Genomic DNA, 57,671 nt, shown 5'->3' with positions numbered 1-57,671 from the left:
TTTTCTATTATTTTACTTATTTCCGGGTTCAATTGAGTTGCGTTCATTTTATTATTGTTATTTATTGTTTTACAGGAAATTAATCCTGATATCATGAGCATTCCTATGAGTTTTTTCATGTTGTATTTAATGTGTATGCAAAATTAAATAGAAGTCATACATTTGCACAGTACACAGTCAATTGTATGGTACGAACAAATTTGTAAGTAATGGGAAAAAGAAAGGAAAATTCAACGAACAGCATCAATGAACAATATATAATAGAGTGTGATCTTACCTATGCCGTCTGTAAGATCGGAGGAAGATGGAAATTACTGATCCTATGCAAACTGGAGCACGGCAAACTCCGTTTCAGTGAGATCAGAAATCGGATTACAGGTATTACAGAAAGAATGCTTACGCTACAGCTTCGTGAAATGGAAAAAGCAGGTTTGGTAAAACGTACAGTGCATGCAGAAGTTCCTCCAAGGGTAGATTACGAATTGACGGATATTGCAAGTGAATTAATCCCCATCTGGAAACAATTAAGTGATTGGGGAAATAAGCATAAAAGTTTGGTACAGGAAGAAAATTTCAGCGAGAATTAATTAAACATTACTATCTATTTAAATCCATAACATAATTCTAAATAAAACAAGATTATCATAATTAAAAATTCCTAGAACTAACAATTTTGTAAGTTCTTTTATCTGTATTCATCGATCAATATCTTTGAAAGATAAAATTTAAAAATGGATTTAAAAAGTAATATTATCGGAGTTCACCATGTATCTATTAAAGCCATAGATGTGGATAGTACTTTGGATTTTTATAAAAATTTAGGATTTGAACCCGTACATCAGTGGTCTCTACCCGATTTTAATTTGGAAAAATGCGTGATGCTTCATCATAAAGGAATTAATTTTTATCTGGAAATATGTGACAACAACGCAGATATGCCGACACAGGGAAGAAAAAGAAAACCGGATGATGAATATATAGAGAATGCGTTACTTCATCTGTGCTTTGTGGTAAATGACGCAGACACAGCCAGAAAACAGGCTCTCGTCTATGGTGCCAAAGATTTAAGCAAAGGGGTATCTGAGCTAGATTTATCTGACGAAACTAAAATAGTTAGGGTAAAAAACAGCCTTGTATATGGCCTTAATGGAGAAGTAATCGAATTTTTAGAAAAAGTGGATTTTAACTAATTATGAAATTCGGCAAGAGCAGTTAAAATTTTTTCCAATTTCTTTCCTTTATCCGAAATTGAATAAATAGATGAAGTCTTGGTCTTATTCTTTAGGATCAGTTCATCCTTTACCAATTCATTCAGCTGTTTGGAAAGTGTCCGGTCGCTAATTGTTGGGAGAAGAATTTTAAATTCGGTATAACTTACTTCGCATTTAAGTAATCGGGATACAATTGAAAGTTTCCAACGCCCACTAAACAGCGCTAAAGTTTTAGAAGCATTACAATATTCTTGTAATGCTTTTTCATTGAATGCATTGGTGGAATTTTCTTTACGCATTGGTATGATCTTATTTTAGAACAGCTATTATATAATTTTAAAATATTCCAGCCAAATTACGAAATATGACATAAATACTTGTGACTGGCTCAAGTTTTCAATTGCAAATTCTTAATCTCCGAAACGGTCCGTTTATTTTAAAGGTCTAATCCGTTTTTATTTCTAAATCTTACTTCTTCTTCGTTTTGGGGCAGCAATTTATCCAACGTTTGTACTGCACCTGCCTGCAATTTTTCTATAAAAGGTCGCAGATCTTTATTGTATGCTTCAAAAGCTAATTCAAAATTTCCATCATGCTTTTCAAAAGCATCTGCCAATGCTGTTGCTCCGATGATAGCCAATGAACCGCCCATACCTGCTGCTGGTGAAGCACAATATCCCGCATCTCCTACTAATGCAACCCTTCCTTTCGTCCACGATGGCATTTTTATTTGACAGAATTTATCGAAATAGAATGATTTGGAATTGATCAGTTCATCTAGCAGCTCGGCAGTTCGCCAACCGATACCTTCAAACTGTTCCAAAATGATTTTCTTATGTTGCTCCTGATCTCGGAAATCATAAGGAATTTCGGCTTCGGGACGGAATGTAAATATAATATCCGTTTTATTATTATATGCATACAGTGCAACGCCTTTATTAGGTTCTGCATACATTTGGTAAGCGCCTTCTTCCACCAATAATTTATCTGCAATAGCAATGGAAAAATATTGTCCTAAAAAATGAGCATATTCCGTTTCGTCTCCAAACCAGATTTTCCTTACCGTCGAATGTATTCCATCGCACCCAAACACTAAATCGTATATTTGTTGTGAGCCATCTTTAAAGGAAACTTCAATAGTGTTTTTTGTTTCGTTTAATGCTGTAATGCTGTTATTAAAAATAAATTCGACATCGTTTTTTATGAGATCAAAGAGCATGGTAAGCAATACATCTCTTTCTATTTCAAATTCATTATCAGGTAATTTTTCTAATATAACAGTATGTTCGCTTATATCTTCGGCATTTTTAAATTCCCATTTTTCAGGTCCAATTCTATTGGCTTTTATCTGTTCAAAAAGCCCCATCCTTTTCACAATATCTATGGTTTCATCTTTAATATCAACAGGTGTTCCGCCCATTTTCAAATGATTTCCGATTTCAACCACAGTCACTTTATATCCAAATTTATTCAACCAATAAGCCATGGTCAAGCCTGCAAAACTTGCTCCTGACACAAGCACTTTTCTAGTTTGTTTCATTTTTATTCACTTAAATTTTATATTGCAAAAATCCAAAGTAATTTAACACTAGAAAATGGTTAATCGGGGAAAGTATTGGATTAATCGTGCCTTTTATTCCGAAAGGTCAAAGCAGAGATTCCCGTAGCTTTGGTAAAAATTCTGGCAAAATAAGGATAATCGTCATAGCCCAATTCAAATGCAATCTCTTTGACCGATTTATCTGTGTGATACAACATACGTTTTGCCTCCAAAATAATACGATTCTGAATATGTTGCGAAACAGATACTCCCGTTGTTGTTTTTACGCTTTCGTTCAAATAATGAACAGAGATATTGAGCAACGTTGCATATTCATTCGGTCGCTTAACCGTATAATAATTTTTATCTAACAATTGTTGGAATGATTTGGAGATAAGCTCCACTCTTGAAAGTTTGGCAGAAAATTTTTCCTGATTTAAAAATGTTGAAATAATTAAGCCTACTAAAGTATTGCAGCTATCTTTCAAAATTAAATGATGAAGCTTATTGTCCTTCTCCTTCGAAAGACTTAAGCAGAGAGAAAAGGTTTCAAAAATTTTTGCGGAGAAATCTTTGGATAATGATAACGGTTTTGCAGGCGCAAGTTCTTCCAAAAAGTAAAGATAATCCTCGTTTAGATTTTCACTTTTAATAGACAAAGAACAAACGGTCATATTAGAACATTTCAGCATTCGATGCACTTGATTTGGATGCATATATACAATTACCGGTGCACTGATTTCATATTGCTGAAAATCAATTTCCATAAGAACGCTGCCTTTTTCAACAATGTGAAAGGTATACCCTTCATCCCGATGTGACTGATGGGCTTCTTCGTAATATTCTTTGGCTTTAAAATCAGACTGTTTAATGCTCATTTTGTCAATAGCAATGCCTTGTGTGAATTCATCAGCCATTGAGTTTACGGGTATGTTGTCTTGTTTTCTAACCACTTTCTAGATTTTGGAATAGTTTACTGAACCTATTTTTACTACAATTAAATTCTGTATTAGTATTGATAAAACAGGATTTAAATCTGCTCACAAATGAAAAACATCTTTCTTAATTCGCAGTATATAAATTTAATTATATTTTCTAACTTTTTTAGAAAAGAAACTGATTATAAAACAGAAAGCCAGCTGAAAAAAGCCGGCTTTCTTTATATTATTTATAAAATCCAATACTAATAAGTCTGTAACATAGACGTTGTTAGCGTAGACTGAGACATTGCGCTATTTAGATTGGATGTATCTACAGCTCTGCCTATTCCCAACACTGATAAACTGCTTCCTGAACCTAAATTTCTATTTGTACAGGCTGCTTTTACAACGTACGAACCTGCAGCCAAAGCGTCTAAAGTTACATTTAAATTGTAAACTCTATAACTCCCTGGTATTCCACGAACAACATCATTTCGAACCGCTTTCAGAACTCCGGCAGCTCCATCTTTTTCTAAGAAAATACCACATGCGTAACTTGCTGATCCTGTTGACCATGATAAACCTGAAGGTCTAGCTATTTGAACAGTTGTCTGAAAAGACAATATTGCTTTAGACTTATTGTCTGTACGGGTAACTACAAAACTATCTGATGCTCCTGAAATGTATGTCCAGCTGGAAGCAGAATAGGGAGCATCCATCGTATAAATACCGGTACTTCCGGACTGGGTGAACTGTATACCAACATTATCTTTAACGGTATTCAAATAAAATAGCGAAAGGCTTCCCGTACCATTGGCAATCTGAAACGTTTTCCAAGTATCGGATGTCGCACTTGCTACAGTAAATATCTGACCTGAAGTCCCCTCAGATCCTATTGTACTAGGTGTTCCTCCTGTGCGAACTTCGTTTCTAACATTCAATGTACCGTTTACGTCAAGGGTTTTTGCAGGAGTATTGGTATTGATACCTACTTGACCTTTACAGACTACCGCTAAAAAAACTAGTGTAATATAAATGTTTTTCATTGTTATGGATTTACTACTGGTGAAAAATTTTGTGGAATTTCATACACATCAACTTTCAGAGAAGATTGTGTCATAAAATTATTTAAGTTGCTCACACTCGTCGTTGCAGGCACTCCAATTCCCAAGGTAAGTCCTGAAACAGGATTTGACAATCTGGAACATGCAACTCCAACTGTATGTGTACCTGGTGTAAGATTTTCAACTCCACCAATTTGTGTATGTGTTATAAATGTACTGCTGTTAGGACTCGGAGTAAGCCTGTTGATTCTGATACTTTTTAACAGTCCATCTACAAAAATACCACATGCAAATTTAATGTTTGACCCATCTCCACCTGCATTATTTTGCTGTGCTACTGTTTCGAAGAGTAAGTATGTACTATTCTGAGTACTATTCACTGTGAAGTTTTGAGACAGACCAGCTATTGGCTTAAAATTCTTTCCAGCAACCGTTAATGATGTAAGCGGTGTATCCTGAGCAAAATCTGTTGCAGGCACTATAGTTGTCGCTGTTTCTGCATTGGTAAAAGTAGCTCCCTGCCCTATTGTACCCGATGGTCCTTGATTAGTTGCCGATATAGTATTCAAATCTCTAAACGAATCATTAAATATCAGGTAATATTTATTCGTTAAATAATCAGGAATTCTGAAAGTCTTCCATTTAGGTGGTTTATTCGGACCTTGAGAAACTAGAACCTGATCTTCATTACCCGCCAGAAGTGTACCTGTACCGCTATCTACATACAATTTTTTTCCTATGTTTATATCTCCATTTACGTCTAGATTATTTCGGGGATTTGTCGTAGCCACCCCGACATTACCTTGTGCATGTAATAGAGTTGAGACCAAAGCAATTGAAAATATTAATGTCTTTTTCATAATTCTAATTTGTATAGGTAACAAGTTCTGCAATATCAATTTTAAATAAAGATCTCAAGCTAAATGCATTTGAAGAAGTATTATTTACATTTGGTGTAGGCCCATAGGTCGGTATATTTATACCAATTCTAAAATAATTGTTTGCTACATCTGAAGAATAAATTTTTCTGCAAGCCACCTCAACGGTGTAAGTTCCTTTAGCAACATTTTCCTCAGTATAATTTAATGTGAAAATACTTTGTGTAGGTGCATTATCAACAGCTGTAATTCCGTCAGGTCTTAATGCTACCAGTTTATTGTTTTTAAAAATACCGCAAATAAAATCCACAGAAGAGCCGGAGCCCACTGCTTTATTCACTAGTTCAACCCCAGTCTGAAACTGATAAGTCACTTTATTCTGAGATGACTTAATTTCCACAGGAGTAGCCAAATCAGCAATTTTAACCCATTTCGCAGGATCAAAATCCTCATTCAGGTTACTCGTTACCGGAGCAGAAGCAGCTACCGTATTAGACAAAGTTGTAATACCTGTTTGATCTGCTTTCAGATAGGTATTAATTAATTTGTACTGTGAATTTTCCATAAAAGGAATGTTTGCATATTTCCAAACAGGAGGCTGTCCAGCTCCTTTCGAAACCAAGACCTGATCCACACTCCCTGGATTACCATTAACAGCATCTGTTCCACCAGTACTTAAAGCATTTCTTAATGCTAAATCTCCATTTACGTCTAATGTAGATTTTGGTGTCGTCGTATTAATTCCTACTTGAGAATACATTGTCAGAGACATTAGAAAAGTAACAATTAATGTACATTGATATTTCATAAAAATTAATATATTTTAAAAATTAGTAGAGAAATTAACGTTATATAGAATCCTCTACCTGAGCTCACAGGTAAATAAAATCATGCAGATTGAAGTGGAGGATATTAAAGGAAAAAAGAGTCTGGAATTTCCGTAAGTCTTACTGGTATACTCTTTATAGTGTGTACTTTTAAATTCTCGTATTTTCATGTAATGAGGTAAGAATAGAGCTTTTATATTTTTATTGAAATTTTATTCAAATTCCAATAAAGACATAAAAAATCAGATTCCAGGTTTTAATGTTACTTATTAATTTTTTTCGGCAATTGTTTGTATTAAGATTTATTTTATTACTTCTTAAACAATACCTGATTTAAAAAATCCCACAAATATATATCAATTTATATGAAAAAAATTAATGTTTTTGATTAAAAAACAAATAAATTTAAACAAAAACACACTTAATAGTGAAAAAAACATCATTTTAATTATTATTACATTAATAATAATTTCTAGGATAAAAACAGAACAAGATCATTCATAAATATTTTATGTTAATAAATTTGTTACATATACATGGAAATATTATAAATTTTTTAACCCTAAATATTAGAGTTATTTACAAATAATTCTCCGGACAGATACTTTTTTAAACAAAAAAAGCCCCTCCATAAGGAGAGACATCTAATTACTAACTTTCAATAAAAGACAATAAAACAATTAAAATATTTTTCGAAAAAACACGAAAAGTAACGAAATGGAATATTTATTACATTTCACTTTTGATTAAAGAACAAAAAAATCATTTAAATTTTCTTAATCTAAATTTCGAAAAAATAGAAAGTAAACAAACATTTACTGTACAATAATCACTCATAAAAAGTTACTATTTTTCACAGTCTTTAGTAAAAGAAAGAAAAAATTTCATTCAGATTAACAAATACCCTCCCTTAAACTAAGTTAAAGGAGGGCAATAGTTATTAAAAATTCCAAAGTTTCTTTTGGATATTTTATCTGCTCTTAATCATAAGTTTAATTTTAGACTGAGCAATAATGTATCGTACTACTTTAAGCCTTGGGTTGATTTTCCACCGTGGATATTGAGGATTTTCCAGATGTTCGCTCAACATAATGAAAGTCACAATAATCATGGCTAAATTATGTCCTGTAGGCAATAGCATTGGAAACAACATCAAAGCCCATCCCGATCCTACACACCAGATCCCGTGTTGAAATCCGTAATGCAATGCATCCCGTGAAGCATCCCAGCCAAATGCAGAAAGCAGATAATGATCATGCCCTAAATTTAAAAATCGTTGCTTATAAGGGGAAAACTGCCAGATTATAGCAACAATCAACACTCCCAAAGCCGGAATATAGGACATAGGCATGAGCAGATTTGCCGCCATAATAATTCCGATCATAAATACTCCTACCAACATCCATACGGCTATATACGCTGACACAAATAAAAAAGCATTCATAAAACGGGAACGTTTCAAGCTTTGCCTAGAGATCAGCTGTATAGGATAGATAAGCTTAGGCAGCATCATCGCAATCACCATTAATCCCCAACCCAATAACTGGGTAGAAAGAGGATTCATCTGAAGTAACATTTTCAGTGAATTATAAGATGCACCTGAAGCTGAAACATGACAATGCTCCACAGTCATTATATGCCCCGGATTAAACAGTAATAATACCCATACAGCAATACTTATCCCAATAATGACAACATAAATTGTACTATTATTATTCCAGAAAGACTTCATATTTTTACTTTAGCTGGCGCGATAAATACTGATACGTCCTACTGTAATTCCGCTCTCTTCAGGGATAGGGTTCCTAGTTTTAATCTGAACATCAAGAGAATTAATATCTAAATTACCTTCAAGATGTAAACTGTCTATAATATTGGTAATATTGAACTTGAAAGTAAGACCTCCTCCATGAGCACTGTCTTTCTGGGAAGCCATTCTGATACCAAAAAGAGCCACTGATCTTACGAATATATCATTTACATACAGTGAAAGAAAATTAGCATTATTTGTTCCCTTTACATTTTCTAGCTGAAGATAGATTTCATCAGGAAGCTCATTTGCCGAGGCTTTCGAAAAGCTTTTCGAAACAGATTTCAAAGCTGTAGAGTCAAGCTTTACGGTTTCCTGGGTAGAACCACTATTCAGAGTAATTGAATTTTTGCTTGCTCCAATCAATTCATTATTCATATTAGTTGCTATTTTTAAATTCTTTTCTGCAACACCAGTAACTCCTAATTTTGACAATCTTTCTGTTAAGTTTTCCTGTAAGGAAACCGGTGGTGTAGTATCATAAGAAACGAGTGAAAGATCATCATAAGAGTAAGAATACATCTCCCCATTATAATATTTTAGATCTGTTGTGCTCTGCACGTCTTCAGGAGTATAATACCAAGGAGTTCCGTCATCCTCTAATGGCATTGCAAACTGAGAATTACCTTGCGCTGAAGGACCTGCAAGCCAGTTAGGATTTTGTGAATTAGCATTTTCACCTGTAACATTCCAGGCTGCCCACATACGATCTACATTCGCATGATGCAAATAAAATATAGGATCCAGTGCTGCAATTCCGGGATCAGCCATCAGTCCTTCACTGCCTTCCTGGGCATTAGGATCAGTCCATGCTTCTCCATTAAATCCGCCTACCATTACATGGACAAAGTTGTGCGGATTAGACTCAAGGTCTCCAAAACCACCATTACTATGCATAAAACCAGTTTCTTCACCACCATAAAAATAGCCGTTCAGGTTTCCTGGTCCTGCAGGAGGCGGTGTTGGCTCACTGAAAATCTTATCCCATTGGCATTCATCATTAGCACTAGGGTCTTCACTGGTATTCGGGCCTATAACGACAAATACGTTTCTGTCTCCGTTGGGACCATATCTTTCAGGCACATATAATGGATTTGGCGAACCATCCGGTAATTCAATAAGCGTAAACGCCGGTGGAATCTTGTCCTCTGCAAATACTTTTGATTGATTCAGGTAATTCCAATACGGTAAAGCCCAAGTATCGGGTCCATCGCATTGCTGAGTAATAATATCCCTTAGAATATTTTCTAATGCCACTAAATATCCTCTATGCCAAGGAGGGAAAAACCATGTACCGTGCTGACACTGATCCCAAAACAGATCAATCAGTTTTTTTGAAGGAGGAGAACTTAAATCTGCATTCTGAGGAATAGACTGAATTTTTTCCCAATTGGGAAATCCTACCGGAATAGTCCCAGAACCGGCTGTACTCACTAAGTATTGTCCATGAATAGCAGCATAGAACCACCAACTTGTAGGATCACTGATAGGCTTAGATTTCATTACCTGTACACCTTTCGCATACCAATAAAGATCTGTGTAATTCCCTTTTTGATCAATGAACTGACCGCCGTTGTTGGCATCCCACGCGTTTTGCCTTAAAAAATTTTTCATGTTTTTAATTTGTTTTAAAATGGTTTTAGTTTTTTAGGAAGATTAATTTTTGGCTTTTCTTCTCAGATATTAAATTTTAATATTCTCAAAATAATAAGCCAAAAATTAAATTTTATCAAATATAATGAATTAAATAGTATCTATTAAGAAGTATTTATAATAATTTTTATTAAAATAGAAATTTAAAAAGACAAATATTCAAAAAGTTACTGCTACATTTTATTTTAGAGCTAATACGATCGTCCCTCCGATTATTAATAAAGCGCCTACCGCTGTTTTCAAAGTCAAAGTTTCTTTAAAAAACAGTACTGCAAAGATGATCGCTATGGCAACACTTAATTTATCAACTGCCGCGACCTGCGAAATTTTTCCAATTTGTAAGGCTTTAAAATAAAATAACCAGGATAATCCTGTTGCGATTCCTGAAAGAATTAAAAATATAATATTGATTTTTGACAGGGAGCCAATTCCTTTAAATTCACCTTTTATAAAAACAACACTCCATACTAATACCAAAATAATAACGGTCCTGATCCCCGTTGCGAGATTAGAACTGATATTAGACACTCCGATTTTAGCAAAAATTGCCGTAAATGCAGCAAATAGTGCCGATAATATAGCATAGTACAGCCACATAACATATTTTAATTAAAAATTCTTGACAAACCCTACCCCAACTGTTTTATTCTGATAGTAAGGCATTACCATTGCAGCAGAATTTTTGTTCTTTCCACTCAGTAGATTATTGATTTTAGGATATAGCCAATATGCCAATTCTGTTGAAAGAATACCAAAACCAGCTCCTCCTACGACATCTCCAACCCAGTGCTTATCATTCAACATCCTGTAAACCCCAGTGAATATAGCGAGAGAATACCCTGAAATCCCAAGCAGGAAGTTGGTATCTTTATATTCTCTGAACATAAATTGTGCAGATGCAAATGCTATTGCCGTATGTCCTGACGGAAATGAAAGGTTATTGGACTGATCCGGTCTTTCTTCTTTTGCAATATGCTTTAACGGAACTACAAACGCAGAGGTGATCAGCATTGATGTTCCATAAATAATCGTTCGGTCTCTAAAATTATGCTTTCCTTCTACTCCAGCTGCATTCAATCCGTAAACTAAAACTGCTGGTGCAAACTGTGTATAATTATCAAGCCTGATATGGTCAGGTTTATGCTCATTAATTTCATCTCTGGTCGAGAAATTCAGCTGTTTCAAACCTTTTACACTTAAACTTGCCACACCGTATCCTATAAGTGCAGTGGGAATGATTAGCTTTTTATAACTTAACGTATTTTTTTCTGTATTTAAAACACGGGTACTGTCTTTCTTTATTTCCTGGGTTTGAATTGAATCATTGCTCTGAGCGGATAATCTTCCGCAAACTGATGCTACAATGCAAAAACCAATTGCTATTTTCTGACGATAATTTGACATTTCTTTTCGGGTATTAAAATTTGTTGGAAGAATTCATCAGCAAAAAATTCACTTCTTTGAATTTTTCAAGTATTTTCTGCCCATATTCTGTATAGTATTGATGATTCTTAAAAAAATGATTGTTCTCCATTTGCCATTCTTCATCGGTAAAAGTAAGCCCGAGATATTTTTCGAACTCCAGTCTTAAAGCTTTTTCATATTTCTGATAATTAGTTCTTGTTAAATGAAACATGTCTGCATCACAGATTATTTTCTCTATTTCCGAAGTCGGATTTTGAGGATATTTGGTAGCATTAATACATTGCAAAACTTTTTCTATGAAATCCGTTTCACAACCTACATTTTCTAAAAAATTTTTGGCTAATTTTTTACTTTCTTCTTCGTGACCTTTGTAGGAGTATGCATATCCACAATCGTGAAACCATGCAGAAACCTGTAATATAAAATTCTGCTCTTCTGAGATTTGGCACTCCTGTCCTATTTCGCGCACAGCTGAAACCACTTCATAAGTATGCCCAATATTGTGAAAGGTTAATTGATCTGAAAGGTTTTCTGCAAGAAACAGTATAACGTAGTCTCTTACAGCTTGTATTACATTGTTCATGATTATGATATTTAAAACTTATAGCTGTACCCAATCTTACAACCTGTGTTTTTATAGTAATTTCAATTAATTTTTATACAATAATCTGTAATGATTTAGAAGAAATTTTGAATTCTTCCGATATAAGATGACGGACAATTAAAAAAAATAATGGAAGTGACTATGTTTAGCCACTTCCAATCCAAATAATCATTTCACTTAATACTTAATCTTTATGAAGTTTTATAAAATTACCTTTAGCATCAAATAAAGCATCTCCCCCATTAACTTCTGCTTCATAATTTACAGTACCATCCGCTTTTACAATCTTTGCCGCTTCTTTGATTTTTCCTAGTTTATTTTTTGTGATATACACAGGGATATTCAAGGGAAGCTCATTAACCTTAATTTCAGTTTCTTTTTCTTCCAAAATTCCCTGAGCATTATATACGACACTTGTTTCCTGACCTTTGTATTTAAAAGATCCTTCGTATTTTCCGTCTTCATCTTCCCATTTTGCCTTTACATTCGGATAGGCTTTTTGAAATGCCTTTTCAACAATTACAGGAACTTCTGTACCTTCTTCTTTATCGTTTTTCTCCTGGGAGTACGCTACAGAGCTTAAACTCATGGCTACTATTACTAAAACTATTTTTTTCATTTTAAATATGATTTTTTAATTACAGTGTAAAATTGAAACCCAATTCTGTAGACATGCTGAATTTTTAGAAAAAAATAAAAATTATTTAAAAAAAACCGTAAAATAATGCCTGCTATCGTCAAAACTGTAGGTAATTCTAAAATGATAGAGGTTAACAATTTTTTTACAAATCTCCAGTCCCAACCCAAGACTCTGATTATGATTTGACTGTTTTTTAAATCGCTGAAATAAATCAGATTCTTTCAGTTCAGCACTCCCATCTTGTGCATCATTGCTGATCCGTATAAAGGTCCCGGAAATTTCAACCTTTATATTTTTTTTATCTTCTGTATGTTTAATCGCGTTAGATAATAGATTTCCCAATAAGATATCGATGAGAATAGGGTTAGCTATAATTTTAATATCTTGCTGAAATTCAGTTTCAAGGCTAATCTCCCTTACCTGCAGTGTATCATGATATTGTTGAATAAGCTCATTCACAGCGTACTTTATCTCAATATTCTCCATAGTAGGAAATTGATTATTTTCAATTTTAGTCAGCAATAAAAGCGTCTTATTGATCCTCTGCATTCTCTTCCCAGCCATTGAAGCTTCATTGATGAGATCAGCCTGCTCTTCAGAAATGGGAGAAGTCTGCATCAGTAATTCCAGTTTACTCGAAAAAATAGCAACAGGCGTTTGAAGCTCATGTGAAGCATTTTCTGTAAATTCTTTTTGGGCTTTATATAATTTATTATTCCGATTGACCAGTTCTGAAATTGAATTTTCAAGATCTTTAAATTCAACTATTTTTGTAGGCATGAAATTGAGTTGATCGGAAGTATCAACCCGATATCCTTTCATTTTTTTCACAATATCATTAAAGGGAAGCCATAATTTTTTTGATATGGAAAGGTTGATCAGTCCCAATCCGACTATTAATATAAGTATAAAACCTAATTGTAACATCAATAAATTCTGAAGAAGATCTTCATCTTCTATCATTGATTTTTGAATCCTGATTGTATAATTTTCTCCTCTTACGATCACATTTGCAATCAGCACACGATGCATGACAGTCTCATTGTCCGATTTTATATAAATAGGTTCACTGAAGAAAATATCTGGCTTTACCGATCTTTGTGAAGGGGTAACAGTGATGTCATTTTCAAAAGAAACGAAATTCTTTGGCGATACTGCATTCAATTGATTTTCAATCCAGTTTTTTTGTTGCCTCATTCCTTCATCTAAGCCTCTCAATAACAAATGCTGAAGGGAAAGGTAAAATAAAGGAATAGCAATAATGGAAATGATTGCAGAGTAGATAATATATCTTTTTGATAAATAATGAATGAGTTTCATATCAGATATCAGATTTCAAATTTATATCCCATTCCGTACACAGATTTTAAATAGTCATCGCATCCAACTTTGGAAAGTTTTTTCTTGAGATTCTTGATATGAGCATATATAAAATCATAATTTTCATACAGATAAATATCTTCACCTGATAGATGTTCTGCAATCGCGGCCTTAGAAAGCACCCTGTTTTTGTTCACAGCAAAATAAAGCAACAGATCATACTCTGTTCTCGTTAAATCTGCAATATGATTATTAATGGAAACTGTTTTAGCTAAAATATCAATGGTGATTTCTTTAAGAATTAAAATATTGTCTCCATTAAATTTTCTTCTGCGAATCACTGCTGCAATACGGGCACTCAATTCTGATAAATGAAATGGCTTAGGAATATAATCATCGGCTCCCATTTTTAGCCCTTCTATTTTATCTTCAATTGAGTTTTTCGCTGAAATAATAATTACTCCTTCCGTTTTATTATTTTCTTTTAAAAATTTTAAGACATTTAAACCATTTCCATCAGGAAGAGAGATATCCAAAAGAACACAGTCATAGTCGTAAGAATCTGCTTTCTCAATCGCATTTTTAAAATCATTTGCAACCTCGCACAAATAACTTTCAGAACTCAAATAACTGACCATGCTTTTACTTAAGGCAGATTCATCTTCTATGATAAGTATTTTCATAATTGTTATATAAGTTTATTGATTATTAATCTTTTTAGAATCTTCCAGATAAAAATATCCGGCAATACCTGTAAGAATACATCCTAGAATAAAGCCTCCCAATACATCTGTAAACCAATGTGCTCCAAGATAAACCCTCGAAACGGCTCCAATAAAGATGATGCTTAAACAGACTAGCGAAAGGATCGTCCTTGATTTATTGGTCAGTTTTTTTGTATTTAAAATCATAAGAATTAGTGCCCCAAAGAAAACGGTGTAAAACAAAACATGACCACTGGGAAAACTCTGGTATTTTGTATCTTCCAATAAGTTTACAAATTCTTTGGTTGGACGTGGACGGTTAATCACTACTTTAAAGAACAGTCCGATTATTCCTGAAAGTAAGGTTGAGAAAAGTAAAATTGCTTCTCTTTTATATTTTAATATCATTAAAACCAATGAAAGGACAATGACTACAATTACAGACACAGATGTTCTTCCCAACCAGCTTATCCATATCATAAAATCATTAAGCCCCGTGCTTTGATTCTCTTGAATTTCCTTTGAAATATGAATATCCAAATATTGAGGAGGCTCTGCAACTACGTAAATACTTAACAGTAAAAATGCTATAATTAGCACTGAAAAAATACCATATACAAATGGTGTAATTTTTCTTTTCTGAAAAGATATCGGTGTCATAATTAAATTTTTATTTATACAAATTAAAAATCTGATTCTGAATAAATTCTGAATTTAAACCACCTAGATCAATGATAGCCTGTAATTGCTGGTATCGCACAGTATAGAAAAATCTTTCTTATAGAATATGGTTTTCAAATACATCTCCTTTTCGATAAAAAAGAATTAATTGATAGGATCTTCTTGAAATCACTTCGATCTAAGTTGCAGTTAATATTTAATGTGAAAAAATTAGAATAAACACATATATCTTAATCCCTCAGAATAATTATTGAATTAACTATAAATAAAATAATTATTCACCATTTATACACAATCAATTAAAAATCTTTGAAAATTTATTAATTCCTCATTTAAATTCAGTTTTTCTACAGATTGCGTACACAAATTTGTTTTTAGAAAATATACCACATGGAAAATTAAATCAAGATCATTTTGATTTTATCGAGGCTACATCAATAATTCTCCTTATCTAAAACTTATATACAATGACCCATTTATTGGAAAATCACACTTTTACGATTCAGATTTCGTTATTCATATTTATACTTGCTGCATTTTGGATAATTGAAAACTTATTTCATAACAAAGATTCTAAGCAAAAAATCGTACATACCTTTTTGAATGCACATTTTTTAATTTTTGTGATTCCTGTTCAAATGATTTTGTCATATTTAGCACTATACGTTTCAAACCAGACAGAAATATGTCATTGGGGACTTTTAAAATATCTTCCAATTAAAGAAAATACTTTTTTGTTTTATTTGATAGCCATTATTGCGCTGGATTTTTCCAATTTTCTCTACCATTACCTTATGCACAAAATTCCTTTTTGCTGGCGATTTCATCAGATTCACCATAGTGATATGGAAGTGGACATCAGCACAACCTTTCGCGAGCATCCTGGCGAGACTTTTTTGCGTGTCAGCTTTTTTATACTAACGATTTTTGTATGGGGCATTTCCCCTTGGATCATTATTATTTTTCAATTGCTTGAAAGCAGCTCAAACATCATTTCTCATTCAAGTATAAAACTTCCGGAACGCATAGACCGGTATGTTTCTCTTGTATTTGTTACGCCAAATTCTCATAGCATTCATCATCATTACAGATTACCCTATACGGATACCAATTATGGTGATATTCTTTCCATCTGGGATCATCTTTTCAGAACAGCGTCTAAAATGTGTCAACATGAAATTATTTACGGCATCAATACCCACATGAATGCTAATTATAATTCGAACTTTAAAATGCTCATCAAAAGACCGTTCCGAAAAAAAAGAAAAAAAACAGTTGTAAACAAAAGCATCGTAGAAAAAGCATATATAGTGATTCTTTTTTTGGGAATACACCTCCTTTCTGCACAGATAAAGTCGGTTTCTGAAATAAAAGATTCTACAAGAATTGAAACCGTTCTTTTATCTGGCAAATCAAAAAAAAGAGTAAAAAAAGAAGTTAATCCCGCCTATCAGGTTTTACTTAAAGTCTGGGCGCACAAAGATGAAAACAAAAAAATTAACAACCCTTTTTATGAATATAATGAATACAGCAGTATAGAAATAGGTTTGAATGGAATGACCAGAAAATTTTCTGAAGATATTTTCAAAGAAAAAACAGATTCCGTGATTAATGAAAATATTCTTACTGGTTCCGGTGATCGCTTTGACATTCCGGTTGAGCTGCTGCAAACTTTTAATCATCATTATGTATCACCAAAATTTAACTTACAAAAAAGAAAAATACTGGCAAGAAAAGATATTGGAGTTCCTCAGGATTTAAAATTGTTTGAAAGGCTGGAAGTTGCTTTCAAAAATGTAAATCCATACGAAGAAAATATTGTCCTGTTAAATAAGAATTTTGTCAGTCCGCTTTCAAAAGAAGGTTTTGGAACCTATGATTATGTACTGAAAGACAGTACTGTTGTAGATAATGAAAAAATATATACCATCCATTATTTTCCCCGAGAAAGCAGAGAGCTTGGTTTCAGAGGTAGTTTTAAAATATCTTCCATCAATTATGCATTAGTTTCCATAGAGTTGATAGCGCCTCACAATATGAATCTCAATTTTGTAAAAGATCTGAATTTCAGCAAAACGTATACATTAAATGATCAAAAAATATATATTCCCGAAAGTAATAATTATAGTGGTGTTTTTACGATACTTACAAAGAAAGATGAAAGGGGACTTTATGTAATAAAAAAAGATTTTTTCAGTAATTATACTTTTGATGAACCCCAAAAAATTTCATTTTATAATGATATTACACCGGAACAGATTCCTTCTTCCTCCAAAGATCTAATAGCCGAAAATGCCGATGCCGAAGCTAAAAGAATTGAAAAATTGGTTGAGTTTACAAGTAACACTCCAAAAATCACTAACATAACCAATACTCTTTATACCTTTTCAGAAGGCTATTTCAATGCTTTTAAAGGAATACAGCTTGGAAATATTTACAGTGCCATTGCCAGTAATGAGATTCAGGGATTTAATTTCAGACTTGGCTTCAGAACCTATCATGGGTTAAATGATCGCTTTAGAATACAAGGCTTTACAACCTATGGTTTTAAAAACAATTCTCTCAGCTTTGGGTTAGAAACAAGGTATCTTTTATTAAAAAAAGGAAGATTAGTAATTGATGCAGCATACACAGACGACTATCAACAAGCCGGATTAACCAGTTTTGTCGGCGATCATATTCTGCCGGATGCTCAGAATGAATCTAAAGCTATATTTACCAGAGGCAGAAATTATTATTTATCTAAAATTGACAAAGTAGGAGTTAAAATTTCATCGGAGCCTTATAAAAACGTTGAAGTGGGAATTTTAGGAAGTTACAGTACCATACAAAGTGCGGCTCCGGATTTATTTTCTCTCGCTTTTATAAATCCTGAAACTCATAATTTAGAAAATATGACCAATGATTTCAATACGACTTTCTTCGTAAACTACACTCCCCGAAGAGAGGTTTTTGGAACTGGTGTTGACAGGAATTTAGGAATTAAGTTGCATCCTTCTTTATTAACCAATTTCACAAGAGGATTTAGTGATTTTGGAGAATCACAATTTAAATATCAAAAAATTAATATTCTGTATAACCACCCAATTTTTTTAGGAAAATTCGGAGTTTTTGATCCTACCATTATTGCAGGAAAAACTTTTAATCCCGTCCCTTTATCTTTAGCTAGTGGCGTTTCGGCAAATCAAACCTATTTTTATGCACCCAATACCTTTGCTTTATTAAACTATTATCAATTTGTTGCAGATGAATTTGTTCAATTTAATATTGATCACCATTTTAATGGATTTATCATCAACCACATTCCGGTTTTGAATAAAACAAAATTCAGAAGTGTTCTCATATTTCGCAGCTATATGGGAAAAATTTCTGATGAAATGATCAATCTCAACCGTTCAACTATTAAATATAATGTTCCCAAAAAACCTTATATCGAATATGGTTTTGGGATAGAGAATATTGGCTTTGGTAATCTTCGCCCATTACGAATAGATTTTATCTGGAATAATATTTCTAATAATAACAATAGCACCTCACCAAAGTTTGGGATCAGATTTGGGTTTAACACAACATTTTAGATGTAACCACAAAAGATCCAAAACTATAAGGGTAGATGCTATTAGATCATAAAAGTTCTCAACAGAATAAAAATCAAAGATTTTTTAAAGGCTTATGCGTCTTTTTTCATTGTAATGACAATCTTTAAATACATTATCTGAATTTTTATGCCTTTTGTGGCTAAATAAAAAGTTTAAATAAGCTTAACAGTTGTATTCATAATACTCTTATTTATAATAATCGGTTTTCACCGCAAGAACCTCAAAAGTTCCTTCTTTGATCTTTGGTCTTCCCCGGCTGTCTTTTTCTTTGTCATCGAAATCAGCTGTCGGCAGATAAATAGTCTGTGTAGAGCTATCTAACGTAAGCGTTCTTGCTCCTTTTTTAGTCGTAATGTTTTTAAGCGCTACAAACTGATTCGCATTTTTCTCCTGAATTACAGAAATGGTTCCTTCTCCGTTTGATGTATAAATGATCTTCGACTTATCATCGAAAACAGCACCGTCGCAACCCTCTCCAATAGGCATTTTTTTAATCATTTTTCCCGTTTCGGAATCTAAAATCACCAGCATTTTATCACAGGTGCTAAAAAGTCTGTTGGTTTTTGTATCCATAGCAAGTCCGGAAGGTCCTTCTTCTTTATCTAAACTCCAATGGTTTAGTACTGTGAAATTTTTAGCATCAATAACAACGATTTCGTTTTTATCTTCAATATTGACGAAAATTTTCCCTTTTCCGTTACTTACCGCGGTTTCAGGTTTTCCACCCACATCAATGGTTTTTACAACCGTGTTATTTTCAGGGTTAATCACGCTTATATTATTTGTTTTCCCATTGCAGACCACCAGTTTTTTAGAAAAAATATCGTAGAAAATAGCATCTGGATTTTGCCCGACCGGGATTTCGCTTGTCACCTGATTTGTTTTAACATCAAATACTTTCACAGAATTTAATTTTCCGCAGGTGATAAATCCATTCGTAGAATTTGGAGTAAATGCAATACCGTGAACACCTGTTGTTCCTGCAATTTCGCCAAGATTTTCGCCTGTTGTTTTGTTGATAACATTTACTTTGGTTCCGTGGCTTACATATAGTAAATTATTTTCAGGATTTACGGTTAAATAATCCCAACCATCACTATTCCCTCCTATTGTAAAGGTTTTAATTGGATTTGCTGAAGACGTTTTCTGAGCTGAAACATGAAGTGAAAGACACAGAAATACGCTTGCAATGATGAAAGATTTTGTGTTCATTTTTAATAATTTATTGATTGTTTATATCTTCTTGTTTTAAATTAATTTTATTGAGCAGCGTCGGCAAAACAATAAGTAAGAGTGGCAATGCGACGATAAAACCTCCGATAACTGCAATCGCTAAAGGTTGATGCATTTGAGCTCCCGTTCCGATTCCCAATGCTAAAGGCATTAATGCGATAATTGCTCCCAAAGCGGTCATTAGCTTCGGTCGAAGTCGTGTGCTTATAGCATAGATCACAGCTTCTTCTTTGGTTTTTGTTGCTAAACTTTCGTGAAATTGCAGATACGTGAAAATAGCATTCTCCCCGATGATTCCGACCATCATAATAAGTCCGGTATAACTTCCGACATTCAGAGGAGTGTTTGTTAAGTACAATAATAAAATCCCTCCAGAAAGCCCTAAAACTGAAATAAATAAGATGATCAGAGCAACCAAAACATTCCTGAATAAAAACAGCATCACCGAAAAAACCAATAAACTTGAAACCACCAGAATAATCAGTAGTTCTTTGAAAGATTGCTGTTGTTCTGCATATGCACCGCCATACACTACAGAATATCCGCTTGGCAGTTTTATTTTCTGATCAATCTGTTTCTGAATTTCCTGAATGGTTCCGCCCAGATTTCCATTATCCAGTCTTGCCGTTACAATTCCCAACGTCTGTAGATCTTCTCTGTTGACTTCGGCAGAACCTGTGATTACATTTACGGTAGCAAATTCACTTAAGGGTTTCAAAGTTCCGTTGGGCAGAGCAATCATACTGTTGTTGATGTCGCTTAAAGACTGGTTCGTTTTTTCGTTATACAATAATCGTATCGGAGTGTACTGAACATTATCGAAAATATTTCCGGCTACGTTTCCGTCTAAATTGGCCTGTAGCTGGTTCTGAAAATCAGGTAATGAAATGTTATATTGAGCTAAAACAGACAGTTTGGGAGTGACAACCATCGATGGTCCCGCAATCACAATTCCGTCGAATACATCGGCTGTTCCGTTGACTTTCTCCACAATTCCGGCTATTTTTTTAGAATAATCTTCAATCACTTTCTGGTCAGTTCCAAAAACCTTGATTTCAATCGGCTGAACACTACTCATCAAATCTCCTAACATATCGGTAATCACCTGTCCGAAATCTACGGTCAATGGTAATCCGGAAGCATCTATTTTTGCACGAATATCATCAGTCACTTCATTCGTTGTTTTACTTCTGTTTTTCTTTAACTGAATTAAATAATCTCCTCTGTTCGGCTCAGTAATGAAAAATCCCATTTGAGTTCCTGTTCTTCGGCTGTATGCTGCAACTTCGGGCGTTGAAGTGATAATTTTTTCGACTTCTTTCAGTTCTCTATCTGTTTCTTCCAATGAAGTTCCCGGAGGCGAATTGTAGTCTAAAACAATGCTTCCTTCATCCATATCGGGCAAAAATCCGGTACTGATATTGGGAAGAATAATTGCTGTTAAAATAATCAACACTCCAATAAAAGCATAACTGAATACTGGTTTTCTAATAAAAAAACCCACCCATTTTCTTTCTTTCACGTCGTGATGCTGAAGATTTTTTTCTTTTTTATTTCCAGATGATAAGAGTAAATAAATGATTGGCAATAAGATCCAAGTGGCAAAAAATGAACAGATTAATGTTATAATCATTGTATCTGTCATTACTTTAAAATAAGCTCCCGCTACTCCGCTCATCAACATAAATGGCAAGAAAATTACAATTGTACTGAGTGACGAACCCACCATTGCTTTCAAAAGATAATTAATCGCTTTTTGCACTAATGTTTTTGATGATTCTTCAGGATGCTCTTCGTGCGTTCTGTGGATTTGTTCTACCACAACAATCGCATCATCAATAATTAATCCTATCGCTGCGGCAATGGCTCCCAAAGTCATGATATTGAACGTCTGTCCCATCGTGTACAAAACAAGCATCGTAAGACTTAGCGTTATCGGAATCGTGATTAAAATAACCGCACTCGCCTTCCATGAACGAAGGAAAATAATGGCTACGATAATTGCTAAAACCAACCCTATCCATAAAGCATCCGTAACACTTTTAATGGAATCATTCACAAAATCTGCCTGAACATAATAAGGTTTTAAAACGATATCTTTCGGTAATGTTTTTTGCAGTTCTGCAATTTTTGCCTCCATTGCTTTGCTTAGATCAACCACATTTGCATTGGGTTGCTGAATGATGGCAATCAAAATGCTTTCCTGTCCGTTAGCATTTACTTTAATATATTGTTTCGCATTATGAACATTGATTTGGGCAATATCACTCAACAGAACGATTCGGTTTCCATTATTGCTTACCACCAGATTTTTCAATTGATTTTCATTACGAATCTGCGCATCGGTAAGTGTTAAATATAAATAGCGAAAATCTGAGGAATATCCATTTGACTTAATAAAATTGCTATTATTGATCGCCTGTTCCACTGAAGCGGGAGTAATTCCCAATCTCGCCATCATCGCCTGATTCATCACCACACGAAATTCCTTGTCCTGACCGCCGATAATTCTTACTTCACTCACGCCTGCAACCTGCGAAAGAAAAGGTTTGATGGTATAAAGTGCCAACTGTTTCAGCTCAATCGGATCTTTTGAAGTTGAATTCAACGAATATCCCATGACCGGAAGAATCGACGGATTCATTTTCTCAACAGAAATATTGATATCCGGCGGTAATTGGTTTCGTACTTCATTTACACTGCTTTCGATCTGTTGTTTGGCTAAATCTACATTCACATTCCAATCCATAAAAGCGGATATTTCACAGCTTCCTCTACTGGTTGTACTTTTCAACACCTCCAAATCAGGAACTTTTTTCACTGCATCTTCCAAAACTTTGGTGACACCAACTGTCATCTGATTCACAGGCTGTTGTCCTGCATCAGCAATAATTTTTATTTTCGGAAAAGTAATCTGCGGAAATAAAGCCGACTGAATTTTGGTATAAGAATAAATTCCACTTGCTAAAATCAAGAAAATCAATACCAGCAAAGGACTTTTGTAGGTTACAAAAAATGATTTTTTCATAAAGCTAAGGTTTTTGAATTTTTACAGTTGCAGTATCACTCAATCCGAAATTCCCTGAGACAATTACCCTGTCTTTTGTTGTTAGATTACCTGATTTTATCTGAATATATTTGTCAGTTTCAACACCTTTTGTAATGTCTGTTTTTACGGCTGTTGTATCATTGATTAACTTCATAACCCAAAAAGAAGATTGGGTCTCATCGCTTACAACCGCCATTTTCGGAACAGATAATCCATAGGCTGAAGTTTTGGAAAAGCTAATCGTACCAATCAGGTTTTCAGGAATATTGTTATTGGGAACATGTAATAATACTTTCACTGTCTGCGATACGGGATCGACAGAAGGCATTACTTTTGCGATTCTTCCCTGCAACACTGTATGATCCGGTAAAGTGATCGGTAGAGAACCTTTATTTTTTATGATTTGAAGGTATTCGTAAGGCACATCCACCACAAAACCGAAACTGCTTGCATCTGTAATCGTTGCCAAAGCTTCTCCATCCTGAACGTAATCTCCGATCTGATGATTCACCATTGCCACATAACCTGTTGCAGGACTCGTCACCGTCGTTGCTCCATTGAAACGGAAAGATTTATCCAGTTTATTGATGGTATTTCCAAGCGCTCTCGCTTCTTTGGTCTGCAACCCGAAAAGTACAGCACCTTTACTTACATGATCTGCTAATTTAATAGTCATTTTTGTGATATAACCGTTGCTGTTGGCTTTTACATCAGATTTTAAAAGGTAAGTCGCTGTGGCATTCAGCGTGATCATATTATTAAGTTGAGCGGTATCAGAAGGATAAGCTACAGTAACCAATGTTTTAGGTTTTGCATCTGGTGCAGCAAGATCTGTAGGAGCCGATTCATCAGTTTTCTTACAACTGAAAATAACAAAAGACACTATAATGAGGGTGATTATTTTTTTCATAATTTATTGAATGATTAAATATTGCAACTGATTTTTCAGATTGAATAATGTTGTATTGTACTGAATAATATTTCCTTTGAGAGTCAGTAAATTATTAATGGATAAAATAAAATCCACCATTCTTACATCTCCCGTTGGAAGCTGTTTGGCGTTGGCTTCAACCAAAGTTTTTGCATACACAATCTGCTGATTGGCAGTATTGATCATTTTGTCATATTGCTCAATCTGATTATTAACCTGAAGAATCTGCTGCTGATATTGTCTTTGGGTTTGTTCAAGATACTTTTTGCGGGTTTCCAGCGATAATTGATTTTGTTGCAGAAGCATTTTTTTCTGATGCCCATCGTAAATAGGAATTGTAACACCAACTCCGACGCTCATTCCGAAATTCTTATATGGAGTTGTGGTAAAAGAAGATTGATAACCGCTGTCTGAAAAAGCTGTAATCTTCGGTTTGTAAGTATACTCAATAATTTTTGCATCGTTTGATAACTTCAAACTATCTGCCTGAAAAGCTTTGTTATAAATGCTTTCATCAAAAGAAACGGGATTCAGTGTTTCCGCAAAAATGGGTTTTTCAACAGGCTCAAAAGTATCATCTACAATTCCTGAGAGATATTTCAATAAAGAGTAATTATTTTGCCAGTCGGCTTTTTGTTGCTCTAAAGCGAGTTCATTTTGCTGAAGGGTGACTTTAAAAGTAAGATAATCGGTTTGTTTAAAAACAGCAGATTGGGTAAGTTTTTTCAAAACAATATCTTCCTGATCTAAAAGATGAATAATTTCCTGGCTTAAATTATACTGCTGCTGACTCGCATAAGTGGCAATATATTGATCGGTAATTTGTTTGTTGAGCGTCTGAGTACTAATATTTTTTTGTGCTAATACCTGTGCAATACTCGCATTAATTCCTGCCAAACGAGTATTCAGATTATTTCGACTGATAAATTCTTTGGCAACTCGAACACCTGCGAAAAGAGATTGTCCATTTGTCAATGCATTATCATATCCCCAACCTTTTATATTGGGAGAATACCCTGCAGTTCCTTCTCCCGTAACAATAAAGCCATACGTTGCTCTTAATTTTAAACTGTCAATTTTATTGGATATAACCTGATTATTGTAGTCATTTAGAACAGGACTATTGCTTTTGGCTGTTTCGAGAAAGTATGACAATGTATTCTTTGATTGTGCTTTTATAGTAATACAACCAAAAAATACCGCCAAAAACAAAAAACTGCGAATAAGATATGTTCTTAAAACATTCATGATCTGCTAATTATTCAGTAAAGATCATGCATGATTCTGTAGAAATTCTGAATAAAAAAAAGATTGATAATGATATCAATCTTTTTATTTTATTTATTGTTGGAGGGAACGATTATACTTAAAAATATTTTGAAAAATCATTCCTACCAATCCTCCCGATAAAATCCCTACAATAGCTCCTCCAATCACATCGGAAGGATAATGTACTCCATTATAAATCCGGCTGTAGGAAACCAATAATGCCCAGCAGAAAAGGATTATTTTTAACCATTTGTATTTTGAAGGCAACAGGAAGAAAAGAAATGTTAAAAGTCCAAATGCATTAGCACTGTGAGAAGAAACAAATCCGTACATTCCGCCCGGTCCGGCCTTACTTAAATGAATGAGAGGCATTAATGATGGCTCATGAGAAGGACGTAAACGCTTAACCGAATTCTTTATTAATCCCGAAGCAATCTGATCCGATAATCCAATCGTAATACCGATAGCCAATAGAATATATACACTGAATTTTTTATAAATTTTAAGCAGAAAAAACAGTAAAACAGCATAAAAAGGTATCCAAAACAGCTTATCGCTTGCCCAAAACATAATGACATCAAAGAAAGCATTGTGCTTTTCATTCATTAATAGAAATAACTCTGTATCAAAATGTTGTAACTGCTCAAAAAGTGCTTTCATTAAATGAATGATTTGAATGAATTAAATACCAAATCTAAAATTTAATTTCGAATAAATTCTGAATTTTTCTTTATCAAAAATAGAATTGAACAATGACCTGATTTATAAATATTTTGAATAAAACGCTAATAGTTTATCCACTGCCTGATTTACATATTCAGGTTTCCAATAGGTTTGTATATGTGTTGCACCGTCAATGACAAATAATTCTTTTGTTTTAGCATGGATTGCTTTAGGAAAAGCTTCGTCAGTCATGTATTTGGAATCAGCTTTACCTCCAACAATCATTAGTAGCGGTTGCTGAATGAGATCCATATTTGCGCTTGCATCAAATAACATCAGATCCATCAGGCTGCTTGTCGTATATTTCCCCGAAGAGTTGGGATGGGCATAGGTTTTACCGTAATAGATTGTTCCCTCTCTATACAGATCAAAAGGCATTTTTGCAAGCTGTTCCTCTGTTGGAAATGTTTTCATGTCTCCTACATATTGTACCGCTCCACCTGCTGCCTCTTGTGCTCTTGCTTCGGCGGCTTGATTCAGTCGATCCTGAATTGTATTCAAAGCAGAATTTGCATATCCGTTTTTACGAACAATACCTGAATTGAACATGCTTAAAGTCGCTATAGATTTAAATCTTTTATCAGATTGTGCAGCAGCTAAGGAATAACCGCCACCACCGCATATTCCTAACAAACCTAGTTTATTTGTATCTACACCTTGAAATTGAGAAATAAAATCTGCCATCGCACGGATATCTTCGATACGGTTTGCCGGTTTGTCTACATTTCTTGGAGAACCGCCACTACCTCCTTGATAAGCCGCATCCGCAGCTATTGTGATATATCCTTTTTCCGCTAATCTTTGCGCATATAAACCCGCAACCTGCTCTTTAACTCCTCCATTTGGATGAGCTACCACTACGGTTGGATATTTACCTGAAGGATTATAATTCGGAGGTGTATAAACATTAGCGACTATATCGATATCATTTATTTTATATTTTACCGGGTGGATATTAACCTTACCTTCAACATTTTCTGTGATTGCCCCATCATATACTAATGTAAACGGATTGGTTTCGTATTTTGGTTTTTCTGTATTTTCCATTTTTCTTGTTTTTAATTGTTGATTTTTTACAGTTTGAACTTGGGCTGTTGTTATCCCTGCTCCGGACATCAGCATGATTACTGCAATTACTATATTTTTCATATTATATTCATTATTTCTTTTTTTGTAAAACCTTTTTTAGTACTAGATTGGCTGCACTGCTCTTCTGGTTATTGATGGTGGTAGAAATCACTTTAATGAACTCCTGCAGTTGTTCTGCCGACCAACCTACATTCAGTGATATTCCTAAATGCCCCTGTAACATTGGATCTGCATCACCAATAGCTGTAATAACAGAGATCGTAATCAGTTCTCTTTGAGCATAGCTCAGTATATCTCTTTCAAAAATATCTGCAAACAAATGTTCTTTTAAAAAAATATCTATTGTAGGGGCAAACGCAGAATAGCCGGAAAGTATATCAGCCTGTGGTGTACCAGTAAGTTCTCCTAAAATCTCTTTCCCTCTTTCATACTTACTCTCTTCACTTGAAATTGCGGAAGATTCGGCTCCTGTCTTATCAATGATCCCTTTTACTTTACGTTCTTCAATAACCTCCATAAAAGCCTGCAATCCTCTGATGCTTCTTGGAAACCCACAATAGGCATAGGTATGTATCAAAATCTCTTTTATTTCATTGATGGTTAAACCCGCTTCAAGACCTTCATTCAGCTCCCTTTTTAATTCCGGAAGTTTACCTTGGGCTGCATAAGATGAAATAGTAATAATGCTTTTATCTTTCGCATTCAAATTCTCAGAAGCAGTGTTCAGCATTCGATTTTCGACATAACTATTAGATAAAAAAATATTTATAGCTAAAACTGCAAAAAGCAGAAATTTAAAATTTTTCATGGTATTCTGTCATCTTGACTTGTTGATTTAACACGACAAAGGTGGGAAGATGAGAAACAAAGTTTGTATACCAATCACGGTATTGCTAACCAATTTAACGGATTAACATTTTTTCAGATAAAAAACTATAAATGAATTAATTAATTTTGCAATAGGTTTATAAAAATAAGAAAATGGATGATATAATACATTTTAATACAATAAAACAATACAATGCATTTAATAACCAAGAAACTCTTCATCCTTTAGTCAGCATTGTAGATTTAGATAAAGCAGATGAACGACAAGGCCGTCGTTTACGCTATGAATTTTATACTATTTTTCTAAAGAAAATACATTGCGGAGATTTACGCTACGGTTTAAACTACTATGATTATGAAGACGGGACATTAATTTTCTTAGCACCAGGACAAGTAATTGGAAGTTACTCTGAAGAATATTATCAGCCACAAGGTATTGCCCTTGTTTTTCATCCTGATTTAATTGCAGGAACTTCTTTGGGCAAAAATATTCATCAATATCATTTTTTTTCATACGCAGTGCATGAAGCTTTACACTTGTCTGAGCAGGAAAGAAGTATGATTATGGATTGCCTTGCAAAAATAGAATACGAATTAAGACATGCGATTGATAAGCATAGTAAACAATTGATAGTGGCAAATATTGAGTTATTCCTAAACTACTGCACAAGGTTTTACGATCGTCAATTCATCACAAGAGATAATGCAAATAAAGGAATATTACAAAAATTTGAAGAATTATTAAATTCTTATTTTTTATCTGAAAAGCCATTAAATAATGGTTTACCTTCTGTAACATCCTTAGCGGAAGAATTAAATTTATCGACAAATTACTTTGGTGATCTGATAAAAAAAGAAACCGGAAAAACAGCTCAGGAATACATCCATACAAAAGTTGTAGAAGTTGCCAAAGAAAAACTATTCGACACAGATAAATCCATCAGTGAGATTGCCTACGAACTAGGCTTTAAATACCCTCAGCATTTCTCCAGGCTTTTTAAATTAAAATCAGGAATAACTCCCAATGAATATCGAAATTTAAATTAGCCTGTAGTTTGTTATCACTTTCTGCAAAAAGTTATAAATTTCATATTTTTCTCTACTTCTATAAAAAACAAAAACGTCATAAATATTAATATTTACGGCGTTTTTTATTTATTTTAATTCCCGACTAGGAAGTTCAAAAAATACAATTATTGAAAGATCTGGACTCATCATTGAGCCTAGATTTAATGATCCTGTTTGCCTCTTTTTGGAGTTTTAGTAATGTTTGGGATGAAAATTAAATAATCATAACCTTTTATAATTCTTTCCATTTCCAAATTATCTACTTTAAGCTTATTTTTAGAAATGGCTTGTTTCAAAGGTCTTAAATCATACGCATACCAATTGTCATCTTTTACAACGGTTAAGAAAGATTTATACTCATCTAAATCAGCCAATGTTTTACCTTGTTCCTTTCCTATAAGCATAATGTGTAATGACGTACGGTAGTTTGCTTCTTCAATATTGGAAACCAAGTTACCAATATCGAATACTTCCATTAAACTCTCTCCTTTAGGCATATGATTAGCACCAAACTTGAAAAGATTCTTCTTATCTTTCCATTCAGGGAGTTTTTCAAGAACCAAATGCTTCAGATATTGGATTCTTAAACGATGAATTCTATTTAAATAGAGATCCCTGCTTAATTTTAATGCTTGAATCTGTTCTTTCTCGTTCGCTGATAAATTCAGAGCGTTCAATGCGTTCATTTTTGCCAGACAATCGTCAGAGAACAAATAAAATGTGGTATTATTTTTTGTATCATAAGCCGCAGAATTCGCGATCATCTGCTTATAAATTTCTTTTGCTTTGGCATTTTTGGATTGTTTACTTAATTCTGAAAACAGTAAACGGTCTGAAAATAAACTAATTTGCTCAGCTCCATATGCTTTGATATTATGCTGAATTATATTTTTGAATAAATCAAATTCAGCTTCGCCCTGTAAAAAAGATAATGCTGAACCCGATTCATTGCGGAATTTGTCCAGTTCGGCAGGGGATGAAGATTTAATTTTTGTTGAGATTGTATTGATTGTATAGGGATCAACTTCCAGAATATAGTTGTCGAACTTAATCGTATTGATAATCGCGTTGGTAAAGTATGGGACTTCATTGGTAAAATGGACCTCACCCAATAATACAGAATTGTTTTTGTTGATTTCATTCTGTAGAGTAATCCATCCTTTACCTTCAAAAGCGTTGCTATTGTTTTTTTTAAAGGTAGAGTAGTTTTTTTGAATTAAACTATCCATTAATGTGGTTTGTGCGTAACCGAAATTGGCGATAAATAGGGTTAAAATCAGTAGTTTGATTTTCTTCATATATTTTTTTTGAAAGATACAATTATTTAAATCTATTACCATTGGACCGATACCGGAGATTGGAAAATTCTTTGAGAATACTATTTTCTCTCCAAAATCGATATGAAGTATTGCTTCAATATCTTCGCTTTTATAATATCAAGATGATTAACAAAAAAATAAGGAAGTGAAAGTTTTACTGAATTATCAGGAATATGCGTCTCACAAATTAATTCCCTAGCTGGATAACACAACTTTTGATCATGATCTGGAAATGCTTTTAGAGCAGAAATTATAATAAGAGAAGAAAACTTAAAAGCAAAATAAAACCCACTGAATATCAGTGGGTTTTATTTTGCTTTGCGGAGAGTGAGGGATTCGAACCCCCGGACCTGTTACAGTCAACAGTTTTCAAGACTGCCGCAATCGACCACTCTGCCAACTCTCCATAAACTCCGATTCTATCGTCGTTTTCAGTGGTGCAAATATAGAATTATTTTTACTATTGACAAAATTATTTTCATGAAAAAATTAGAAAAAAATATTACTTTTGAATTTATTTCAGAAAAGCTATACTCTAATTTAAAGAATATCAAATAAATGGGACGACTTAAGTTTATATGCCGAATGATTGTAAAGGGAAAAATTGAAGTTCCTGAAAACAGAATCCATTTTCATGTAAAAGGTATGGATGGCAATGAGTATACGGATATTCCTTTCAATTATCATGATTTAGAAGAGCTCTGTGATGATCTGAAGAAGTATGAGAACATTCATCAGATCAATACTCAGACAGATCCGATTTCCAAACAAACAAAAGAGTGTATTGAAACCGCAAGAGAATTAAAACTGAAAAGCTTTCTCCTCGAAAGTTTAGCAGAGTATGGAGACAGCTATCCCATTGAGGATTTAATCACTGTCATAATAGATCAAGAAAAGATTTTTCATGAATCCTTATTTAGTCCTGTAGATCAAAATGACGGGTATCGCTATAAAGATATTTACGAGTATGAATATGAAGAAATCCTTTATTACGGCTATGAATTTGCCCAATTAAAATATCAAAAAATCTTGGATAGTAACCATCAATAAAGTAAAAACCTTCAACTATGAATTGAAGGTTTTCTATTTTTTAACATTCAGGAATTTCAATTTTCCCTAACAATAATCTGTAATTATTCAATTGCTTTTTAATTGTACTTACCTCAGTTTCAAAAAAACTAGAACCAGAAAAAAGCTCCTCATAATAAGTAATCCCGTTGAAAAGATTTTCTTTAAAGGTTTTCCATTTTTTGATCTGGGAATTGGTTATTTTTTCCGTGAAATCAGTAATGTCTTTTTTCAGATGATCCACATATAATTTCAACTCGTTGATAAACATATTCGGTCGATTATCATGAGAAAGAATATTGTTATTCCCATAAATATGCTGTACCATTTCACTAAGAGAAACTTCTTTATCAAAGAAAGCAAGATTCGGTCCAGGGCAGATCACTACGCCCTGCTTCTCCCCTTTTACCTCTAAATTTTGCTCCATGTACGCGGCATTTACCAATCCCACGCAAAGACAAGCCTTTTCTGTAATGATTTCTTTCTTTTTCTGGAATTGTTCAGCTGTCATCGCTTCTTTTTCAAGTTCCAATTCTCCTAATTTGATATCCTGATATTTTTTAGATGCCGTACAAATTCCTTTTGGAGAGTATTCTTTACTTAATGCCAGTAATTTTTTCGGACATGAACTTCCGTAATGATCTTTGGATTCTTTGTTTCGTCTAAAAATTTCGTTTGAGGTTCCTTTCACGGTATTAAAAGGCACTCCCAATGGAGAAAGATTACTCAAATAGAAGTCATTTTCCTTTGATTTTGCAAGTAATTTCCTGGTTTCATTATCCATAGCAGTCGCTTCCGGAACCAGCAAAAACGGCGATCCCCACCCGATACTGTCAACATGATACGTTTTTAAAAGAAAATCATGCTCTTCAGCAGTTCCTACCCCACCCTGAACGGTAATTTTCATTTCTAACGGCTCAGAAACCGAATGTTTTCCTTTCTGTTCCAAAGCTCTTGTCATCAGAGAATGGGCAGATTCTATCAGTTCGTTTTTTCTCTGCTTAAATTCTTCCATAATTGGACCGAGTAACAAACCTTCTGTTGCAAAAGCATGACCACCGCAATTTAATCCGGATTCTATTCTGTATTCAGACACCCAAAGTCCTTTTTTAGCTAAAAAATTCCCCTGAATCATTGCCGAGCGAAAATCACTTACTTTTAAAATAATTTTCTTTTTCAAAAAACAGTTTTCATCCGGAAAAAAATCATTAAATTCTTCAATATAGCTGTATAAACGGGGATTCATTCCTGCGGAAAGCACCATAGAAGATGATAATTTACTGTTTGCAAAACCACGTAATGAAGCATGAGCATCATTATACATGACAGGTAATTGTTCATTTTTATGAAAATTATCCTTATCGACCTTCGTCATGATATTGACATCGATATTTCCGGGAGAAAGATGCGTTTCAATAAAGTTTTTAATAGAAGAAGTAATGTCCTCCTTTTGATTGAGAAAATGTTGCAGACCGTTTTTCAGCTCTGAAGCACCTGGAAGCATTTCCATAAAGTTTTTCAGGGCCGTTTTGTTTTTTGAAATCTCCTCTTTAAAGGCTTCAAATTTTTCACTGACAATATCATCCATCATATCCAGATAATCTGTGATTCTCTTGGCACGATAGTCATCAATCTTTGTTGAAATACCGGAGTAATTCAGATTAAATTTCTTACTGTAAAAATTTTTCATTTTTTCTATAATCTCATCATCAATTATAGAAACTACGGAAGATATTCCGTACTGTGCGACACGAATAGGACTGTCTATTGTGTACGCCAATCCCATTACGGGAATATGGAAATTGTGCAAAGGTTTTTTGATCATTCTTTATATTGATTAAAATAAATGTCTTAGCCTTAAATTCCCGTCAACTTAATTCACTTCTGCAAAAGTATCAGTTTCAAATTAATTATGCCTACAATAATATATGATTTCACGTAATTTCTTTTAAATTATTTCTCTACATTCATCAAAATTCTATTTAACTGTTTATTTTTGTGTAAAATCCTTCAAATGACCTTGAAATTTTGCTCCCTTTCTTTTTTAATTCTTAACAGCATTTTTCTTTCTGCTCAAATAAGTGAAAAGGATTACGAAATCATCGAAACCAAATGCAGTAAAAATTCATATCTGGTTGCAGAATCGGCTTATAAAAAATCGGCTCTCTTAAAAGCAAAAAACAATTTTACAGATTTCGAAGAGCTTTACCGCACCTTAATTGATTCCAAATGTAATTTGTACAAACCTATTTTAATACGGTATTGGAGCGAACATAAAAACATGAGTGATTATGTATTCGAAAACTATTTTCTCAACAAACCTGAAAATTATAAAGATTTTATAAAAGGTATTTATACCGATAGTTATTATACAGAACAAGAAATGAATGAGTATTCTTTCAGTTCGCTTTTAAAATACTTATATTCTGTTTCTCCTAAAGATCTGGAAGATTATATGAATGTTGTCTTTAGTAATGATGAAAAGATAGGTTCTACTTTTCCATCTTTTTTTGATTTCTTAGAACAAGAAAAATTAATAGAAAAATATAAAGGCAATCTTTTACAATATGTGCTTTATAAAAAACAAAATTTCCTAGCATTGGTTACTTTTCTGTTTACCTATCTTAAAGATACAAAACCACTTGCTGAAGTGTTGGAAAAGACTCAGGATCACTGGAACAGGCTGGATAATAGCAGAAGAACCGGTTATTATTATTTTCTAAAAAGAGATCATCTTCTTTTTAAAAATAACAATCCTGATTTTGAACTGGATAAAGATTATACGACTAGAATCAATTTAAAAAAAGTAATTAATGACCTTAAAGCTCAGGGATTGATTGGCAACAACCCTATTATTTATGCATTTTCAAAGATTCAGCCTTACGAGAAAGGACAATTGATTCCTACACTCAAAAAAATGGAAGCGGAATATAAAATTGATATATTTCAGGCTCTTACTCCTAAAGAAATTAAAGAATTTAACCGGGTAAACGATATCAATAATCCTGATGGTGTATTATATGTTTCTTTATTACCTAATTTATAGATAATTGTAATAAAGTTTAATTGTTGTAATTCAATTTTCAATTCAATAAAAATTAACAATAGCTTAATTTCAACCATAAAAACTCCTATTCACCGTAACAAATCATTAAAACAATCTTAAAATTCTCTTCAAAGCATTTTCTAAACAAGCATTTAATTTTGTTCGAATTTAAATCTAAAGAAAGTGAAGAAAATTTTTACCTCTGTTCTCTTGTGTGCCTCTATTTATTTTTATGCACAAACGGGTACTGTTTCGGGAAACATTAATGATGATTCTAAAATTGCCCTTCCCGGAGCAAAAATTTCCCTGACTCCCGGAAATATCTATACGACTTCAGATGACCACGGAAATTTTGTTTTCTTAAATGTTCCGGCCGGAAGCTATACCATGAAAATCGATTATTTGGGATATGGAATCAGAGAATACAGCGTGACTGTAGTATCTGATAAAAATACCCAGCAAAATATCGTCTTCGCAAGAAAGGAAACCACCATTGAAGAAGTTGTGGTAACCGGAGCTACTTTAAAAAACCAGGCAAGAGCTTTAAATAAACAAAAAAATAACGCCAATATCACCAATGTCATTTCATCTGATCAGATCGGACGTTTTCCTGATGCCAATGTAGGCGATGCCTTGAAACGTGTTCCCGGAATAACGATCCAAAACGACCAGGGTGAAGCAAGGAATCTTATTATCAGAGGTCTCGCTCCTAATTTGAACTCTGTAACTTTAAACGGTGACAGAATTCCTTCTGCGGAAGGCGACAACAGAAATGTTCAGATGGATCTTATTCCTTCTGACATGATTTCAACGATTGAAGTTAATAAAACATTGACTCCGGATATGGATGCCGATGCCATTGGTGGTTCGGTCAATCTGATTACAAGAGCCTCTCCGAACGGGAAAAGAATTTCGGCTACGGTTGCAGGAGGATACAGCCCTATCCGTGAAAAGGGAAATTATACCGCAGGATTGGTTTATGGAGACCGTTTTTTAAATAAAAAACTGGGGGCTGTATTCAGCTTTTCTTATAACAACAATAATTTTGGTTCAGACAATATAGAGCCTACATGGAGCCTTGCCAAAGATGCTGCACAAACAGCTTATGTGAGCAAAATGGGAATCCGGTATTACAACGAACACCGTATCCGTCATAGTTTTGATTTGAATATGGATTATGAATTCAATTCAAAAAATAAAATCTATGCTTCTGCAATGTATAATTTCAGGAATGACAAGGAAAACCGCTATGCTTTAGGCTACAAAATAAAACCTGTTTACAGCACTGATAAATCAACGATCGAAGATTGGGAAGGAAGTATCACAAGACAGGATAAAGCGGGAGATTATAACAATGACAATACCCGTTTGGAAAGACAAAAAGTGCAGAATTATGCCTTACGCGGAGAACATCTTTTAGGTTCTAAAATTGATCTGGACTGGGCCATGAACTATGCTATAGCAAGTGAAAAGAAACCGCACGAAAGATATATTGAATTTGAAAATGAAGATGTGAGCTTTTCATCGAATGTACTAGACCCGAGAAAACCAATGATTCTTCCGACATCTCCTGATAATCTTGGGGATTACCAATTGAGTGATCTTTCAGATTCTAACAGCTTTACTCAGGAAAAAGAATTTGGAGCAAAAGTCAATTTACGTTTTCCATTCTCTGTTATTGAAGATCAGAAAGGGAGAATCCGTGTAGGAGCACGTTTAAGATTGAAAACCAAGGAAAGAGAGAATGATTATTTCGCTTTCGAACCGATTAATGATATGGGAAGTTTACTGAGTGTTCCCACGACTTATTTTAACGGGCATAACTTCCAGCCGGGAAATTATGTTCCGGGAACATTTGTAAGTACGTCTTATTTAGGAGGATTAGATTTATTTAATTCCAATTTATTCAATGCAGAATCAAAACCTGAAGAGTTTCTTTCGAGCAATTATAACGCCAAGGAGAATATTTATGCAGGATATATTCGTTGGGATCAGGATTTCAGCGATAAATTTTCAATGATTGTCGGAGCACGTGTTGAAACCACGAGAATCGACTATACCGGAAATTATGTAATGGATGAAGAGGAATTGGCAGGAAAGATCACAAATACCAATACCTACACCAATGTCCTTCCAAATGTATCATTCAAATATGTTCCTGTTCAGAATTTAATCCTTCGCGGAGCGTTTACAACTGCTTTGGCCCGTCCTAATTATTATGCATTGGTTCCGTACCTGAATGTTATTTCAGGAGATGAAGCCATTTCTGCAGGAAATCCTGATTTGAAAGCAACCTATGCTTACAATTTCGATTTTATGGCTGAAAAATACTTTAAATCAGTAGGTATTCTTTCCGGAGGCGTATTTTATAAAAACCTGAAGGATTTCATCTATACCTATTCAAGAAAAAATTATTCAGCGAATGATTTTGCGAATGATTTTGCGGGACAAAGCAATCCTATTCCTGCAGGAGAAAACAACTGGAGCTTTACCCAGCAGAGAAACGGTAATAATGTAGACCTTTATGGCTTTGAAGTCGCTTTACAAAGGCAACTGGATTTTATTCCGGGAGCATTCTGGAAAGGGTTGGGAATCTATGTAAACTATACGTATACCCATTCTAAAGCTAAAGGAATCACGAATGAAGAAGGCGTTGAAAGAACAGATGTAGGACTTCCGGGAACGGCTCCGCACATGTTTAACGGATCGCTTTCCTGGGAAAACAAACGTTTTTCTGCAAGGATTTCTATGAATTATGCATCTCACTATATTGATGAATTGGGAGGAAATGCCTTCGAAGACCGTTATTATGATAAACAATTCTTCCTTGACGCAAATGCTTCCTATAAAATTACGAGCCAGCTGAGATTGTTTGCGGAAGCGAATAATTTAACCAACCAGCCTTTGAGATATTATCAGGGAATTCAGGACAGAACAGCGCAGGTTGAATATTACAGACCTAAATTTAATTTTGGGGTGAAATTTGATTTTTAATTGAATTTATATTGATTAAATAACCATCCAATTGTCATTCCGTAGGAATCTCAGCAATGTTGCTTACAATCTTGCCTGAATTCCTACGGAATGACAACTAACTGTAAAAGAAAATTCAAGTTTTTACAGCTAGAAAATGTAAACAAGTTTTAAAATTTAAATGAAAAAAGTAAATTACATCATAGCCTTATCTATTCTGCCATTCGTCGTAAATTGTGCGGGACAAGGTCAATTAGGAAAAAAACTGCAACCTACTGTCGTTACGGAAACCGTAATGTATGATACAGACGATCCTGCTATCTGGATCAATCCTGAAGACGCCTCAAAAAGCATTATCATCGGAACAGATAAGGATACCAATGGCGGATTATACGCTTTCGATCTGGACGGAAAAATCGTCAATAAAGTTTTGGGATTAAAACGTCCGAATAATGTCGATATCGAATATGGTTTTGATCTGAACGGAAAGAAAACCGACATTGCCGCAACAACGGAAAGAGAAACCAATAAAGTAAAATTATATTCACTTCCTGATTTAAAGGAAGTTGGAGAAATCTCTGTTTTTGATGGTGAAACCGAACGCGGACCGATGGGAATCTCGATGTATAAAAATCCTGACACCGGAGAAATGTTTGCGATTGTCGGAAGAAAATCAGGGCCGAAAGACGGATATCTTTGGCAATATAAATTAGTTGAAAAAGACGGAAAAATCACTGGTGAAGCCATAAGAAAATTCGGAAAATACAGCGGTTTAAAAGAAATAGAAAGCATTGCGGTAGATGATGAAATGGGATATATTTATTATTCTGACGAAATGTTCGGGGTTCATCAGTATTATGCGGATCCAGCCAAAGGTAATGAGGAATTGTCTGTTTTCGGAAAAGGAGATTTTAAATCTGATGTGGAAGGAATTTCTATCTATCCTACTTCTGCAAATACCGGTTATATTTTGGTTTCCAATCAGCAGAAAGATACTTTCAATGTGTATTTAAGGGAAAATCCTTCAAAAGGAAGAATTGCAGAAATTCCGGTTTCTACAAAAGAAAGTGATGGTTCGGAAGTCACCAATGTAAATCTAGGTCCGAAATTTCCTAAAGGAATCTTTGTAGCTATGAGCAATGGGAAAGTTTTCCATATTTATGACTGGAGAATCGTTGAAGAAAAAATCAAAGCAAACATGAAATAATTAAAAAAATTCACCTATTATATTCTTTTCAAAAACCACTGTAATTTTTATTGCAGTGGTTTTAAACAAAAAACCATCTCACTATTGAGATGGTTTCTTATTGTAATTTTCAATTACCAACCTAGGTAGTAATCTTTGCTCAGCCAATAAGGACGGTCTAATCCGAAATACGACTGAAGCATTTTTTCAGCCTCACAGAAAGCCCCTTCTACCCAACCTTGCTGATCTGAGTAAGCTTCTCCAATGATATGAATTTCTTCATCAACCACAGGTTTTCTCATATATGGCATAACGTCTTTCACGGAATATCCGGCTTTCCAGGCATGGTATCCAGCTCCGAAAGGATCATCTGTCCAGTCTCTAAAATACGTTACATAAGGTTCAGGAATAGTTACTTTATCTCCGTGAAGCTCACGAAGTTGATTCATCAGTTCACCCACCATTAATTTTGTAGCCTGAACATCGTCTAATTCATGCAGTTCTTTTAAAGAAGCTGATTTTGCTGCCTTTACTTCAAAGAGCACTTTATCATCAGAAAGTGCTTTCCAGAATGTTTCGGTTTCCATATCTCCATAACTTCCCAATAGCATAGAATTGTCTGTATGAGGATCTGTTCCGAAATAATAACACTGCCTCATTGGCAAATCGGTGATCGAATGTCCGGAATCAATTCCTAATTCATTCCACCAAGGATATGGAAAGCCCATCAGAATTTTGAAAGCGGGTTCCATTATCACAGAACGGATATTGTAATTCAGTGTTGAATTTTCATTAATATTAAAGAAGAAATTGTTCTGATCCAATAGCTCCAACGATTTTCTAGGCATTCCAAGAACGATCTTATTGGTATATACTTTCCATTCTTTATTGGTTTTTAGGTTTAAGAAAATCAATTCATATTTATGAGAAGCTCCTAAATTATGATCTTTTCTAAACGTAATCAATTTATTTTCAGACCAGATACAAGCTCCTTCATGCTCCATATAAGAGTTGGCCAAAGCGTATGCAATACTGTCATATCCCTCTTCGATCGTTTTATAAATAGTTCCTGCCGAGAAATCTCCTACCATATACGGAAAAGCTTCTGCAGAATTCCAGTTTATCGTATTTGAGTAATATCCGCCTGCATTGGCAAGGAATTCATATCCTTCCTGAGAAACCTGGTCTTTAATTAAATTCCAGAAACCTAGATCATTCACTTTACGCCCGTCATAAGGCGAATTTGGGAAGTTGTACACCAGCTTAGGCTTAATATCGTCCCAGTCAACACTCGTTAATTCAAATGAATAATCATAGATTGTCTTCCCTCTTTTAATTAATTTTCCATATTTTTCAGCAACCCAAGGATCTGCCATCAATACATCATAAATAATTTTATTAAAGAGCTGATCTGAACTGAATCCCAAATCATTTTCATTAAGATAATATCTTGTTGGAAGTTTTTTCCCTTCTCCCTGAGCGACGTCCCATGCATCCTGCTTAAAACGTTCTTTTCTTAAATACATCAATAATTTTGTAGACTCTCCCATTGGAAAAGGAACCGGTGTCATGATATCTTTTAAAACAGGGATCTTTTTGTTCGGATCATCCGGATCTGTATACCCTTCAATTAAGGTGGTTACAATTTGTTGAGAAGTAAGGTAGCGCATTCCTCCCAGTTCGCCCCAGAAATTCATTCCGGGCATAATCACAGACTCCAATCTTCCTCCAAGTCTGTCATTCATGTCGAAAATCTGCACATCACTGGCTTTATATTTTTCGTCAGCTATTAAACGGTAAGCGGTGTACAATCCTGAAGTTCCTGCTCCGATAACAGCTACTTCAATTTTTAAATCCGGGTTCATTCCAGGATTTAGAGGGGTGTTTTTGTTCATGGTTGTATTAGTTTTTAAATAAGTTTTCTAAAGTAGTTTTGTCCAAGCTGGAACGGACTAATATCAAAATCAGTATGCCCGTCTAAAGCCAAATCTGACATGATTTTCCCTAAAAAAGGAGTAAATTTCGCGGCCCAGCCTGTCGCATACACCACAATATTTTTGTGATTCGGAACATAGCTTGGTGCAAAATCTATCAAAAGTTCTTTATTAGCAATCGTACTCAGTGCGATAAGACATGTCGAAGTATATTCCGGTTCTAATGCCAAGCCTGTCATGTGCTCTTCTACCCATTGTGAAGTGTAGCTAAGTTCCAATTCATTCGGAATTAAAGTTCTCTCGCTTGGATCATCTAATGGTGTAATTACAAAATCCGGCGCCACACGAATATATTCGGGATGATCCCAATCTACCGAAGGAAAACCGTAGAACTGATTGCCATTTTTCCCAACCGCATTCTGGAACACAAACCAGGTTGGGTACTGAATGGTAGGATCTGTTTTTTTGAAATAAGCAGAAGACATATTCCAGTAAGTCGCCTGGATTTTAAAGTTTAACAAGTTGATAACACTGTTGATGTATGGTCCGGGAATAATGGCCAGTTTTTTAGAAATATAAATTCCATTAGGAGTTTCAATTTCAAAAAGGTCTCCGATCTGATTAATCTTAAGAACAGGAGAATTTTCTTCTAAAGTAACAGTTTCTTCTTTCTTACAAAGATCTAAAAGGGTTTCGATAGTCGCTTTAAAATTGATACTCGCTCCATCCGGCTGAAACAGTCCTGTATATGTTTCGGGAAGATCTTTAAAATGATATTTTTCTTCGATTTCTTTTGCGGTAAGCGTTGTGTAAGGAACCTTTAATGCTTTCAATGCCTCTTCAGCTTCAGCAATATTGCCTTCCGTGGAATGTACATTGGGATCTCCAAACCAAAGCGTTCCAACTTTATCCAGCAATTGAACATCCGTTTGTTTTTGCAGTTCTGCCCAATAAGGTTCGGCATCCAGAGCCATCTGTACCATATATTCATCAGGATATGGGATTCTGAACTGCCTTGAAACTCCTGCCGAGCTTCCCAGTTGATTTACAAAGGTGAACTGCTCCAGCACCAAAGTCTTTGCCTTTCGTTTACCGAGATGGTAAGCCGTGGCAAGACCGATTGCGCCTCCACCAATGACGATTACGTCGTAGTTTTCTGTTTTCATGTTACACTGTTTTTAGTTTTTATGGCTATTGAAGAAATACAGAAAAGGAGAGATAACAATTGTCCCGGTGAAGTACCATTGATATCTGTCATTATTTCTGTAATATCATCCAATAAAATTGAATATATATCAAGGTTAATTTAGATATAAATCCGTTGGTACAAGATTTCCAAATTTAAAAATAATAATGCAATCTACACATCACAAAAACAACTATTTATTATTTTTAACAAAAATATTCAATTCATATTGGATTTATTCATTAGAAATAATAATTTTCATTAACACATTAAAAGAAATACATTTTGACAAAATTTGTATAAATGTCAAATATTATTTAATTTTGCATTAAAATCTCAAGAATGTCATCCAATACCGAACAAGACCAACTTCCTCAGCAAATCCTGGAAACAGCTTCAGGACTCTATCTGAAGTATGGTATGAAGAAAGTAACGATGGATGATATTTCCAAAGCAATCGGCAAAAGCAGAACGACAATCTATTATTACTATAAAAACCGTGAAGAAGTTTTTCAGGCGGTGTTAGAGAATTTAATCAAGGAAGTTATTGCTGAAATCGATTTAAAAATGGCAGAACAATCTTCTTTTGAAGGAAAAATTCATGCATTTTGTATCGCCAAAGTTAAGACTTCTGAGGAAAGATCATCATTTTTCCGGGCGATTGAAGCTGGAATGGATGCAGAAGAAAGATCAAAACATATTACCGAAGCTCATAACAGAATGATGGAGGCGGAGAAAAATCTTTTATTAAGAATCTTTTCGGCAAGTATCAATGCTCAGGAAATAAACAATATTTCTTTGAATGAACAAGAAACTATTATTTTCATTCTGCAGAGCAGCATCAGAGGAATCAGGCGTGAACTTGGCTTGAAAAACAATTTTGAAAACTTGAACAACATCGTAAGTACACTGACTTCTATGGTCATTAAACATATCAGTTAAAATTTTTTATTTAAAATTTGACATTTTTACAAATTTTGTCAAATCATCTTTTTTTATGAATAAAATTAGTAACATCAGTACATTCCGGGCTTTTAGAAGTACAAATTATACATTATACTTTTTTGGCCGCTCGGTTTCACAATTCGGAACATGGATGCAAAGAACAGCGGTAGTTTGGGTGATTTATAGCATGACCCACTCTGCATTCATGCTAGGTTTAACTGTTTTTGCAGAACAATTTCCGTCGTTTTTATTTTCTGCCTTCGGTGGTGTTGCTGCCGACAGATATAATCGGTACAAAATCGTACAGATTACACAGATCTTATCATTAATTCAGGCTTCAGTACTCGCATTTCTCGTCATGACCGGTCATCAGAATATCTGGAGCTTTTTGATTTTAAGTGTCTTTCTTGGAATCATCAATGCTTATGATGTTCCGGCCCGCCAATCGATGATTAATGAAGTGGTAACAGATGATGAAGATTTACCAAGTGCTCTTTCTCTGAGCGCTGCGATGGCAAGTCTGGCGAAATTATTAGGTCCTGCCCTTTCTGGAATTATTTTGCAGCAGTTTGGAGCGGGAACCTGTTTCCTTATTAATGCTGCCAGTTTTGCCGCTGTGATGATTTCAATTTCGATGATGAAAGTGAAAATTATTTCTAAAAAGCCGAGTAACAAAGGAACTTTCACAGAGTTAAAAGAAGGTTTTCAATATATAAGAAAAGTACCGTCGATTGGTTTGGTGATTGTCATGTTAAGTATTACCGGACTTTTAATTTTACCTTATGACACCCTGATTCCGGTGTATGCAAAAGAGATTTTTAAAGGTGATGCTACCACTTTCGGATATATTTCAAGTTTTATAGGAGCCGGAGCCGTGATCGGAACTATCCTTTTAGCCTCTTTAAAAAAAGGAACTTCCATGAGAAAAATCCTGATCTTCAGCACTCTTATTCTGAGTTTGGGATTAGTCTGTTTTTCTTATACCACCAATTTTTATTTATCGATGTTTTTTGCCACGATTACAGGATTTGGAGCCGTTACGCAATTCACCACCTGTAACATCATTGTACAATCGGAAGTGATTCCTGAAATGCGTTCCAGAGCCATCAGTATTTTACTGACGGCTATTTTCGGAATGCTGCCATTGGGAAGTGTTCTCACAGGATTTATTTCAGAAAAGATTGGAGCTCCCAAAACGCTTTTGTTCGAAGGAATTGCGGGAATTATTATCGTTTTAGTTTTCAGGAATTTATTATTAAAGGAAAGAAAATCTCATCTCGTTAATGAAGAGTTATTAGAAGAATCAGAAGAACAATTTATCAATAAAATATAATTCAATTACAATATGGAAAACATGAAAAAAGCATTGCTGGTTATGGATATGCAATTGCCTATTTTAGGGATGGCATCCAATCCTTCAGAATTAATCAGCAACGTAGCCAAAGCAATCAAAAAAGCACGCGAAAAAGAGATTCCTGTCATTTTTGTAGTCTTAGGATTCAGAAACGGACTTCCTGAAATTTCTGAAAACAATCAGATTTTTTATTCATTCAAAAAACAGCTGGAAAATGTGGATATGGACAATTGGTCTACTATTCATCCTGATTTAGGTCTTAAAAAAGATGATATTATAGTTACGAAACGCCGTGTAAGTGCTTTTACGGGAAGTGATCTGGAAGTTGTTCTTCGCGGATTAAATATTCAGCACCTTACATTAACAGGAATTGCCACAAGCGGGATTGTACTATCCACTTTGAGAGAAGCCGCAGATAAAGATTTTAAATTAACGGTGATTTCGAACTGCTGCCTGGATTCTGATGAAGAGGTTCACAATGTTTTAATGAAAAAAGTTTTCCCGAGACAGGCAGAAGTGGTTTCGCTAGACGAATGGGAAAAATAGGATGATTTTACTTTAATTGATTGTGGCTTTCCGTAAGGTAAAAATGATTGTTTAAAATACTTTTGATTGTCATCTAAAATTTTAAATTTATGAATACAATTAAAGCAATTAAACCGGGACCCAAACCTAAGAAACCCGATGGGAATCCGGATCTAAGACCTCGTGTTAATCCGGAAAATAAGCCTAAGCATCCGAAGTTAAAACCTCATGTGCATAAACCGGGTGATTAATTTAAAATAGGTTTCGGGCAAATCTTCGATTTGCCCGAAACCTAACTCATTAATTATGATGCTGAAGATCCAGTTTAATTTTTTTCAGATCCTCAAGTTCATGAACAGGGCGTTCAATTTCATAAGGAATCGACATTTTTGAAAAGGTCTGAAAATACAACAGACAAGCATCTTTCCACCAAACGGCATCTCTTGCCTGAATTTTTAATTTTGACTGAACTTCCGTAAATCTTTGTTCATCGATATACGGCTGCATTTTGTCCCACAATCTCTGATAATCTCTTACGTTGTTTACCCCTATATCATATTTGAAACACAATTCCTCCCACAATGTTTTTCCATCTTTCATTTGGTAATTCCAGGGAACATGATGAAACCACAAGATCAGATTTTCAGGACAGGTTTTTATATTTCCATAGATTGCATTTAACGGAGGAAAATATTGTGAAACCGCATTACTTCCGGTTTCCGTTCTGTCGAATCCTATCCCATTTGCATCAGCTTTATGATAATAAACAGGTGACCAATCAGGTCTTCCACCTTTATAATCTCCCCAAGGTTCAGGACCGTAATGATGTCCGGAAGCAAAAATATGGTGCAATCCTAAAGGCATCATATAATCTACTGTCGTTTCTCTTGAAGAAAGCATCATTTCTTTTACAGGATTTACAAAATTCCGGTCATCTGTGAACGTCATTTTAATCCATTCATCAGCAATCTGCTCTGAGCTTAATTCATGATTCCATGCTAATCTTCCGAAAGCATACCAATTGGCCTGTGCAAAATGATTTCCCGTCCAGTTTTCATCTTCTCCGATATTGGCAACTCCCGCAATCCCTGTAATTTTATTAGGTCTTAAAGTTCCGTCTGTGATTTTGGCAATTGTAGAGCCTTTTCCTTCAGAATAGGTATCACTTTCTAACGTTTCTTTAAACAATGGAGCCAAATACACCAAATGATTGGAAAAACCAAGATATTCCTGCGTAATCTGAAACTCGACCATCTCCGAAGTTTTCTTTAGAGCTCCGAATAACGGATTAAATGCTTCACGAGGCTGGAAGTCAATCGGCCCGTTTTTGATCTGTACAATTACATTATCTCTGAATTTCCCATCCAAAGGAACGAACTCCAAATGCGCCTGTTTTGCTCGGTCTTCTTTACTCGGACTGTACACAAAAGCTCTCCACATAACAATTCCTCCGTAAGGTTTCAATACATCTGCCATCATATTGGCTCCGTCTGCATGCGTTCTTCCGTAATCCTGCGGTCCGGGTTGCCCTTCTGAATTGGCTTTTACCAAAAAACCTCCAAAATCCGGAATCAGTTTATAAATTTCAGAAGCTTTTTCTTTCCACCATTGCTGCACATTTTTATTCAACGGATCTGAATTTTCTACTCCACCCAAAACTTTAGGGGAAGAAAAATTAACCGACAGGTACACTTTAATTCCGTACGGTCTGAAAATATCTGCCAGGATTTTTACCTTTTGCAAGTAATCTGTTCGCAACATATTCGGTGATGCATTCACATTATTCAACACCACAGAATTGATCCCGATGGATGCATTCGCTCTTGCATATTCTTCGTATCTCGGTGAAATTTTGTTGGGTAAATCTTCCCATTTCCAAAGTGAATGTCCTGCGTAACCTCTTTCGATGGTCCCATCTAAATTATCCCAATGATTCAGAATTCTTACATCGTAAGACGGTTTTTCCGTGATATTTAATTGTGAAATATCAGATTTCGTTTGCTGAAGTCTTAAAATATTATACACTCCATATAACAATCCGCTTTCTTTTGCTGCTGAAATAATGATTTTATCTGAATTCGACTTTATGGTATAGCCATCTTTCAGATTTTTTAACGATTTTTCTGTCCGCAATTCAACGGTCTGACCTTGCCAGTGATTCATCAATTCTTTCTTCGCTATTTCAATCGTTGGATTTTTACCTTTTGAAATAATTTTATCCGCAGAAATCCCCGTTTTTGTATTGGGAAAACGAAGCCATAATTTACTTCCGTCTTCTGCAAAAAACAGGAGCGGAAATAAAAGAAAGATCAATAAATACCTTCGAAAGTTGTTCATAGGAAAGTTGTTCTGATTTGTTATTTTTATTAAAATTTCTCTCGCAGATTATCGTGATTATGCAGATAAATATGTTGAAAAATCTGCAAGAAACTTGACTTTACTAATTAATATATTATTTTTAATTAATTCTCATCCACGCCTTCAATCGTTTTGAAAGTTCCGTCTTCATTATACTCCAATTCCACCACTTTCATGCTTCGAAGCCATGTTTTTCCTCCACTCGGAACAGAATCGTGGAAAAACAAATACCATTTCCCTTTAAATTCTACAATGCTGTGATGCGTTGTCCAACCTACAACTGGAGTCAAAATCACTCCTTGATAGGTGAAAGGCCCGTAAGGATTATCCCCAATCGCATAACATAAGAGATGGGTATCTCCTGTAGAATAAGAAAAATAATATTTGCCGTTGTATTTGTGCATCCAGGAAGCTTCGAAGAAACGATGTTCATTCCCATGAAGCAAAGGATTTCCGTTTTCATCAAGAATTAAAACATCTTTTGGCTCTTCAGCAAATTCAAGCATATCTTCACTCAATAAAGCTACTTTTGACGGAATTGCAGGTTCATTATTTTCAGGAATTACAGCAGATTCCAATACTTTGTTATTTCTGTACCGTTGCAATTGTCCACCCCAAATTCCTCCGAAATACATATAATGTTTTCCATTTTCTTCAAAAATACAAGGGTCGATACTATAACTTCCCATCATCGGATGCTTTTCAGGAATAAACGGCCCATAAGGCTTATCACTCACTGCAACTCCAATTCTGAAAATATCATTTTTATCTTTCAGTGGAAAATACATATAATATTTCCCGTTTTTATAGGCTACATCACAATCCCAAAGCTGTCTTCCTGACCAGGGAATATCTTTTACGGATAGTACTACTCCATGATCTGTAATTGATCCGTTTTCTACATCATCTAAAGAGAAGACATGGTAATCGTTCATATCGAAATGATCGCCGTTATCGTTTTCTTCAATACCGCTTTCTCGATCGTGAGAAGGATAAATGTAAAGTTTCCCTTCAAAAACGTGAACGGATGGGTCTGCCATGAAGTCTTTTGGGAATAGATATTTTGAGTTGTTCATTATATTTTAAGTTTAATTTATTTTGAATGTTTACTTTATAGTGAAAGAGTTTATTCACTTAATTTTTTAATCTCTCGCAAATTTTGCAGATGATTACGTTAAAGAATCTGCGTCATCTGCTAGATCTGCGAGAGAAATTTTAATTACTTTCTTCTGCCAATTTGATCAGTTTTCCGACAACCGGTTTTGCTTTAAATTGACGGTCAAAAAGTAAAGGATAGTCGGTTCTTCCTTTGATTGGAAAATCGTTTTTCCAGGATTGATTGTCACTTACGCCCCACAAAGTAACTCTTCGGATACTTTCTTTATGTTTTAAAAACAAGTTAAAAAAATCTTCGTAACGTTTTTCCCATTGGGTCTGAACTTCTTTTGGAAGTCCGTTTTTGTAAGGATTCATTTTTTCGTCATAAGCTACTTTATCAGCAATATTGGCAGAGGTTCCCCAAGGTGACGGCAGTGCACTGATATCCAGCTCTGTAATATTTAATTTTACTCCACTTTCTGCATACTCAAGAATTGCTTTTTCATACTCATCTATAGACGGAGTATCCATTCCAACGTGAGCCTGCATTCCTACTCCATCAATCCGGATTCCTTTTGATTTTAAATCTTTGACTAACTGAGTCACTGTTTTTACTTTTCCTAGATGCCATTCATTATAATCGTTGTAATATAATTCTGCATTCGGATCTGCTTCCTGAGCATATTTAAAAGCTAATGGAATAAATTCTTCACCTAAAATTTCATAAAACTTAGATTTTCGGTAAGAACCATCTTCCAAAATAGCTTCGTTCACTACATCCCAACCTTTCACTCTTCCTTTGTATCGGGAAACGATGGTGGTGATATGATTTTTCATTCTCTGTTTCAGGACTTCAGGAGAAACATTTTTGCCTTCTTTATCTACAAAAAACCAATCCGGAGCCTGAGAATGCCAAATTAATGTATGCCCAATGATGAACATTTTATTTTTTTCTCCAAACTCAACGAATGTATCAGCATCTTTAAAGAAAAACTGCCCTTCCTTAGGTTGCAGATACATTGATTTCATACAGTTTTCCGCAACAATAGAGCTGAATTCTTTTTTTATGATCTCTACCGATTTTTTATCTGTTCTGTTAATTTGTTCCAGATTCATCGCTGTTCCGATGTAAAATTTATCCTGAAAAGCTTTTTTCAAAGAAAGGTCTGACTTTTGGGCATTAAAATTTGGAATCATGAAAGTCATTAATCCAAATAAAATAATATGCTTCATTGAATTTTATTTTTGCGTTATCATATTCAAACCTCATAGGTTTTAAAAACCTATGAGGTTTCATTTTCTGTTTTGTTTTTATTTCCTTCTTTCCGCTAAATCTTTCTCAATTTCCACTTCCATTTTCTTATTAATTTCATAAAAGAAAAGAAGTCCGCAAGCCAGAAAAAAAGGAATAGCCGGGAAAATACTCACCAGCATTTTTGCTCCTGTTGCTACCGTTTCAGGCTGAACAATATGCTGACTTCCTGATGCAGAAATATATCCGTATTTTCCAATAATTGAAGCCACCAAAGCACTTCCAATGCTCAATCCTACTTTTAAACCTACCATCATTGCAGAGAAAATAATCGCAGTTGCTCTACGGTTGGTTTTCCATTCTGAATAATCGGCTACATCGGCAATCATCGCCCACAAAATCGGAGTGCTGATTCCGTAGAAAAAACCATGACAGATCTGCGATAAGAACATCAAACCGACAGATTTCGGCGGATAGAAAATAAAGATCAAAACGAATAAGGTAGAAATGAAAAGTGATGCGATGAAAACGTCTCTTTTCCCGTATTTGTCTGCAAATCCTTTTGAAAAAGTAATCCCAATAATCATCATGATAATTCCTCCGGCATTAAATAACCCGAAACCGGCTGATTTTGCATCTTCACCAAAGAAATTCATTCCGATAGAATCAAAAAATGAAGTAATAGGAGAAATGAAATTTTTTAAAGCCGTTTCATCTACATAATTATTAAAATAGTAAACATAGGAACCTCCTTTCATTGCCAGAGTAATGAAAATCAACGCAGTAACGGAAAGCATAATCAGCCAAGGCTTATTTTTAAATAAATCTTTTAAATCTTCTTTAAAGCTTGATTGCTGTTCTGGTTTAGGAATAATTCTTTCTTTTGTTGTAAAAAAAGTAATTAAAAGCATGATAGAACCAATAATTGCCAACCAAGTCATTACAATCTCAATTCCAATGGCTTTATCACCGTTTCCAACTGATAAAATGATAGGAAGCATGAAAACCTGCACAAAAAATTGCGAAAACATCACCGCCACAAAACGATAGGAAGAAATACTGTTTCTTTCCCCCATATCTCCGGTAATTACCCCACTTAAAGCAGAATAAGGAAGATTATTGGATGCGTATAAAAGTAATAAAAATGTGTACGTTATCGCCGCATATATCATTTTTCCTTTGTAAGAAAAATCCGGGGTACTGAAAGCCATCAACGCCGCAATTCCCAATGGAACGGCAGAAAACAGAATCCATGGACGGAATTTCCCCCATTTGGTTTGCGTACGGTCTGCCAAAGCTCCAATCAACGGATTGAAACCGAAACCTGCGATTAATCCGACAACTAAAGTGATAATTGAAGCGTCTTCGGGTTTTAAGCCATAAATATCTGTGTAGAAATAGGCCAAGTACGTCACCAATGTCTGGAAAACAAGGTTCGCCGCCAAATCTCCGAGACTGTAGCCTACTTTTTCAATGACTGATATTTTTTGATTGTTCATATAGTTTTTTCTGTTTTATTTTTTAACGCTAAGAGCGCTAAGATTTTTTTTATATTATTCTGTATATTTTTAAGTTCGCAAAGGCGTTTCACTTAGCAAGACCACAAAGTTTTAGCTAAGATTATTCAGTGGTGAATGGTGAAGCTGGAATTCCTTTTTTATTTTTCAGATTGGCGTCTTGGGGATTATCTGCCCAAGCATAACGAACGGCTACAGGATTTTTAATTTCATCATTCCAGACGATGATTTTATTTCCTTCTATTTTTGCATTTGCCCATTTGAAATTTCCTTCATTTCTTTTTATAGCAAAACCTTTTAATGGTGAAGTTTGTGCAAAATCATCAGTTCCTTTTTTAAAGGTTAAAATAATTTTATTTCCTTCGATTTTCATGGATTCGTAAACGGGTCCGTCTGCAATAATATTCTTATCAAACAACGCTTTTTCTGCCTGAAGAGCAAGCCTTTTTCCTATTTCTTTTTTATTGAGCGGATGAATGTCATTCCATTCGCCGACATCGATGGTTACGGCAAGTCCGGTATTAGGAAGAGTTTGAGAAACTTTCCTTTGTTGCTCTCTTAATTCTGCCCAATTGCTTTCAACAGGTTCAGATTTTGTCTGCATGAAATTCGCCAGCTGAACAATGAAAAAAGGCAGATCTTTCTGATTCCATTTAGTTCTCCAGTCTAAAATCATTGTTGATAAAAGATCCTGGTATTCCTGCGGTTTTGCCGTATTACTTTCTCCCTGATACCAAAGAACCGCTTTTATAGGATATTGAATTAAAGGATTCAACATCGCATTGTACAATCCTGTCGGTTTCCAACGGATGAACGTTTGTCCGGGAGCAGGACGATCCATCACAGCACCTACGTTATATTTCCATTCTCCTTTTAAATCGATTTTTTCGGAACCCATTTGAAGGAAATAGTCTTTATCTTTTATAAATTCCCCTTTTCCGCTTCCATTGGTTATTCTTACTGTAATGATATTTTTACCTTCTTTTAAAATTCCTGAAGGAATATCATACCAACGCGGCGGATATTCGTAAGTAACATTTCCTATTTTTTGTCCGTTAATATAAGTGACATCAGCATCTTTGATTCTTCCTAAATTGAGAAATGCTACGTTTTTATCCGCTCCTTTCGGAAGATTAATTTCTTTTCTGAACCACACGGAACCGTCAAAAGGTTTTTCCAGATCTTCCCAAGAACCGGGTACATTCATTTTTTTCCAGTTGGAATCATTCAAATCGAATTTTTCCCAACCATTTTCAATTCCCGGATCAAGTTTGTCTAATTCCACATACCAATTATTACTCAATGTTTTTTCGGAAGATTCGGTTTGAGAGATCAGATCATCACTTTTCCATTTTTCAGCTTCGGAAATATATTCTGGGTATTTTTTTAATGAATTGACATCCATCCACGCCTGAACCGGAGACCCTCCCAAGCTTGAATGAAGAATTCCCACCGGAATTTTATTGTACTGATACATTTCTTTTGCAAAAAAATAGGCAACCGCTGAAAAATTCTGAACAGTTTGAGGATTGGTTTCTTCCCAACTTCCACCATCCAGATCATTTTGAGCTTCTTTAAAATTATATTTCTGAGGAACCGTAAAAAATCGGATATGGGTATTATTGGCATTAATGAGTTCCTGAGGATACAATGTTTTGACTCTTCGCATCGGAAGTTCCATATTCGACTGACCTGAACATACATAAACATCACCAATTAAAATATTTTTTAATGTAATTTCATTGATTGCCATGGTAAAAGGTCCACCTAATTTCATTTTCGGAAGATCGATTTTCCAGTTTCCTGATTTGTCGGCTATTGTATTATATTTTTTATTTTGAAACTGAATTTCAACTTTTTCTCCTGAATCTGCCCAACCCCAGATTTTTAAAGGCTGGTCGCGCTGTAAAACCATTCCGTCTGAAACTAATCGGGGAAGTTTAATTTTCGCATTGATGAAACCAAAAACACAAAATAAAATCGCTGAAAATATAATTTTGAAGAATTTTGTTTTATTCATTTTGATATATTTTGGCTAAAGCCTTTATGGATTGTTTTTTATTTCGTAAACGGGCTAAAGCCCGTTCCTATTGATAATCTTACTGATATTCATAGAGTTTCACATGAAGAATCTGAAAATCGTCAACACCGATTCGGACGTGTCTTCCCTGATGTGTTTGATCGCCATTTAATCTTCTTACATATTTAAATTTTCCGTTTTCATCAATGCTGATTTCATCTACAGGACCGATTCCTGATCTTTTCCCTCCATTCCAGGAATTTTGAGTCTGGGATTTTCCGCCTTGAGCCGCAAAACCATCTTCTCCTAAATCTTTTGCCTGAACTTCTTTTTTCTCGTTTTCTTTTTCAAATTCTACCACAATTCCGCTTCCGGCAATGATGTATTCATCTTTTGCCAGTCTCAGAATCAATCCGCCACCTTCCGGCCAAACACTTCCGTCCTTTGCTCTGGGATCCCATGGAAGCGAGAAAAAATGTCTTGCTGTAATTTTTACATCATCAAAATTGATAATCTGTTCAGGATTTTTCTGGTCAAAAAGCAATCCTTTAGATTGTCCCTGTCCTTGATATTTCGTCAATACAGGCATCAATTCTTTTAATTTTGAATAGGCTTCTGATAATCTTTTGCTTCCGGCTTCAGAATTATTTTCAATAGAAAACGGACTGTATCCAATCGCATCATGTTCTCCGAATGCATAAAATGCCTGAACTCCGTTGTTTTGTGTCATTTTGATTTCCGGAACAAACAATGGATTGTTTTGCAGCTTATATTTGGAAGACCATGTTGTAAATTCTCCATCATATAAATCAGGAGAAATCATATCTATACTTGGCGCTCCGGCGTGCCAAATATCTACCAAATGTGCTAAAGGTCCTCCTGCAGGATATTCTCCCGGCTGTCTGTTTCTGCTGTTCATCGCAGCATTTACATATAAAGGAATGTTATGAATGGAACGGGCCGTTTTTGCCAGTTTTTCCACATATTGAGCGTAAGAATATGCGGTAAATAATTCATCAGTATACAAATCATTTCCGAAGATTTCCTGCCAGTTTCCTTTTGTTTTAAAACCTTGTTTTCCCCATTTTTCGGATAATGAAGGATGAAGTTCTTTTTTATTTTTTGTCAGGAATTGTATCAGATTTGCAGAAACCTGTGCATTAAAGATTGCATTGGCTTCTTTCGAATAGTCCCTTGCACCTTCCAGCATTCCGATTTCATTTTCCACCTGAATCATCACCACCGTTCCCTGAGACTGATCAACGGAAGCAATATGTTTCATTAATTCTCCAAAAGCTTTATTGTCTGCATTCAATACGTTTTCGGAAAAAGAACTGGCAATTTCCATTGGTTTTCCTGCTTTTGAATACGCTCTGGGATATTTTTTATAGTCTTTTTTAAACCAAAGTGGTGCATAACACGACATTGAGTTTTTCCAGGCACCAAACCAAAGGAAAACGACTTTCAAGTCATTTTTTCTCGCCTGATCAATCGCTTTATCAATTAAACCAAAATCAAATTTTCCTTCTTCCTGCTCGATCAGATCCCAATACGCCGGAACCAGAACCGTATTCAGTCCCATTTTCTGAAGTTTTGGAAAGTCTCTTTCAATGTCCTGAAATGAGGAAGCTGAAGAATTCCCCAATTCTCCTCCCAAAATAAGAAACGGTTTCTGATCTACAACAAGTTGTGTTGCCGTTCCTTTTTTCTGCAAATGAGGCTTTTCCTGAGCATTTGCGAGAAATGACAGAAAAATAACTGAAAGAACCATTGCTTTATTCCAATTCATAATAAGAGTACTTGATTTCACAATTTATCGTATTTCGACAGAATTGTTTTATTTGATTTATTATTTAAAATAAAATGAGTTAAACTTTAAACTATTATCAGTAATAATCGTTTCTTAAACACAATTTATTTTCAACATTTCTAAAATAAAAGAAAGTATTTATATACAAAACAATTTCAGTTTCTAGAGAGATTAATCGCTTTAACAAAGGAGATTATTCAATTTTAAAACAAGAGCTAAACACATTACCTTATCATAAAAAATAAGAATACTTTTTATTATAAAAAATTCCTTTTAAAAAGCAATTAACCTTATATAAATATCTACTGAAAGTTTTGAAAAAATATTTACTATTTCTATTGATAACTTATCGTATTTTTTAGGATAAGCTTAAAAATTCCTACCTAAAAATTTTCTGTTTATCAACCATTATATTTTAACATATTTTTAACACTGAGTTCATGTATTTTTAATGTGTTTTTAGAGGAAAATCAAATAGTAAAGCCTTATTTTTTCCCCTAAAAATTCACTTACAAGCTGTATTTACTCTCTTCCCAGAAATTTCTACAACTCTTGAAATAAACTTAATCTTTCTTATTATTTTTTGCAGAAAATTTATAGATCGTCTGAGACTGATATTTTTCTCCGGGTTTTAATTCTGTCGAAGGAAATAAGTATTGATTCGGAGCGTCCGGATAATGTTGTGTTTCTAAACAAAATCCTGTTCTGGAAGTATTTTTTCCACCCGTTTTTGTCTCATATTTTCCGTCTAAAAAATTCCCGGAATAGAACTGAACACCCGGCTGGTCAGAAATAACTTCCATAGCTCTTCCTGTTTCCGAATGATACACTTTAGCTATCGTTCTCAAACCTTCTCCGTTCAATATCCAGTTATGATCATATCCGTTTGCTTTTTCTAATTGTTCATGTTGTTCATCAATATCTTTCCCTATTTTCTTAAAAGCTGTAAAATCAAAAGGGGTTTCTTTTACCATCACCTTTTCTCCTGTTGGAATTGAAGAATCATTTATGGGTAAAAACTGATCTGCCTTGATTTGTAATTCATGGTCAACAATCGTCTTAGTAAAATCTCCTGAAAGATTAAAATAAGAGTGATGAGTGAGGTTAACCACAGTCATTTTATCAGTTCTTGCTTCATAAAAAATCTCCAAAGCATCGTCATCTGTAAGAGTATAAATCACTATCACCAACAATTTTCCGGGAAATCCGCTTTCTCCATCTTCACTTGTATGAGTAAGTTTTAATGAAGAAAATCCATTATTTTCGATAGGTTCTGCTTTCCAAATCTGTGTATGAAAACCGTTTTGTCCTCCGTGAAGGCAATTGGAATTGTCATTCTTATCAACAGTGAAAACTTCACCTTCCAAACTGAACTCTGCATGAGCAATTCGGTTGGCATATCTTCCGATCAATGCGCCAAAAAAGTATCCGTTATCATTGAAGTAATGTTCAGGTTGTATAAAACCTAATACTATGTCTTCATACTTTCCATTTCTGTCCGGAGCAGTAAGGGAAGTGACAATTCCTCCGTAATTGATGATTTCTGCCTGCATTCCGTTTTTATTGATGAGGGTGTATTTCTTGATTTCATCGCCATTTTTCGTTATTCCAAAATCTGAAATCTGAATAGTTCTCATTGTTGGGTTTCTTTTATTTATTCTATTAAGGGTAAATTATTGTTCAAAATCGCTTTCGGGAGCTCCAAGATAAGAGGATTTTAAACCTCCTGTATTGATAAGGACTTTTTCTAAAACAATTCCGGCATCCAACACACGGAATCGCAACGTATGTTTTCCCGGTTTCATGATGGTATGTTTTGTAATTGATTTTATAATGTGCTCCGACTCCCATTGTCCTAATTCTCCGCGATAATTCCCGTTGAAGTTCACTACTTGTGGCTTTTTGCCGTCAAAAGAAATTTCATAACGGAGTCCTTTATTGCTGTTAAAATTCAGAGTCGGTGCTAATAACAACTGAACCTCAAAAGTTCCTGTCGAAGAAAAGTTTACATCATATTCTACAGATACATTTTCATTTTCTTTGGGAGAAATATTTTGTGGAAAAATGGTGATTCCGGATAATGTTTTCCCAAAATCAGGAATGATTTCCCATCCCATTTTCTCTGTTTGATTTTTGCGGGAAAAGTGTTCAGCTTCAATGGAAATATAACCGTCTTTCTCTTTGAATACTTTATTTTTTGCGCCTTCTTCTGAAATATAGATGACTTCAGGCATTTTATCTTTTTCAGGCTGCTGCCAGTTTTCATATCCAATTCTGGTCTGATCCATCATATGCTGCCATTTCCCTCCGGAAATTTCATTGTTATATTGATGCTGAAGAAAAGTATCGTAATCGAAATTCTTCTTTACCTTATCCGCAAATTCATTTGCTTTTACATCTTTTCTAGAAGCGAGCTGTCTATTTTTCGCAACGTTAGAATACATCTCATACAAATTGCTGCATGCATCAATAGGATACAAAACCAGTTGGAAATAGGCATCTTTATATTCCTTAGGAATTTCGTTATAAAGCCTGTTTGCATCAAGAGCCAATTTTTGGTAATCACTGACCACGGTCTCAAATTCATTATAATTTTCGAGGCTGTATGTTTTCCAGTCTAAAGTTTCCGGGGTTACTCTTCGGTTGTATTTAGCATAGAGATTGATCATTCTTGCAATTTCTTTGGAATATTGAGCTCCAAATTGTTCAGAAGCCCATTTTTCTGTATACTCCATAAGATTTCCGGCATTAAACTGTTTCGGGTTCCAAGCCATATCTAAGAAAAAGCTGATAGGAAATTCCATGGGTTTTAAATCTCCCACATTGACCACCCACACTTTGTCTACCCCATGTTCATAGGTCAGATTCATCTGTTCCCAAACTCTCTGAATGGGGCTTATATTGATCCATTTAGAATTTCTGGGTCCGCCTACATAATCGAAATGATAATACATTCCGTATCCTCCTTGGTGTAAGGGTTTTGAGAGATCGGGAAGTTTACGCACATTTCCCCA

47 protein-coding genes and 1 tRNA gene (2 of these 48 running past the window's edge) are annotated in these 57,671 nt (G+C 34.7%); 12 read left to right on the top strand and 36 right to left on the bottom strand.

Annotated elements, in window-relative coordinates:
- A protein-coding gene (locus JI747_RS20340; protein WP_262904118.1) for an alpha/beta hydrolase crosses the window boundary here: on the bottom strand, positions 1-119 show its start. Its footprint begins 502 nt before the window's first position; the window shows 119 of its 621 coding nt (coding positions 1-119); it begins with the start codon at positions 117-119; its stop codon lies off the left edge, out of view.
- A gap of 90 nt (positions 120-209) precedes the next feature.
- Between JI747_RS20340 and JI747_RS02250 the strand changes: the two genes are divergently transcribed.
- Both JI747_RS02250 and JI747_RS02245 read left to right on the top strand, forming a co-directional pair.
- A complete protein-coding gene (locus JI747_RS02250; RefSeq protein ID WP_225685972.1) occupies positions 210-587 on the top strand; it encodes a winged helix-turn-helix transcriptional regulator in 378 nt (125 codons plus the stop codon).
- A gap of 144 nt (positions 588-731) precedes the next feature.
- Positions 732-1,190, top strand: coding sequence for a VOC family protein (locus tag JI747_RS02245; RefSeq protein WP_225685970.1), 459 nt, complete (start codon positions 732-734; stop codon positions 1,188-1,190).
- Here the strand turns inward: JI747_RS02245 and JI747_RS02240 are convergent.
- The 15 genes from JI747_RS02240 to JI747_RS02170 form a co-directional block, all read right to left on the bottom strand.
- Complete coding sequence (locus JI747_RS02240; protein WP_225685969.1) at positions 1,187-1,510, bottom strand: winged helix-turn-helix transcriptional regulator; 324 nt, start codon at positions 1,508-1,510, stop codon at positions 1,187-1,189. The two genes, JI747_RS02245 and JI747_RS02240, sit on opposite strands and share 4 nt — an antisense overlap.
- 137 nt (positions 1,511-1,647) lie before the next feature.
- Positions 1,648-2,751: an FAD-dependent monooxygenase gene (locus tag JI747_RS02235; protein WP_225685968.1), complete on the bottom strand. Its 1,104-nt coding sequence runs from the start codon at positions 2,749-2,751 to the stop codon at positions 1,648-1,650.
- A gap of 80 nt (positions 2,752-2,831) precedes the next feature.
- A complete protein-coding gene (locus tag JI747_RS02230; RefSeq protein WP_225685967.1) occupies positions 2,832-3,704 on the bottom strand; it encodes a helix-turn-helix domain-containing protein in 873 nt (290 codons plus the stop codon).
- Positions 3,705-3,934: 230 nt separating this feature from the next.
- Complete coding sequence (locus tag JI747_RS02225; RefSeq protein WP_225685966.1) at positions 3,935-4,717, bottom strand: hypothetical protein; 783 nt, start codon at positions 4,715-4,717, stop codon at positions 3,935-3,937.
- Between the two features lie 2 nt (positions 4,718-4,719).
- The gene (locus tag JI747_RS02220; RefSeq protein WP_225685965.1) at positions 4,720-5,595 is read right to left on the bottom strand and encodes a hypothetical protein; all 876 of its coding nucleotides are present in this window, start codon (positions 5,593-5,595) and stop codon (positions 4,720-4,722) included.
- Between the two features lie 4 nt (positions 5,596-5,599).
- Positions 5,600-6,373: a hypothetical protein gene (locus JI747_RS02215; protein ID WP_225685964.1), complete on the bottom strand. Its 774-nt coding sequence runs from the start codon at positions 6,371-6,373 to the stop codon at positions 5,600-5,602.
- A gap of 1,037 nt (positions 6,374-7,410) precedes the next feature.
- A complete protein-coding gene (locus JI747_RS02210) occupies positions 7,411-8,172 on the bottom strand; it encodes a DUF2182 domain-containing protein (protein ID WP_225685963.1) in 762 nt (253 codons plus the stop codon).
- Positions 8,173-8,181: 9 nt separating this feature from the next.
- Positions 8,182-9,864 carry a tyrosinase family protein gene (locus JI747_RS02205; protein WP_225685962.1) on the bottom strand — a complete coding sequence of 561 codons (1,683 nt, stop codon included), beginning with the start codon at positions 9,862-9,864 and terminating at the stop codon, positions 8,182-8,184.
- Positions 9,865-10,083: 219 nt separating this feature from the next.
- Entirely contained in the window at positions 10,084-10,500 is a 417-nt protein-coding gene (locus JI747_RS02200; RefSeq protein WP_225685960.1) for an EamA family transporter, read from the bottom strand.
- A gap of 12 nt (positions 10,501-10,512) precedes the next feature.
- Complete coding sequence (locus tag JI747_RS02195; protein WP_225685959.1) at positions 10,513-11,307, bottom strand: phosphatase PAP2 family protein; 795 nt, start codon at positions 11,305-11,307, stop codon at positions 10,513-10,515.
- Positions 11,308-11,320: 13 nt separating this feature from the next.
- On the bottom strand, positions 11,321-11,911 hold the full coding sequence (locus JI747_RS02190) for an HD domain-containing protein (RefSeq protein ID WP_225685958.1): 591 nt from the start codon (positions 11,909-11,911) through the stop codon (positions 11,321-11,323).
- Between the two features lie 205 nt (positions 11,912-12,116).
- Positions 12,117-12,551 (bottom strand): hypothetical protein, encoded by a 435-nt coding sequence (locus tag JI747_RS02185; RefSeq protein ID WP_225685957.1) that lies wholly within the window; start codon positions 12,549-12,551, stop codon positions 12,117-12,119.
- 81 nt (positions 12,552-12,632) lie between these two features.
- A complete protein-coding gene (locus JI747_RS02180) occupies positions 12,633-13,892 on the bottom strand; it encodes a sensor histidine kinase (RefSeq protein WP_225685956.1) in 1,260 nt (419 codons plus the stop codon).
- Between the two features lie 8 nt (positions 13,893-13,900).
- Entirely contained in the window at positions 13,901-14,575 is a 675-nt protein-coding gene (locus JI747_RS02175) for a response regulator transcription factor (protein ID WP_225685955.1), read from the bottom strand.
- A gap of 15 nt (positions 14,576-14,590) precedes the next feature.
- Positions 14,591-15,256: a phosphatase PAP2 family protein gene (locus JI747_RS02170; protein WP_225685954.1), complete on the bottom strand. Its 666-nt coding sequence runs from the start codon at positions 15,254-15,256 to the stop codon at positions 14,591-14,593.
- 488 nt (positions 15,257-15,744) lie between these two features.
- Between JI747_RS02170 and JI747_RS02165 the strand changes: the two genes are divergently transcribed.
- The gene (locus tag JI747_RS02165) at positions 15,745-18,855 is read left to right on the top strand and encodes a DUF5686 family protein (protein ID WP_225685953.1); all 3,111 of its coding nucleotides are present in this window, start codon (positions 15,745-15,747) and stop codon (positions 18,853-18,855) included.
- Between the two features lie 207 nt (positions 18,856-19,062).
- Here JI747_RS02165 and JI747_RS02160 read toward each other — a convergent pair whose 3' ends face one another.
- The 7 genes from JI747_RS02160 to JI747_RS02130 all read right to left on the bottom strand — a co-directional run bounded on the left by JI747_RS02160 (position 19,063) and on the right by JI747_RS02130 (position 27,900).
- Positions 19,063-20,088 (bottom strand): YncE family protein, encoded by a 1,026-nt coding sequence (locus JI747_RS02160; RefSeq protein WP_225685951.1) that lies wholly within the window; start codon positions 20,086-20,088, stop codon positions 19,063-19,065.
- A 10-nt stretch (positions 20,089-20,098) separates the two neighbouring features.
- Positions 20,099-23,137 carry an efflux RND transporter permease subunit gene (locus JI747_RS02155; RefSeq protein WP_225685949.1) on the bottom strand — a complete coding sequence of 1,013 codons (3,039 nt, stop codon included), beginning with the start codon at positions 23,135-23,137 and terminating at the stop codon, positions 20,099-20,101.
- 4 nt (positions 23,138-23,141) lie between these two features.
- Entirely contained in the window at positions 23,142-24,068 is a 927-nt protein-coding gene (locus tag JI747_RS02150; RefSeq protein ID WP_225685947.1) for an efflux RND transporter periplasmic adaptor subunit, read from the bottom strand.
- A 3-nt stretch (positions 24,069-24,071) separates the two neighbouring features.
- Positions 24,072-25,244, bottom strand: coding sequence for a TolC family protein (locus JI747_RS02145; RefSeq protein WP_225685946.1), 1,173 nt, complete (start codon positions 25,242-25,244; stop codon positions 24,072-24,074).
- Positions 25,245-25,430: 186 nt separating this feature from the next.
- Positions 25,431-26,018: a phosphatase PAP2 family protein gene (locus tag JI747_RS02140; protein ID WP_225685945.1), complete on the bottom strand. Its 588-nt coding sequence runs from the start codon at positions 26,016-26,018 to the stop codon at positions 25,431-25,433.
- Between the two features lie 102 nt (positions 26,019-26,120).
- Complete coding sequence (locus tag JI747_RS02135) at positions 26,121-27,230, bottom strand: alpha/beta hydrolase (RefSeq protein ID WP_225685944.1); 1,110 nt, start codon at positions 27,228-27,230, stop codon at positions 26,121-26,123.
- 10 nt (positions 27,231-27,240) lie between these two features.
- Complete coding sequence (locus tag JI747_RS02130) at positions 27,241-27,900, bottom strand: carboxymuconolactone decarboxylase family protein (RefSeq protein WP_225685943.1); 660 nt, start codon at positions 27,898-27,900, stop codon at positions 27,241-27,243.
- A 251-nt stretch (positions 27,901-28,151) separates the two neighbouring features.
- Between JI747_RS02130 and JI747_RS02125 the strand changes: the two genes are divergently transcribed.
- The gene (locus JI747_RS02125) at positions 28,152-29,045 is read left to right on the top strand and encodes a helix-turn-helix domain-containing protein (RefSeq protein WP_225685942.1); all 894 of its coding nucleotides are present in this window, start codon (positions 28,152-28,154) and stop codon (positions 29,043-29,045) included.
- A gap of 182 nt (positions 29,046-29,227) precedes the next feature.
- Here JI747_RS02125 and JI747_RS02120 read toward each other — a convergent pair whose 3' ends face one another.
- Both JI747_RS02120 and JI747_RS02115 read right to left on the bottom strand, forming a co-directional pair.
- Positions 29,228-30,364 (bottom strand): hypothetical protein, encoded by a 1,137-nt coding sequence (locus JI747_RS02120; protein WP_225685941.1) that lies wholly within the window; start codon positions 30,362-30,364, stop codon positions 29,228-29,230.
- Positions 30,365-30,706: 342 nt separating this feature from the next.
- Positions 30,707-30,791: transfer RNA gene (locus JI747_RS02115), tRNA-Ser, on the bottom strand.
- A gap of 152 nt (positions 30,792-30,943) precedes the next feature.
- Here JI747_RS02115 and JI747_RS02110 point away from each other — a divergent pair.
- On the top strand, positions 30,944-31,435 hold the full coding sequence (locus JI747_RS02110) for a hypothetical protein (RefSeq protein WP_225685940.1): 492 nt from the start codon (positions 30,944-30,946) through the stop codon (positions 31,433-31,435).
- Positions 31,436-31,475: 40 nt separating this feature from the next.
- On the opposite strand, the gene JI747_RS02105 is transcribed toward JI747_RS02110, so the two are convergent.
- On the bottom strand, positions 31,476-33,278 hold the full coding sequence (locus tag JI747_RS02105) for a hypothetical protein (protein ID WP_225685938.1): 1,803 nt from the start codon (positions 33,276-33,278) through the stop codon (positions 31,476-31,478).
- A gap of 189 nt (positions 33,279-33,467) precedes the next feature.
- On the opposite strand from JI747_RS02105, the gene JI747_RS02100 reads away from it, so the two are divergent.
- From JI747_RS02100 to JI747_RS02090, 3 genes are all read left to right on the top strand, one after another.
- Positions 33,468-34,499: a hypothetical protein gene (locus JI747_RS02100; RefSeq protein WP_225685936.1), complete on the top strand. Its 1,032-nt coding sequence runs from the start codon at positions 33,468-33,470 to the stop codon at positions 34,497-34,499.
- Between the two features lie 183 nt (positions 34,500-34,682).
- Entirely contained in the window at positions 34,683-37,493 is a 2,811-nt protein-coding gene (locus JI747_RS02095; protein WP_225685934.1) for a TonB-dependent receptor, read from the top strand.
- 160 nt (positions 37,494-37,653) lie between these two features.
- Positions 37,654-38,679 (top strand): phytase, encoded by a 1,026-nt coding sequence (locus JI747_RS02090; RefSeq protein WP_225685932.1) that lies wholly within the window; start codon positions 37,654-37,656, stop codon positions 38,677-38,679.
- A gap of 113 nt (positions 38,680-38,792) precedes the next feature.
- Here JI747_RS02090 and JI747_RS02085 read toward each other — a convergent pair whose 3' ends face one another.
- Together JI747_RS02085 and JI747_RS02080 are read right to left on the bottom strand one after the other, a co-directional pair.
- Positions 38,793-40,553 carry a flavin monoamine oxidase family protein gene (locus tag JI747_RS02085; RefSeq protein WP_225685930.1) on the bottom strand — a complete coding sequence of 587 codons (1,761 nt, stop codon included), beginning with the start codon at positions 40,551-40,553 and terminating at the stop codon, positions 38,793-38,795.
- A 14-nt stretch (positions 40,554-40,567) separates the two neighbouring features.
- Positions 40,568-41,758, bottom strand: a complete 1,191-nt coding sequence (locus JI747_RS02080) for an FAD-dependent oxidoreductase (protein WP_225685928.1) — start codon at positions 41,756-41,758, stop codon at positions 40,568-40,570.
- A 362-nt stretch (positions 41,759-42,120) separates the two neighbouring features.
- Here JI747_RS02080 and JI747_RS02075 point away from each other — a divergent pair, with 362 nt between their 5' ends.
- From JI747_RS02075 to JI747_RS02060, 4 genes are all read left to right on the top strand, one after another.
- Positions 42,121-42,720 (top strand): TetR/AcrR family transcriptional regulator, encoded by a 600-nt coding sequence (locus JI747_RS02075; protein WP_225685927.1) that lies wholly within the window; start codon positions 42,121-42,123, stop codon positions 42,718-42,720.
- A 55-nt stretch (positions 42,721-42,775) separates the two neighbouring features.
- A complete protein-coding gene (locus JI747_RS02070) occupies positions 42,776-44,056 on the top strand; it encodes an MFS transporter (protein ID WP_225685926.1) in 1,281 nt (426 codons plus the stop codon).
- 12 nt (positions 44,057-44,068) lie between these two features.
- Positions 44,069-44,623 (top strand): cysteine hydrolase family protein, encoded by a 555-nt coding sequence (locus JI747_RS02065; RefSeq protein ID WP_225685925.1) that lies wholly within the window; start codon positions 44,069-44,071, stop codon positions 44,621-44,623.
- 89 nt (positions 44,624-44,712) lie between these two features.
- On the top strand, positions 44,713-44,853 hold the full coding sequence (locus tag JI747_RS02060; protein ID WP_225685924.1) for a hypothetical protein: 141 nt from the start codon (positions 44,713-44,715) through the stop codon (positions 44,851-44,853).
- A 49-nt stretch (positions 44,854-44,902) separates the two neighbouring features.
- Here the strand turns inward: JI747_RS02060 and JI747_RS02055 are convergent, their stop codons facing one another.
- From JI747_RS02055 to JI747_RS02020, 8 genes are all read right to left on the bottom strand, one after another.
- A complete protein-coding gene (locus tag JI747_RS02055) occupies positions 44,903-46,939 on the bottom strand; it encodes an alpha-glucuronidase (protein ID WP_225685923.1) in 2,037 nt (678 codons plus the stop codon).
- A 125-nt stretch (positions 46,940-47,064) separates the two neighbouring features.
- Positions 47,065-48,036 carry a glycoside hydrolase family 43 protein gene (locus JI747_RS02050; RefSeq protein ID WP_225685922.1) on the bottom strand — a complete coding sequence of 324 codons (972 nt, stop codon included), beginning with the start codon at positions 48,034-48,036 and terminating at the stop codon, positions 47,065-47,067.
- 139 nt (positions 48,037-48,175) lie between these two features.
- Positions 48,176-49,291, bottom strand: coding sequence for an endo-1,4-beta-xylanase (locus JI747_RS02045; RefSeq protein ID WP_225685921.1), 1,116 nt, complete (start codon positions 49,289-49,291; stop codon positions 48,176-48,178).
- Positions 49,292-49,369: 78 nt separating this feature from the next.
- Positions 49,370-50,809, bottom strand: coding sequence for an MFS transporter (locus JI747_RS02040; protein WP_225685919.1), 1,440 nt, complete (start codon positions 50,807-50,809; stop codon positions 49,370-49,372).
- Between the two features lie 121 nt (positions 50,810-50,930).
- Positions 50,931-52,847: a sialate O-acetylesterase gene (locus tag JI747_RS02035; RefSeq protein WP_225685918.1), complete on the bottom strand. Its 1,917-nt coding sequence runs from the start codon at positions 52,845-52,847 to the stop codon at positions 50,931-50,933.
- A 79-nt stretch (positions 52,848-52,926) separates the two neighbouring features.
- The gene (locus tag JI747_RS02030) at positions 52,927-54,636 is read right to left on the bottom strand and encodes a GH35 family beta-galactosidase (protein ID WP_225685917.1); all 1,710 of its coding nucleotides are present in this window, start codon (positions 54,634-54,636) and stop codon (positions 52,927-52,929) included.
- Between the two features lie 584 nt (positions 54,637-55,220).
- The gene (locus JI747_RS02025; RefSeq protein WP_225685916.1) at positions 55,221-56,294 is read right to left on the bottom strand and encodes an aldose epimerase family protein; all 1,074 of its coding nucleotides are present in this window, start codon (positions 56,292-56,294) and stop codon (positions 55,221-55,223) included.
- 36 nt (positions 56,295-56,330) lie between these two features.
- Positions 56,331-57,671 carry the 3' portion of a glycosyl hydrolase 115 family protein gene (locus JI747_RS02020; RefSeq protein ID WP_225685915.1) on the bottom strand. Its footprint extends 1,182 nt past the window's final position, so only the last 1,341 of its 2,523 coding nucleotides appear in the window; the start codon falls outside the window, past its right edge — the gene reads right to left on this strand; its stop codon occupies positions 56,331-56,333.

It is taken from the genome of Chryseobacterium tagetis (assembly GCF_016735585.2).
Classification (GTDB): domain Bacteria; phylum Bacteroidota; class Bacteroidia; order Flavobacteriales; family Weeksellaceae; genus Chryseobacterium; species Chryseobacterium tagetis.
This window is presented reverse-complemented; position numbering and strand designations above follow the sequence as displayed.

Bases quoted from the DNA above. Each gene is read 5' to 3' on its own strand.
- JI747_RS02035 (WP_225685918.1), bottom strand. From the start codon at position 52,847: ATGAATAAAACAAAATTCTTCAAAATTATATTTTCAGCGATTTTATTT.
- JI747_RS02090 (WP_225685932.1), top strand. From the start codon at position 37,654: ATGAAAAAAGTAAATTACATCATAGCCTTATCTATTCTGCCATTCGTC.
- JI747_RS02085 (WP_225685930.1), bottom strand. From the start codon at position 40,553: ATGAACAAAAACACCCCTCTAAATCCTGGAATGAACCCGGATTTAAAA.
- JI747_RS02080 (WP_225685928.1), bottom strand. From the start codon at position 41,758: ATGAAAACAGAAAACTACGACGTAATCGTCATTGGTGGAGGCGCAATC.
- JI747_RS02215 (WP_225685964.1), bottom strand. From the start codon at position 6,373: ATGTATTCTCAAGTAGGAATTAATACGACGACACCAAAATCTACATTA.
- JI747_RS02160 (WP_225685951.1), bottom strand. From the start codon at position 20,088: ATGAACACAAAATCTTTCATCATTGCAAGCGTATTTCTGTGTCTTTCA.
- JI747_RS02130 (WP_225685943.1), bottom strand. From the start codon at position 27,900: ATGCTGAACACTGCTTCTGAGAATTTGAATGCGAAAGATAAAAGCATT.
- JI747_RS02195 (WP_225685959.1), bottom strand. From the start codon at position 11,307: ATGTCAAATTATCGTCAGAAAATAGCAATTGGTTTTTGCATTGTAGCA.
- JI747_RS02150 (WP_225685947.1), bottom strand. From the start codon at position 24,068: ATGAAAAAAATAATCACCCTCATTATAGTGTCTTTTGTTATTTTCAGT.
- JI747_RS02075 (WP_225685927.1), top strand. From the start codon at position 42,121: ATGTCATCCAATACCGAACAAGACCAACTTCCTCAGCAAATCCTGGAA.
- JI747_RS02185 (WP_225685957.1), bottom strand. From the start codon at position 12,551: ATGAAAAAAATAGTTTTAGTAATAGTAGCCATGAGTTTAAGCTCTGTA.
- JI747_RS02065 (WP_225685925.1), top strand. From the start codon at position 44,069: ATGGAAAACATGAAAAAAGCATTGCTGGTTATGGATATGCAATTGCCT.
- JI747_RS02040 (WP_225685919.1), bottom strand. From the start codon at position 50,809: ATGAACAATCAAAAAATATCAGTCATTGAAAAAGTAGGCTACAGTCTC.
- JI747_RS02110 (WP_225685940.1), top strand. From the start codon at position 30,944: ATGGGACGACTTAAGTTTATATGCCGAATGATTGTAAAGGGAAAAATT.
- JI747_RS02070 (WP_225685926.1), top strand. From the start codon at position 42,776: ATGAATAAAATTAGTAACATCAGTACATTCCGGGCTTTTAGAAGTACA.
- JI747_RS02225 (WP_225685966.1), bottom strand. From the start codon at position 4,717: ATGAAAAACATTTATATTACACTAGTTTTTTTAGCGGTAGTCTGTAAA.
- JI747_RS02125 (WP_225685942.1), top strand. From the start codon at position 28,152: ATGGATGATATAATACATTTTAATACAATAAAACAATACAATGCATTT.
- JI747_RS02205 (WP_225685962.1), bottom strand. From the start codon at position 9,864: ATGAAAAATTTTTTAAGGCAAAACGCGTGGGATGCCAACAACGGCGGT.
- JI747_RS02200 (WP_225685960.1), bottom strand. From the start codon at position 10,500: ATGTGGCTGTACTATGCTATATTATCGGCACTATTTGCTGCATTTACG.
- JI747_RS02165 (WP_225685953.1), top strand. From the start codon at position 15,745: ATGACCCATTTATTGGAAAATCACACTTTTACGATTCAGATTTCGTTA.
- JI747_RS02180 (WP_225685956.1), bottom strand. From the start codon at position 13,892: ATGAAACTCATTCATTATTTATCAAAAAGATATATTATCTACTCTGCA.
- JI747_RS02135 (WP_225685944.1), bottom strand. From the start codon at position 27,230: ATGAAAAATATAGTAATTGCAGTAATCATGCTGATGTCCGGAGCAGGG.
- JI747_RS02250 (WP_225685972.1), top strand. From the start codon at position 210: ATGGGAAAAAGAAAGGAAAATTCAACGAACAGCATCAATGAACAATAT.
- JI747_RS02245 (WP_225685970.1), top strand. From the start codon at position 732: ATGGATTTAAAAAGTAATATTATCGGAGTTCACCATGTATCTATTAAA.
- JI747_RS02060 (WP_225685924.1), top strand. From the start codon at position 44,713: ATGAATACAATTAAAGCAATTAAACCGGGACCCAAACCTAAGAAACCC.
- JI747_RS02220 (WP_225685965.1), bottom strand. From the start codon at position 5,595: ATGAAAAAGACATTAATATTTTCAATTGCTTTGGTCTCAACTCTATTA.
- JI747_RS02100 (WP_225685936.1), top strand. From the start codon at position 33,468: ATGACCTTGAAATTTTGCTCCCTTTCTTTTTTAATTCTTAACAGCATT.
- JI747_RS02045 (WP_225685921.1), bottom strand. From the start codon at position 49,291: ATGAAGCATATTATTTTATTTGGATTAATGACTTTCATGATTCCAAAT.
- JI747_RS02105 (WP_225685938.1), bottom strand. From the start codon at position 33,278: ATGATCAAAAAACCTTTGCACAATTTCCATATTCCCGTAATGGGATTG.
- JI747_RS02050 (WP_225685922.1), bottom strand. From the start codon at position 48,036: ATGAACAACTCAAAATATCTATTCCCAAAAGACTTCATGGCAGACCCA.
- JI747_RS02170 (WP_225685954.1), bottom strand. From the start codon at position 15,256: ATGACACCGATATCTTTTCAGAAAAGAAAAATTACACCATTTGTATAT.
- JI747_RS02190 (WP_225685958.1), bottom strand. From the start codon at position 11,911: ATGAACAATGTAATACAAGCTGTAAGAGACTACGTTATACTGTTTCTT.
- JI747_RS02235 (WP_225685968.1), bottom strand. From the start codon at position 2,751: ATGAAACAAACTAGAAAAGTGCTTGTGTCAGGAGCAAGTTTTGCAGGC.
- JI747_RS02030 (WP_225685917.1), bottom strand. From the start codon at position 54,636: ATGAATTGGAATAAAGCAATGGTTCTTTCAGTTATTTTTCTGTCATTT.
- JI747_RS02155 (WP_225685949.1), bottom strand. From the start codon at position 23,137: ATGAAAAAATCATTTTTTGTAACCTACAAAAGTCCTTTGCTGGTATTG.
- JI747_RS02140 (WP_225685945.1), bottom strand. From the start codon at position 26,018: ATGAAAGCACTTTTTGAGCAGTTACAACATTTTGATACAGAGTTATTT.
- JI747_RS02175 (WP_225685955.1), bottom strand. From the start codon at position 14,575: ATGAAAATACTTATCATAGAAGATGAATCTGCCTTAAGTAAAAGCATG.
- JI747_RS02210 (WP_225685963.1), bottom strand. From the start codon at position 8,172: ATGAAGTCTTTCTGGAATAATAATAGTACAATTTATGTTGTCATTATT.
- JI747_RS02240 (WP_225685969.1), bottom strand. From the start codon at position 1,510: ATGCGTAAAGAAAATTCCACCAATGCATTCAATGAAAAAGCATTACAA.
- JI747_RS02025 (WP_225685916.1), bottom strand. From the start codon at position 56,294: ATGAGAACTATTCAGATTTCAGATTTTGGAATAACGAAAAATGGCGAT.
- JI747_RS02120 (WP_225685941.1), bottom strand. From the start codon at position 30,364: ATGAAGAAAATCAAACTACTGATTTTAACCCTATTTATCGCCAATTTC.
- JI747_RS02055 (WP_225685923.1), bottom strand. From the start codon at position 46,939: ATGAACAACTTTCGAAGGTATTTATTGATCTTTCTTTTATTTCCGCTC.